Genomic DNA, 57,671 nt, shown 5'->3' with positions numbered 1-57,671 from the left:
ATTACAAAAGGGGCGATTGTTACATGCTAAATATAGAACAAATTAAAGAAATCATTCCTCACCGCTATCCATTTTTACTTGTTGATAAAATATTAGAAGTAGATGAAGGAAAAAGAGCGGTTGGGATTAAAAATGTATCCGCAAATGAAGAATTCTTTAACGGACACTTCCCTGACTATGCAGTTATGCCTGGTGTACTTATTGTAGAAGCATTAGCACAAGTCGGAGCAGTTGCAGTATTAAAGAAAGAAGAAAACCGCGGAAGACTTGCTTTCTTTGCAGGTATCGACAATTGCCGTTTCAAAAAACAAGTACGCCCAGGTGATCAGCTTCGTCTAGAAGTAGAAATGACACGCGTACGCGGCCCGATTGGAAAAGGAAAAGCAATCGCAACAGTAGATGGTGAAGTTGCATGTGAGGCAGAAATTACATTTGCGATTGGTGATAAAAAAGAATAGATAGTACTAAAAAATCTCCTTGTGAAAAGACAAGGGGATTTTTTCGTTTCTGCTATATAACGATGAAATGATAATATACAAACTAATCAGAAAATATCTTGTAAATAGATGGTAATTACCATATACTTACTTTATTGTTTATCTAGAAAACTGGATAAGTGATAAAGGTAATAAAGAAATAAGGGCATTGTCATATTGTTAAGGTACTTAAATAAGACAAAGTAGAATGTTATTGATTATGATGAGATGTGGGGAAATCAGCGATACAAAATGGTAATTAGACGTATGAAATCGAGCATAGAGAGAAAAGAGAAATGTCGCATTTCACAAAAGGAGATTATGAATATGTTCGGGAGAAAGAAAAGAAAACCATTGCGAAAATTAATTACGCATAAAGAGCCTAAATCACGTATTGCAGAGCAATATCGTAACATTCGTACAAATATTGAATTTACATCTGTAGATAGTCGTGTTCGTTCTATTATTGTTACTTCGGCAGATCCAGGTGATGGAAAGACAACGACAATCGCAAACTTAGCAGTTGTTTTCGGACAACAAGGAAAGAAAGTTTTATTAATTGGAGCTGACTTGCGTAAGCCGACGATACAAAACTTATTTGCTGTTCATAGTTCAAATGGATTAACAAACTTATTATCGGGACAAGCAAAACTCGTGCAATGTATTCAAAAAACAGATATAGAGAACGTATACTTAATGGCAGCAGGCCCAATTCCGCCAAACCCAGCTGAATTATTAGGGAGCCGGATAATGGATGAGGCATTACTAGAAGCATATAACATGTTTGATATTATATTAATAGACACACCACCTGTCCTTGCGGTTACAGATGCACAAATACTAGCGAATAAATGTGATGGAATCGTACTCGTTGTACGAAGTGAAAAGACGGAAAAAGATAAAATCGTAAAAGCGAAACAAATACTAGATAAGGCATCTGGAAAAATACTTGGAGTCGTTTTAAACGATAAAAGAGAAGAAAAAGAGCAGTATGGTTATTACTAAAATATGAAAAAGCCAACAAAAATTTTGTTGGCTTTTTGTTTTTTCTAAAAATTCTTTATCAAGTTATACATTGTAAAAAACATGATATGATAAAATTTTTGGGAAATCATTGGAATGTGTTGTCATATTTAAGATTATTTTGTAAGATTAAACTGGTTTGTTAGAAGCTTGTATTAAATAATTTATTTAAATAAAAAAATATAAGATGAATATGCTATAATTTTTCTTATGTGCAAATTTTAGAAAGTTGGAGGAACTTATGGAAGAAACAATTAGTTTGAAAGAGTTATTTCATATTTTAAAAAAACGTTTAGCAATGATCCTCGTAATCGCCTTTGGTGCAGCAATGGTAAGTGCTATCATTAGCTTCTTTATCATGACCCCTATTTACGAGTCTTCCACTCAGATTCTTGTGAATCAAAAAAAGCAAGAAGGAACAGCTATTCAATTTAATGAGGTACAAACGAATATTCAATTAACAAATACATATAAGGTAATCATTAAAAGTCCTGTTATTTTGGAGCAGGTGAAAGAAAAGTTGCATTTGGAAGAAACGGTGCAGAAATTAAATAAAAAAATTGAAGTAGCTAACGAAAAAGATTCACAAGTTGTAGTAGTAACTGTACAGGATAAAAATCCAAAGGTCGCTCGTGATATCGCAAATACGACAGCTGAAGTGTTTCAAAGTGAAGTAGCAAAAATTATGAGTGTTGATAATGTAACAGTATTATCGAAGGCGGAAGTTGCTGAAAAGCAAGTTCCAGTTAAACCACGTCCGATGTTAAATGTGGTAATTGCTTTTGTTGTTGGTTTAATGGCTGCAGTTGGTCTTGCATTCCTACTAGAATACTTGGATAACACAGTGAAAAAAGAAGAAGATGTAGAAAACTTACTTGGTTTACCAGTGTTAGGTATTGTTGCACGTATGGATGAAGAAACAACAAATATAAAATCACATGCTCCATCATCAAAAAAAGTGAGGGGAAAAACAATTGGCTCTTAATAGTTTACTTAAAAAGAAAAAAAATTACCGTCAACGTCGTCAATTAATTGCTCATCAACAACCGAAATCACCAATTTCGGAACAATATCGTAATATTCGAACGAATGTTGAATTTGCAGCTGTTGATACAAACTTGCATTCGCTAATGGTAACATCTGCGAATCCAAGTGAAGGGAAAACGACAACGACAGCAAATATGGCAGTTGTTTTCGCCCAACAAGGAAAAAAAGTGTTGTTAATTGATGCAGACATGCGTAAGCCAGCAATGCATCAAATGTTTCAAGTAGATAATATTTTTGGGTTAACGAATGTATTAACGCATAGTGAGCGTTTAGAGAAATGTGTACAAGCGACTGCAGTTGAGAATTTGAGCTTTCTAGCTTGTGGCCCAATTCCGCCAAACCCAGCGGAATTGTTAGGTTCGAAATCAATGCAAGAGCTTCTTGCTCAAGCGTATAGTATATATGATCTAGTTATTTTTGATTTACCTCCAATTTTAGCTGTAACAGATGCACAAATTATGGCGAATCAATGTGATGCATCTATTCTTGTTGTTCGTAGTGAATCCACGGAGAAAGAATCCGCAGTAAAAGCAAAAGGATTATTAGAGTCTGCAAAAGGTAAGCTGTTAGGTGTTGTTCTGAATGATCGTGAACGTGAAAACGGCTTATATTATTATTACGGTGCAAACTAATTAAAAAGTGAGATATGGTAGAAACATATCTCCTTTTTTCCCTTGAATATGAGATGAATCTCATATTCAAGGGAAAAAAGACTTATATGAGAGAGGGAGGCTGAAAAGCATGATTGATTTACATTGTCATATTTTACCTGGAATCGATGACGGTGCACAAACAGTAACAGATAGTTTAGCAATGGCAAAGCAGGCTGTATCAGAAGGAATACATACAATTGTCGCAACTCCACATCATCAAAATGGAAAATATGTAAATGAACACGATTCTATCATTTACCAAGTGGGACAATTAAATGATGAATTAAAACAAAATGAAATTCCGCTAAAAATTTTACCAGGACAAGAAGTCAGATTATATGGTGATCTATTAGAAGACTATGAAGCTGGTAAAATTGTCACTTTAAATGAAACGAATAAATACATACTAATTGAATTTCCATCAAATCATGTACCACGTTATGCAGAGCAACTGTTATATGAACTACGTGTAAAAGGAATGATTCCGATTATCGTTCATCCAGAACGTAATGCTGAACTAATTGAGCGACCAGATAAGTTATATGATCTTGTAAGTAAAGGTGCATTAACGCAAGTGACAGCAGGTAGTTTACTTGGGAAGTTTGGTAAAAAAATCAAAAAATTTTCATTGCAACTTGTTGAACATAATTTGACGCATATGATCGCATCAGATGCACATAACATAACGTCAAGAGCATTTCATCTAGCGGAAAGCTATGAATTAATTGGAAAAGAATTTGGAATGGACGTTATGAGTGATTTAAAAGGAAATCCGTATTTATTAATCAGCGGTAAAGCAATTTATAAAGAGGATCCAGAACAAATTCGTCGTAAAAAATTGTTTGGTATTTTTTAAATAAAGAACTGGTGATGTCTCCTAACCGTTATCAACGGAGGCACTCGGTCGTGCTGTGGGTAGAAATTACATTTCAACCTACCTTAGACGCTTGTCGTCGGGAGTATGGCGTGAGGATGGGTTAGATGCCCATAATTTTATTTATGCTAGAAACTCTACCTATGGAGTTATAACTATGAATTCATAGGTAGGGTTTTTGTAATTGTTACATATTAATATACGGATTTAGGGGGACTAGAATTGAAAAAAGTAAGAAAAGCAATTATTCCAGCCGCTGGCCTTGGGACGAGATTTTTACCAGCAACGAAAGCGATGCCGAAAGAAATGTTGCCAATCGTCGACAAACCGACAATTCAATACATAGTTGAAGAAGCAATAGAATCAGGAATTGAAGATATTATTATCGTAACGGGAAAAGGAAAACGTGCAATTGAAGATCATTTTGATCACTCTTTTGAGTTAGAACAAAGTTTACTTGAAAAAGGAAAGCATGAAGTGCTTGAAAAAGTACAGGCTTCTTCAAAAATTAATATTCATTACATCAGACAAAAAGAACCAAAAGGCTTAGGACATGCGGTATGGTGTGCACGTAAATTTATTGGAAACGAGCCATTTGCGGTATTACTTGGTGACGATATTGTTCAAGCAGAAACACCGTGTTTACGCCAATTAATGGATCAATATGAAGGAACACAATCTTCTGTAATAGGTGTACAAATGGTGCCAGAAAGTGAGACGCATCGTTACGGTATTATTGATCCAGTTGAAAAAAACGATCGTCGTTATCAAGTACGTCAATTTGTTGAAAAGCCAGCTCAAGGAACAGCACCATCGAATTTGGCAATTATGGGTCGTTACGTATTAACACCAGAAATCTTTATGTTTCTTGAGGATCAACAGACAGGTGCTGGTGGGGAAATTCAATTGACAGATGCGATTCAAAGGTTAAATGAGATTCAACGTGTGTTTGCATATGACTTTGAAGGAATTCGTTATGATGTTGGGGAGAAGTTTGGGTTTATTAAAACGACAATTGAGATGGCGTTACAATATGAAGATTTAAGAGAAGAATTGATAAATTATATGAATCAACTCATTACAAAAGAAAATGTACATATATAGAGGGAGGGGAATAGATAGTGGCCTTAATTAAAGTGTCTAGTGGAACTGTAGAGGAAAAAGAATTGCTCGTTGCTAAAGAGGTAAATCAAAATGGATTATATTTACTTATGAAGCGCTTGATAGATGTATGTGGTTCTTTGTTTGGTCTTATTTTACTCTCCCCTATTTTCATTATAGTAGCAGTGCTTATCAAGTTAGAAGATCCAAAAGGTCCAATCTTTTTTAAACAAATGCGTGTAGGGAAGGGCGAAAAAGAATTTGGAATGTACAAATTCCGTTCAATGGTAGTAGATGCAGAAGACCGATTAAATGATTTGTTGAAGCATAATGACGTGTCAGGTGCAATGTTTAAAATGAAAGATGACCCTCGAGTTACAAATATCGGTAAATTTATTCGTAAGACAAGTATTGATGAATTACCACAATTATTTAATGTATTAAAGGGAGAAATGAGTTTAGTCGGACCACGACCACCATTGCCTAGGGAAGTGAAAGAATACTCGAAATATGATAAACAGCGCCTTTTAGTAACACAAGGATGTACAGGTTTATGGCAAGTAAGTGGAAGAAGTAATCTTACATTTGATGAAATGGTAGAGTTAGATTTACAGTATATAAAGAAAAGAAGCATATGGTTTGATATAAAAATTATTTTCAAGACATTTTTCCTTTTTCTTGGTTCTAAAGATGCATATTGAGTTTGAAGAAATTTCCTAAAAGGGGTCGGAATTAATGAAGGACAAAGAAAAAATTTTATATATAATGCATGTGGATTGGGGTTGGATAAAACAAAGACCTCACTTTTTAGCGGAGGGTCTAAATAAGTTTTACGACTTACTGGTGATGTACCGTTTTAATCCTATTAGAAAACACATGATTAAGAATGATAGTGACGTGAAGAAACTACCGTTATTAACTATACCTAGAAGATTTGGTAGATTTTTTGAGAAAATGGATGATTTCATACAAATTATCTGGATTACAATGGTTAGTTTAGTATTTAAACCACAAAAAATATGGTTAACATTCCCAAGCCAATATAAATATATACCTAAAAAACTTCTTAAGAAGGTAGAGCTAATATATGATTGCATGGATGACTGTAAAGAATTTTATGATGATCCAAAAAGGAAAAAGGATATAGAGTTTTTAGAGAAAGAATTAATAAAAAATGCAAGAACTATTTTATGCTCTAGTAGACATTTAGGTGATGTTTTAGAAAACAGGTATGGAAAATTAGATAATTTATGTTTAGTAAGAAATGGATTGAAGGAAGAGTTTATCTCTAGTAGAAGTATGGCTGAGAATGTTAAATCAATATTCCAAAAAAATGAAGGCATTAAAGATGTTGTTTACATAGGGACTATAGCTAATTGGATAAATTTTCAAACGATTGATAAATGTTTGGATGAAAACAAAAATGTACGCTTTCATTTCATCGGACCTGTAGACTACCAACCTCAACTTGTGAATAGTGATAAAGTAATATTTCATGGACCAATTGAGCATAGTAGATTGATTGAAAATAAAGAACTATATGATGTCTTAATTATGCCATTTATTAGAAATGAGTTAATAGAAAGCGTAGACCCGGTCAAATTATATGAATATATTGCTTTTGAAAAACCAATCATCTCCGTGTATTACCCTGAAATAGAAAGATTCAATGATTATGTGTATTTTTATAAAAATCAACAAGAATTCTTTGAGTTAATTAAGAAGATAAACTTTAATGATTTAGAAACTAAATTTGAAAAAGAACTAGGTCATGCATTTTTAGAAAATAATACTTGGAGTAAGAGAGTAGAAAGTATTGTTGAAAAGATATAATTTTGAGAAGACCGCATGGATTTGAGAGGAGTTCTCTACTATGAGAGAAGTATGTATAGTTATACCAAATTGGAATGGATGGAAAGATACTATCGAGTGTTTAAATTCACTTGTTAAGATAGAAGATAAAGAAAAAATGATGGTAATAGTAGTTGATAATGCTTCCACTAATGAATCAGTTGATAAATTGAAGATTTGGGCAAAGGATAATTTGGAGTTAGGAGAGTTTCTTTTTTTTAAAGAAGAAAATACTTCTCCATCTACTAAGGAAGCATCTGTGGTGTTAATTGAAAAAGAGGAAAACAATGGTTTTGCAGGGGCAGTTAACGCAGGATTAAAATATGGCTTGGAACATCAAAGTTGTGAATATTATTGGATTTTAAATAATGATACGATTGTGGATAAATATGCGTTAAGTGAATTGTTAAAGTTCGCAAAAGGTAAAGAAGATTTGGGTGTATTGGGTAACACGATAGTGGAATATTTCGATCCAAGCATAATTCAGTGTGCAGGCGGTTGTTACTATAATAAATATTTAACAATTAATCATGCATATTTACATGGAGAGAAAGTATCTAGTATTCAAGAACATACACAAAAGAAAAAATTTGACTATATCCATGGTGCATCAATGTTTATCCCGAAGAAGGTACTTAAACAAGTTGGATATTTAAATGAAGAGTATTTTTTATACTATGAAGAATTAGATTTAGTGGAGAGAGTAAAAAAATTAAACCTTAGCCTGTATTGGTGCAAGGAAAGTATTATACAACACAAAGGTGGGGGAAGTGCAGGTACTAAATCGGCAGCTAATCCTAAAAAATCAGCGTTATCAGAATACTATAGCAATCTAAGCGCATTAAAATATACTCGTAGGTATTATCCATTGCAGTTGCCTTTAGTTGCGATAAATAGATTTTTCTTAAAGGTCGCATTATTTGTTATAAAGAAAGAGTGGGGGTTGTTTAGAGTCTTGTGGTCTTCATATTTTAATTTCTTTACGAGAAAAGGAAATAGAGGGTATCAATGATGGGACAGATACTTGTTTTATTATGTATTTCCTTACTGATTATATTTTCTTTAATTTTAGAGAAAAATAAATTAACTCCATTTTTTATAACTCTTTTAAGTACAATTCAAATATTGTTAGGGTATTATTATCTGGACTTGCTTTCTTTAAATAATAGTAGTTGGATGATTTATTTAGGGAATATAATAATATTCATGTTAGGGTATTTTTCCTTTAGATTTATTTTAGGAACTAATATGAAACTAAATATAGAAGAAATAGGAAATGATTTAACTAAAACAGGTTTTAATGTGAAGGATCATACCACTCATATAATCTTTGTAACAATTATTATAATGTTTACTATGTATCATTTTATAGTTGGTGGAATTCCTATTCTTTCAAATTCTATAGAAGTGGATAGATTTGCTTTTTCTTCATCAGGTTTATTTGGAATACCAGGTAGGATTTTTCTATTTGGTTTACCATTCATTCTTATTTATGTTTCATATTATGATAAACAAATCAATAATTCATATTCTAAAAAATTAAAAGTTATTGTATGGATCGCTTTTATTTTGTTTAAACTTCTATCAGGCTTTAAAGGAGCAATTTTAGATATAATTATTTTATTTGTATTTATTAAAGCGTTCTTAAACCAGCCATTAAAAGTGAAAAATATCTTTACGTTTAGATCAGTACTTCTACTGTTTTCAGGAGTAATATTTGCTGCGTTTATAAGTAGTTTTTACTCAAGTTTATCTTTAAACGGCCTAGAAGATATTTTTAAATATTTATTAGCAAGACTGACTCAGATAGCTGCAGAGGCAAGTTATTATGTTATAAATAATTTGCATTTTTTCGAGTCGCCATATAGTTATCAATATAATGATTTTGCATATTTTATTAATAAATATTTCCATATTCAAATGATAGGAGATAGGGAGGTATTCCCAATAGATAAAATAGTATCTTCAATGCTAAATAACACCCCGCTATCTGAATATAACTTTATTGTTCCTGTTACTGTAGGGGCTTTTGCTGGGCTGGTATTAGATTTTGGGATAATAGGCGGTTATTTTGGGATGTTTTTAATAGGTAGTATATATTATTACCTATTTATTAATTGTTTGAAGGCAAAATCTCCGTTTAAGGGTGCTAGTTTAGGGATAATTCTTTATCAATTTCATGTTTATATTTTAAATGGAGGATTAGTGTACACGCTTATAAATACCTCGGTGATTATACTATTCTTATTTATGCTTAAAATTCTTTCACAAATTATTGCACATATTATTATAGGAGCAGCAAGAAAAAGCTAGTTTAATAAAAGAGAGAGTTACATTTAGAGGCTAAACTTACAGGTTGTTTAGTCTCTTAATATTGTATTTTGGGAATGAATTAAATATAATACTTACTATTTTTAGTGACAGAGAGGAAGAATGGATAATGAAGGGAATTATTTTGGCCGGAGGCAGTGGAACACGTTTATATCCATTAACACAAACGGTATCTAAGCAATTATTACCTGTATATGATAAACCAATGATCTACTATCCATTATCAGTATTAATGCTTGCTGGTATTCAAGAGATTTTAATTATCTCTACACCACAGGATACACCTCGTTTTAAAGAGTTATTGGGAGATGGTTCTCAATTTGGGATAAAGCTTGAATATGCTGTGCAGCCATCACCAGATGGCCTGGCTCAGGCATTTATTATTGGAGAAGAGTTCATTGGCAATGACTCGGTAGCTCTTGTTCTTGGTGATAATTTATTCTACGGACACGGTTTAACAAAATTATTACAAAATGCAGTAGAACGCCAACAGGGAGCAACTGTCTTTGGATATTATGTAAATGACCCAGAACGTTTTGGGGTTGTAGAGTTTGATGAAGGTGGGAAGGCTATTTCTATTGAAGAAAAGCCTCAAGAGCCAAAGTCACATTATGCTGTAACAGGTTTATATTTCTATGATAATCGTGTTATAGAGATTGCGAAGAATATAAAACCATCACCCCGTGGAGAATTGGAAATTACTGATATAAATAAGGTCTATTTACAATTACAAGAGTTGCATGTTGAAATTCTTGGTCGTGGCTTTTCTTGGTTAGACTCTGGTACGCACGAGTCATTATTAGAAGCATCTCAATTTATTGAAACAATTGAAAAACGCCAAAGTTTAAAAGTAGCTTGTTTAGAGGAAATAGCCTTTAGAAAAGGGTATATTACACGTGAGAAACTATTTGAATTAGCAGAGCCGATGAAAAAAAATCAATACGGTCAATATTTAATTAGATTGGCAGAACAAAGTAAACAAAAACAACCAATTTATCAATAAAGGAGTACTTATAATGAAGATTGTTGAAACTAAAATTCCTGATGTAGTTATTTTAGAGCCTAGGGTATTTGGCGACCATCGCGGATATTTTATAGAAAGTTATAATAAAGAGGTCTTTGATAAGCTTGGTTTAGATTACGAATTTATTCAGGATAATCAATCTTTATCTGTACCAGCCGGAACATTACGTGGATTACATTTTCAGTTAAATCCTAAAGCACAGACAAAGATAGTACGCTGTATTACAGGTGCAATTTATGATGTAGCTGTTGATATTCGGAAAGGTTCACCTACATATGGCCAATGGGTTGGTGTTATTTTAAGCGAACATAATAAACGCCAATTAGTCGTACCAAAAGGATTTGCACATGGATTTTGTACATTAGTGCCAAATTCGACAGTGGCTTACAAAGTAGATGAATACTATTCTCCTAATCATGATGCTGGTATTCTATGGAATGATCCAGCCTTAGGAATCGATTGGCCAGTGAGTGAACCAATCCTTTCGGAAAAGGATACTAAACATCCATTATTAGAAGAAGCAAATATTAATTTTGTGTACGAGAAATAAGGAGGAATAACATGAAAATATTAGTAACAGGTGGCGCAGGGTTTATTGGAAGTAACTTTGTTCGATATATGGTGAAGAAGTATCCGGAATATAATATTGTAAACTTAGATTCGTTAACATATGCAGGTAATTTAGAAAATCTAAAAGATATTGAGGAATTATCTAATTATAAATTTGTCAAAGGCGATATAGCAGATCGTCAGTTTATTAACCAATTATTTAAAGAAGAAAAGTTTGATTATGTGTTAAATTTTGCAGCAGAGTCACATGTTGATAGAAGTATTACAAATCCTGATATCTTTATTCAAACGAATATCCAAGGTACACAAGTATTACTAGATGCTGCTAAAAATGCGGAAGTAAAAAAATACTTGCAAGTCTCAACAGATGAGGTATATGGAACTTTAGGCGAAACTGGTTACTTTACGGAAGAAACACCTTTGGCATCAAATAGCCCGTATAGTTCAAGTAAAGCTGGTGCAGATCTATTAGTTCGTGCTTATCATGAAACGTTTGGTTTACCAGTAAATATTACACGTTGTTCAAATAATTACGGACCATTCCATTTCCCAGAGAAGTTAATTCCTTTAATGATTATTAATGCACTAAATGATAAACAATTACCTGTATATGGTGATGGTTTAAATGTACGTGATTGGTTACATGTTGAGGATCATTGTCAGGCAATTGATTTAGTACTTCATAAAGGTAAAAATGGTGAAGTGTACAATGTTGGTGGAAATAATGAACGTACAAATATTGAAATTATAAAAACAATCTTAAAAGCATTGGGTAAACCAGAGTCTCTAATTAAGTATGTTACAGATCGTCCAGGTCATGATCGTCGTTACGCAATTGATGCGACAAAACTCCGTGAAGAATTAGGTTGGTCACCAAAGTATAATTTTGACACAGGTATTGAGCAAACTATTAAATGGTATTTAGAAAATCAAGATTGGTGGAAAAATATTATTTCTGGAGAATACCAAGAATACTTCAAGAATCAATATGCTAATAGATTAGAGGTATAAAACATGAAGGTATTAGTAACAGGAGCTAAAGGTCAGTTAGGACAAGATGTTGTAAAGCTGTTGGAAGGGCAGACGTGTGAAGTCTTTGGATTTGGCAGAGAAGAGTTAAATATCACGGATGAAAAACAAGTAAACGAAAAAGTATTATCAATTCAGCCAGATGTTATTATTCATACGGCGGCATATACGCAGGTGGATCAAGCTGAAAGTGATGAAGAAGCTGCTTTTAAAGTTAATGCTGAAGGGACAAAGTATTTAGCGCAAGCTGCTGAAGTAGTAGGAGCAAAATTTTGTTACGTGAGTACGGATTATGTTTTTGATGGAACAAAAAATGTACCTTATAAAGCAGATGATCAAACTAACCCTCAGACAGTATACGGTAAATCAAAATTAGTTGGAGAGCAGTATACACAAGAATATTGTTCAAAATATTATATTGTTAGGACTTCTTGGGTCTTTGGGGTATATGGGAATAACTTTGTAAAGACAATGTTACGTTTAGCAGAAAGTAAGAATGAAATAGGAGTTGTTAATGATCAGGTCGGTTCACCGACTTATACAGCTGATTTAGCTAATTTTATTATTAATCTGGTGAAAAGTAACAAGTATGGAATTTATCATGCATCTAATTCTGGAGTGTGCTCATGGTATGATTTTGCACAAGAAATTTTTAAATTAGCTCAGTTAGATATAAAAATGAAACCTCTGAAAAGTGAAGAATTTATTAGAGCTGCTGTGCGTCCTAAATACTCAGTATTATATAAGGAAGATACTCAAGAACAAGAGATTTATAAATTTGCAGATTGGGAAGATGCCTTAAAAAGATATTTTGTAGCTGTTGAAAATCTCAAATGCTAGTGAGTTTTCTTAAAAGTCAAGGTAGTATTTGGGAACCAAATTGTGAATGATTTGGTGAATAAAATGTGAGAAATAGTAGAAGACGTTCCAAGAGAAAGAGGCAGATATTTTGAAAGTAATGCATGTGGGAGAATATGTTAAAGGTGGAGTGGCAACTTATCTAGATGAAGTAATAAAGTATCAAAACGAATGTGAAGAGATTTCAGAGGTATATTTAGTTTTAAGTGAGACAAATTCTGAAAAGGGATTTAGCATAAATAATAATAATTTAATTTTTTATCCTTATGAGAGAAAAGTGAAGAATTTTATTGGAGCTATGAGTTCAATTTGGAAAAGTATAAAAAAAAATGAGCCAGATATTGTGCATGTACATAGTACATTTGCAGGCTTTTTTGTAAGGGTGCCATTGTTTTTTACAAAAAAGAAGTATAAGATTATATATTGTTCACATGGTTGGTCTTTTTGTATGCAAGTATCCAATATGAAAAAAGCACTGTATGCTGGTATAGAAAAATTATTGTCTGTGAAGACAGATAAAATTATTAATATTTCCTTTAATGAATATCAAGAATCGATTAGCAGAGGATTTTCAAAAGGCAAGTCTAGACTAATATATAATGGGGTTTCGGCAGAGTTTCGCAAAAGTTCTATAGACTATAGGTTGGATTCTTCTAAGATAAATCTTCTATTTGTCGGGCGATTTGATCATCAAAAAGGGTTAGATATACTACTAGACTTTTTTTCCCATTACCAAAATGAGAAGATAAAATTGTATACTATTGGTGATAGTATACTAAAAAATAATGATTTGGTAATTCCTGATAATGTGGAATCTATAGGATGGATAAATCATGATGAAATTGACTCTTATTACAGTTTATTTGATGCGGTAATAATACCGTCACGTTGGGAAGGCTTTGGATTAGTAGCGATTGAAGCAATGAAAAATGCTAAAGCCATTATTGTTAGTAATCGAGGGGCGCTCCCTGAATTTGTAGGGAATGATAATGGTTATGTATTTTCTTTAGAAAATCTAGAGAGCTTAAAGGATATTTTAGATCATTTAGATAAAAAAGAACTGACTGTAAAAGGATTTAGAGGATTAGAAGAATTTAATCAAAAATATACAAGCAACAGAATGAATCAGGAAATTATTGATTTATATAAGGAAATGATGTAAATAGCGACTGATATAATCTTGAAAACATAGTAGAGTGAAAGAAAATATATCAATTCCGTTTATGAGATAATACAAAAGTATAACATTGATATTTTAAATAATTTTGAAAGTGAAAGAAGGAAATGGCTTGAAAAAAGTTATATTTTGGATTATAGGTATCGTAAGTGTAATTGTTATAGGTGTTGGTATATATGCTTATAACATGTATTCTTCAGTATCGAATACCTTAGATGCTGTACACAAACCACTAAGTCGTGAAAAATCTGATAAAAGATCAGAGAAGGTAGACGTATCTGATAAAAAACCAATTTCAATCTTAATGCTGGGGGTAGATCAAAGGGGAGCTGATCAAGGAAGATCAGATTCCTTGATGTTGTTTACTTTAAATCCAAAAACAAATTCTATGAAAATCACAAGTATACCACGTGATTCTTATACAGAGATTGTTGGTAAAGGGAAAAAGGACAAAATTAACCATGCATATGCATTTGGTGGAATTGATATGTCAGTCAAAACTGTAGAAAATTTCCTGGATGTCCCAATTGATTATTATATTGAGGTAAACATGGAAGGGTTTAAAGATATTGTTGATGCTGTTGGTGGAATTGACATTAATAATGATATGGATTTTACAATTGATAATGTTCATTATCCTAAAGGTGATTTACATTTAGATGGGGAAAAGGCATTATTATTTACTAGAATGAGATATCAAGATACACGTGGTGATTTTGGTCGACAAATGCGCCAGCGCCAAGTAATTCAAGCAGTAATAAAAAAGGGAGCAAGTTTCTCTTCTTTAGCAAGCTATGGTGATGTGTTAAAAGCTATTGAAAAAAATGTGAAAACTAGTTTGACTCAAGAGCAAATGTTTGATATTCAAAAAAATTATAAAGAATGTATAAATAATACTGAAGAAGTTCAAATTCCAGGGGATGGGCATAAGGCCGCGGATGGTATTTGGTATTATTATGTTACAGAACAAGCGAAAAATGATTTAACAAATAAGCTAAGGGAACACCTTGAATTAAAGAAATAAATCTTAATAAACCCAGCTACCTTATAGATGGGTTTATTTTTTTATGTATTTAAATTAGTGGTGTATAATGTGGAGTTTATTATAAGAGGTGGATTAATGAATAAAAAAATGATACTTGTTATAGTTACTTTTGTATTATTTATTACTTCTATGGTGAGTGGTAAATTATACTGGAATAAACAGGCCAAGAACATAACAGGACAAACGATGGAAACGGGAACAAAGCAAGTTAAAGGGACTGAAGGTTCGAGAAAAACTGAAGAAAAAGTTAAGAATGAAAATGTTTCTTTAAATGAAAAATACGCGAGGAAACTACCAGACTCAGTTAAAGGGAAATTAAAGGAAGCAGCTAAAGAGGATCGAGCTGTTAATCTTGTGATTGTGGGAGATCAGGCTTCGTCCCGTGAAAGTGGTACTTGGACAGAGAGTTTTATTACTAGTTTGGATGCTGCATATGGAAAGGGCATCTGGAATGTAACTGTAAAAGACTTTAAAGACGAAAGTACTGAAGAATTACTTAATAAAAAGCGATATAAGGATATTATCAAAGAAAATCCAGATGTGTTATTATTTGAACCACCATTTATAACGGATAATAATAAAATAGGAAATGGAAATTCAGTGAAAAATACAAAGGATTTTGTCCAATTGATTTCAGATAATAAGAAGGATGTAGTTGTTTTACTTCAACCGCCAAATCCGGTATATAATGCAAAAAACTATCCGAAAGCTATTGAATCATTAAAACAATTCGCAGAACAAAGTGGCTATACATATTTAGATCATTGGGATGCATGGCCTAATGCAACAACAAAAGAGATTTTGTCATACTTACAAGAGGACTTTGGTTTTCCGAGTAAACAAGGTCATGAGATTTGGGCGCAGTATATTACAAAATATTTTGTCGCAGATAAATAACACGCATTAATAATGTCTAGGTGATGTTATCGAAATAAGATTGTATATAGTGTTGTTTTGTGTGAAATGTTGTACTAAAAGGAGTTACAAATGTTAAAAAATAGATTAGCAAAGAATGCATTTTCTTTATTGTTGCTCAAGGGTTTTGAATATATGTTACCTTTAATCACTATTCCGTATTTAGTACGTGTTCTTGGAAATGGGAATTTTGGAGAAATGATGTACGCTATTGCTATAGCCTATTTCTTTGTGACAATTACGAATTATGGATTTGATTTGACAGCAACAAGGGAAATTTCAATCCACAAAGAAAATTTAAAAAAGGTCAATAAAATATTTTCTTCTGTTATAACGGTAAAGTTCTTTTTAATGTGTATTAGTTTTTGTTTGTTGTCGCTACTTCTATTTATATTCCCTCACTTTCAAGGGAATAGGGTAGTATATTATGCAGCATTTTTAAATGTAATTGGAAATGCTTTGTTTCCAGTTTGGCTATTTCAAGGTATCGAGAAGATGGGATATATTACGGTTGTTAATATGATAGCTAAACTAACAACCACGCTTTGTATTTTTATCTTTGTAAGTGATTCTAGTAATTATATTATAGCGACAGTACTACAGTCTATTCCTTTAGTAATTTGTGCATTTATCAGCTTTTTTATCATTTCAACTAAACTATCAATTTCTTATAGTATACCTAGGCTGGAGGCTATTGTTTCTTGTTTTAAGGATGGATGGGATGTATTTACTAGCTCCTTTATGAGCTATATTTTAAATTCTAGTGGTACAATTGTTTTAGGGTTATTCTCTAGCAAGGAAGTTGTAGGAATATATTCAGCTATAGAAAAATTATCTAAAGCAATTATCAATTTATTTGCACCTATTACGCAAGCGTTATTTCCACACATAAGTAGTTGCTTCGAGGTGAGTCATAAAAAGGGAAAACAATCGGTTATAAAATTCGGGAAATGGATTATCGCTTTAGCAGCAATTGTTGCTCTCTTTATGGCAGTGGCAGCAAAATGGATTTTAATTATTTTTTATGGAACAGATTACCATGAATATACTTTGGTTGTGCAGCTTTTTGCAATCTGGTTACTCACAAGTATAGCTAATAATGTTATAGGTATTCAATATTTAGTTGCTTCGGGAAGATCATCAGCGTATAGTAGAAGTTTTTTACTTTCAACTATTGCTACATTGATTTTATTTTTTGGACTAATACCTAGCATGGAAATCTATGGTGTTCTAGTAAGTATTAACGTAGGTGAGCTAATCCTTACAGTAACAATGATATTATATATTATGAGATGTAAAGAATAGAGAGTGGATAACATTGTATAATAACAGTTGTGCATTCTATAATATAATGTATTAATATTTCCAAAAGTAATTGATGATCAAAGTATAAAAAAGCCCCCCACATTCGGCCCTTTTTGGTCAGGTGTGGGGGGCTTTATAATTAGGTCAGTCAGATAGGGGCTAGGGAAATTTGCAATTCGATATGTCTTAATTCTCGACATTGTATTGTTAGTGAATACATTAGTTGGTATGTATAAAATTCCTTTCAATTTGTTAAAAGGCGAAAGAGAAGCTAGGATGGGATCCTAAGTATGTAAATGTTAAGACAATCATTGAACATGCTTGGAATTGGCATCAAAAGCAACCGAATGGATATGCTAAATAAATATAATAAGTGAAAGAGAGGGTATCGTCGACAAAATATGTTCGACAATACCCTCTCTTTTTTTATAGGATTTTTGCTATACTAAACTGTACTATAATACGTGGTGGAAGGAGGAGAATGATGAAAATACTTGTGGTTGATGATGAATCGAGTATTCGTAATTTGATTCGGATGCAGTTGGAGATGGAAGGTTATGAAGTATTGGCAGCGGCTGATGGGAGAGAAGCTTTAGAGAGATGGAATGAAGGGCCGGATGTATTGATTTTGGATGTTATGCTTCCGGATACGGATGGGTATGAGTTGCTTCGTTTGTTCCGTGAGAGGGATAGGGATATTCCCGTGCTTATGTTAACGGCAAAGAGTCAGATGAATGATAAGTTGCTTGGCTTGCAGCTTGGTGCTGATGATTATGTGACGAAGCCGTTTAATTATGCGGAGCTTATTCTTCGGGTTAAGAATATGGCGCGGCGTGTAAAGAAGACGGAGGCGGCTATAAGTCATGAAGTAATTGAGGCTGGAGAGATAGTGATTTGTCCTAAGGAAAGAAAGGTACATGTGAGTGGACAAGAGATTCAGTTAACGTACCGAGAGTTTAATTTATGTCAGTTATTTGTTTCAAATCCACAGCGTGTGTTTATGAGGGATGAGTTACTTGAGAAAGTATGGGGATTTGAGTATATCGGAAATACGAGAGCAGTTGATATTATGGTGCAGAGACTTCGCAAGAAGCTTGGGACGAGCGGAGAATATATTAAGACAATTTATGGCGTTGGCTATAAACTGGATTGTTAAGTGGTGATGGTATGTCTTTAAAGCGAAATATGGTGTTCGGAATAGTTGGACTGTTAATTCCGATTTTTGTTCTTTTATATGCAGTTGTTTATATTACGTTAGAAAAGAATATGTATCATAACGCAGCAGATTCTTTAGAAAAGTTAAGTGTAGAAGCACAAATTTATACGATGAATTATTTAGAGAAGGAAGCAGAAGTGGATACGCTTGGTCCTAATTCACTTTTAATTGCGTCGTATTTAGCGAAGCGTATGGATGTCCGTGTGCAGATGATCGGAAAGAATGGCGATGTTGTTGCAGATACACAGAAAGGAGCATTGCTTCACCGTAATATCGACATTGAGAGTTCTTTGAAGGGAAAGAAGTCTTACGTTTTTGAGGAGTCGGATCCAGCTCCCATTCTTTTGTTTTCAAGCCCAGTATATTATGGAAACGATGTCATTGGAAGTATTCGTTTTATAAATGAGTTAACGGGTGAGAAGGAAGTTTTAACAAATGTGAGCTGGACGTTCTTAATGACGTCTCTTTGTTTAGTAGCTACCGGTATTTTCTTTGCGATTCGTTTGGCGAAGTCTCTTCATAAACCAATTGATCAGTTGAGACAAATGGCACAGAGGCTCGCGAATGGTGATTATAAGAGTAAGATTGAGTTAAATGAGTACGTGGAAATCGCTCAGCTTTCCGCATCTTTTAACGCGATGGCTGATGGAATTGAACTGCATATTAAGCAATTGCAGGAGGAGAAAGAGAAGCAGAAAGATTTCCTAGACCGCATTACGCATGAGTTAAAAACACCGCTAACGGCAATTATCGGTTATGTTGATTTAATTCCGAAGTTACAATCAAAAGAAGATGTACAGGAAAGTCTTCGTTATGTGGCTGTGGAAAGTGAGCGTTTATTATCACTTGTAGAGGAACTGCTTAAGTCCTCGAAATATGGGACGAGTACGTTTGAAGTGTCTCCTACAGTTGTGAATATAAAGGAATTGGCAGAAGAAGCAGTTTCAATTGTGAAACCTCGCCTAAATCAATTTGAAATTGAAGTGATAAATGAGTTAACGGATGTACATGTTGTTGCGGATTTTGATAAGACGAAGCAAATTTTCTTAAATGTGCTTGATAATGCAATTAAGTATAGTGATGCTTCGCACATTCGTATGAATGTAATTGTAAATGAGCATGAGGCGAAGGTCTTTGTTCATGATGATGGGATCGGTATAGATGAAGTGGTACTTGCAGAGTGGAATGAGTCTCCGAAAGGAAAGGCACTTCCTTCTAGTTACGGGAATGGTTATGGTTTGTATATTTGTCAGGAGATTATGAGTAAGCAGGGTGGAAGCATGCGGATTGAGAGTAGTGAAGAAGTAGGTACTACAATATTCATTACATTTTTGCTTCCGAGAAGGATGGAAGACATAAAAAACTTGAAAGCGGTTAAATGATACATTTATGAAACAATTATGCGGTATTTTCGAAACAACGTTTTTTTATCTTGGAGGTAGGCAGAAATGAAAAGGCTATCATTTCAAATTCTTATGTTTGTCATTTGTATGATTGTTTCTCTTGTTTTGTTTTATGTTATGGAGAAGCAAATCTATAATCGAATCAACATTGTAAATGATAAACAAGCCGTTTTACAAAGGGTGAATGAATCTCTTCCAATTGAAGTGAAAGTAAGACATGAAAAGTGGGGAGAAATCGTTGTAACGGATGAAGTTCGTTTGCATACGATTGTTTCATTCTTTGACCGAATTCGAATAGAGCCAGGGGACGTTAAGAGCCAAGAACAAGTATTTACTGGAGAAGTAACGTACTTGAATGGACATAAGCGTACTTTTGCAGTAGGTGACTTGTTCCAGTATGGGGAAAATGTATACGGAAAGAATGGCATGGATCCGATGATTTCAGCACTTCAAACGTATTTATTAAGCCTGTATTACACGCCAGAGCGTATTAGTGATTTCTTTGCTTCAGCAAAGGATGTCGTAGTACGTCAAGGCGATGTGGTACGTACTATCAATCTTACGCACATACTTGATTCTATTCGGTCCGCAAAGCAAATTACAGATTACGGAGAAATTCAGAAGTTATTACAATCGCAGAATGAACCGATTGCTTATATTACAGCTTATAAAACAGGTAAGCGTGTAAAGAATGATCGTGAAGATATTCTTACGATTTCTGTGTATCCATCGTACTTTGTTGTGCAATATCTCGGTGATAATAACGGAAATGTCATGTATATGAAAGGCTCTCTAGCAGAGTTATTCGTAAAGGAGAATGCGTCATGAGAAAGATAGCCTTTTTCTTCTTTTTGCTAGTAATTGGAGGAGCGATGTCTAGTTGCTCTCGAGATACAACCTCTATTAAATATAGTAAAAATGGTCTCCCTATTTTGGATGATCGTCATATTGTTGCGTATGTAGCGGCTCGTGAGGAAGTTGGTGAAGCGTTACTTTCATCATTTTGTAAGCCGCGCGGATGTACGTATGAATTTATTCGTCTTTCAACAGAAGAACTTCTTCGTAGAGTGGAAGAAGAAGCTGGAAATCCGAAGGCGGATATTATTATTGGCGGTACAGTAGATGCGCATCAAATGATGAAGCAAAAAAATCTTTCTATTCCTGTGATAAGCCAACATGCAAATCGTATTTCAAAAACTGTTAAAGATAAAGATGGTTATTGGTATGGTTATGAAGTGGAGAAGCTGGCAATTGCGATTAATAAAGAGCGGTGGAACGAGGAAATAGCGCCGCTCGGTCTCTCGTATCCGTTAAGATGGAAAGATTTATTGAATCCAGTATATAAAGGAAAGATTGTCATGCCCGATCCAAATGTTTCAGGTACAGCATATACGTTTTTCCAATCACTGATTGATACGTTAGGTGAAGAGGAAGCGAAGGGATATGTGAAGAATCTGGCAGAACAAGTTGGAGAAGTAACAGTGAATGGTTACATCCCAGCAGAACTTGTTGCGAGCGGTGAATATATGATAGGCATCAACTTTATGGGAGATCAGAGAATGCTTCAAAAACAAGGCTTTCCGATTTTAAGTAACGAACCTGAGCAAACAGGGTTATCTGTTAATGCGATTTCGAAACTAAAACGTGCACCGAGTGGTATTATTGCGGATTTATTTATTGATTATTGTTTATCAGAAGAAGCGGGTCATATTTTAGAAAAGGTGTCGTTTGGCGTACCAACGATGTTTGCGAAGAATGAGAAAGAAATAGAAGGACAGCCGGTTAGAAGGACGAACCAAAATATATCAAATAGCGGAATAATCGAGATATGGAATAGACAGCGTCTCTCTCTGAAGTGAGAAAAGGAGACGGAAATATATGTTTAAATGGCTCAAGCCAGCACCTGCAATTGAAAGATTGCCAGCGGATATGATCGACCGTGTATATCGATTACTACGTATTCGTGTGTTAATCGGGATTTCAGTTGGATATGCTGCTTATTATTTAGTTCGTAGTAACTTTACGTTATCAAGTACGTATTTAGTACAAGAATATGGTTTTAGTACAGCTGAAATTGGTCTACTAGGCTCAGTAATGGCAATTGTTTATGGATTTAGTAAGTTCTTTATGGGTAATTTATCAGATAAAGCTTTCGCCCAGCGCTTTATCGCAGTCGGTTTATTCTTATCAGGGCTTGTAAATATTTGTTTCGGCTTTGCATCATCATTTGGGATGATTGTTACATTACTCGTTGTTAACGGTATTGTACAAGGTATGGGAGCACCACCTTGTAGTATTGTTATGACGAAATGGTTCTCGAAGAAAGAACGTGGTACGAAAACAGGCCTTTGGAATATTTCACATAACGTTGGTGGAATGCTTGTGCCACCACTTGTCGGAATTGGTGTAGGTATTTTCGGTGAAAATCATTGGCAAGGCGGCGTGTTTATTTTCCCTGCGATTATCGCAATGGTAATTGCAGTTCTTGTTTGGATCAATGCGAAGGATACACCAGAATCTGAAGGTCTTCCTCCAATTGATGAGTATCGTAATGACTATGAAAATCTTGAAAAAGCAGATAATGCTAACAAGATGTCACCAAAAGAAATTTTAATGAAGTATGTAGTGAAAAATAAATTTGTATGGTTCTTATGTATTGCGAATGCTTTTGTTTATTTAATTCGTTTCGGTGTTATTAACTGGGTTCCACTTTATTTAACGACAGTTAAAGGATTTTCAAAAGCAGAAGCGCATGCGGCATATGCAATCTTTGAAGGTATGGCAATTCCAAGTTCATTAATCGTTGGCTTTTTAAGTGATAAATTATTTAAAGGAAAACGTATGCCATTATGTATTATTAGTATGGTTGGAGTTGTTATTGGTACGTTTATATATTGGCAAGCAACTAGCGTACTTGTTGTAAGTATTGCAGTTTCTATTATCGGTTGTTTAATTTATGTACCACAGTTCTTAATCGGTTTAAGTGCGATGGAATTAGTACCGAAATTTGCAGTTGGTACGACAGTTGGTATGTGTGGTCTATTCGGTTATGTAGGCGGAAGTCTTGTAGCTAACGCAGCAATTGGTGTTATTGTTGATAGTTCTGGTTGGGATGGTTGTTTCATCTTACTATTAACAGGTGCGGTTTTATCAACAATCTTCTTATTTATTGTTCAACGTGGACATGAGAGAAAAGATCCTAAAGTAGCGTAATATTTTGTTTGAAAAGCTATCCAATTGTGTGTGATTGGATAGCTTTTATATTAGAAAAAACAAACAGTATGAAAAATTGCAGTTTAATATATAAATGATTTTTGTTAATTAATATAATTTTTTTAGATTCCATAAACCAAATAGATACATGGTTATACCGAAAAATCCGCCGCCACAGATGAAAATTACAACCTTAAATAAAGAAATAGAGATTTCCTCTGAACCTACATAGGGAAGGATATAATTCATAAAAACAAACATTTGAAAGCCCCAAAGCACACCTGCTTTTAAGCCAGCTTTTCTTAATTTTTTCTTGTGTTGTAAATATTCTTCTTTTGTTGCACATTCAGTATCACTTAAACCTTTTTTCTTGAATTTAAAGGCTAAATAATTAGCATAAATCATATTAGATAGAAAAATGAATATAGTTCCTATAGATATTGTGTGGTTCATAGTATCAACAAGTAACATAATAAGCATTACCAACATATTTAACCACCATAAACCAATTCCAGCTACAGATAACTCTTTATTGATTTCTTGTTTTTGATATTCATCTCTCTCACTTAGTGTTCCAACAAAACTATTATAAACTCTTTCTTTCCATTCAATTTTCATCATTTAATCTCCCTCCCAAAATAGACTATTTAAATCTGTTTTTAGTGCTTTTGCTAATTCGATACACAAGGCTAAAGAGGGATTATATTTATTGTTTTCAATTAAATTTATTGTCTGTCTCGCCACGTTAACTTTTTTAGCTAACTCTAGTTGCGATAGGCCTTCAGATTTTCGATATTGTTTAACGTTATTCAAATATAAACCTCCCATTGATGGTTGTAGACCTCGTGTACCGAAATGTCATTTATATGTGACATTTTATAATTGAATAGATGAAATGTCAAATATATATGACAAAATAGCGATGGTGCAATTAGGAAAATGATTTTAATGATTCATTTTGGCAAGAAGTTTGTTAATAAAGAATGGCTTCCATTCAATTAAAATTGCTCTTTTTCCTTTCCTTAAATCTATCTTAAAAGATATAATGTCATATTTCTAATCATTGGAATTTTTGTTACAATATAAATGGATGTGTAAAACTTTGTAAAAAGATTGTAATAATATACAATTTATTTTCAGAAAGTTTTATACAATTATGGTATTTATTACACTATTAATTTATAAAGGGAGAGAGACTATGTTACCAAATACGGTTCGTACTCCAAACAAGAAGAAGAAATGGATTATTATAGGGGTTATTGCACTAATTGTTATTGTAGCGGCAATTAATATTTTTGTTATGCAAGGTAAGAAGAAGGGTGCATCAACAAATGCTGATGCTGTAAGTTTTGAGAAAGTGACAGAGCGTAAGCTGAATAATACGAAGTTAATTTCTGGTCAGGTGAAGCCTGGTAATATTGAAAGTTTCTATGCAGATCCGGCCAAAGGAAAAGTGAAAGATATTGAGGTAAAAGAAGGGCAAGAGGTAGAGAAAGGTACGAAGTTATTCTCTTATGATAATGAAGAGATTAACCTTCAAATGAAGCAAGCTGAGCTTGATCAGAAGATGGCGGATATGCGTTACGATCAAGGGAAAAAGAAGATTGATTCGTTGAAGAAAGAAATTAAGAAGGCGAAAGATAGCGGAGCTGGGAAAGAAGTAACAGATCCGATGGACGAGCAAGTAAATGAGTTAGAGATAGGGCAAAAAACAATTGACCTTGAGAAAGAAAAAGGAAAGTTGCAGAAAGAAGAGTTAAGTAAAAAGCAGAAAGAGCTTACGATTTATAGTAATTTCGCTGGTGTTGTTCAAAAGTTAGATAAAGATGCGGCACAAAGTTCATCTCAAGCGTTAGGTGGTCAAGGAAAAGCGTTTTTACAAGTAGCTTCTAAAGATCCATTCCAAGTTCAAGGTACGTTAACTGAGCTTCAGAAGTCACAAATTCAAAAAGATCAAACATTCACTGTAACTGCAAAAGCAAATAATAAGAAGAAGTGGACAGGTAAGATTACAGAGGTAAGTGAGTTCCCAACAAGTGCAGAGATGGCGCAAGCTGGCGGCATGGGTGAAGCAACTCAAAATATGTCTCAATATACATATAAAGCTAGCCTTGATAGTCAAGATGGTTTATCTCCAGGTTATCACGTTTCTCTGCAAGTAAACTTAGAGAATAAGACGATGATTGCTGTTCCAAGTAAAAGCATTGTAGAAAAAGGCGATGATGCATTTGTTTATGTTGAGGATAAAGGGAAGCTTCGTAAACAAAATGTGAAAAAAGGTTCTACTGATGGAGACTGGACAGAGGTTGTAGAAGGCGTAACAGTGGGGCAAAAGGTGGTTAAAAATCCTTCCGACGATGTGTATGACGGAATGGAAGTGAAAGAGAAATGATTACGTTAAATAATATTGCTAAAACGTATTATCAAGGAAAATTGGCGGTGCCGATTTTACATGGTATTAGTTTAACGATTCAGAGCGGTGAGTTCGTTTCGATTATGGGACCGTCTGGTTCTGGTAAGTCGACGCTTATGAATATTATCGGTTGTTTAGATCGTCCAACAGAAGGCGAATATATGCTGAATGACGTGAATATCTTAACAGCAGACGAGTCAAAGCTTGCTTTAATTCGCAATGAATATATTGGCTTTGTATTCCAGCATTTTAATTTACTACCTCGTCTTTCAGCGGTGGAAAATGTTGAGCTTCCGCTCGTATATGGTGGCGTGAAGAAAGCGGAGCGTCGCAAGCGTGCTTTGGAGGCGTTAGGTAAAGTTGGATTGGCAGATCGCGTGCATCATTTACCAAATGAGTTATCAGGTGGACAGAAGCAGCGTGTAGCGATTGCAAGAGCGATTGCGAATAATCCAACGTTCATTATGGCCGATGAACCGACTGGTGCACTTGATACGAAGTCTGGTGAGCAAGTTATGAATATTTTCACGAAGCTTAATGCAGAAGGTACGACGATTGTTATGGTTACGCATGAAGAGGAAGTAGCAGCGTATTCTTCTCGCCGCATTGTACTGCGAGACGGGAAAGTTACAGAAGATAGAAGGTGTGCGGTATGAGTTTACTAGATAGTATAAAAATTGCCCTGTCTTCTATTTTAGCTCATAAACTGCGTTCAGCTCTTACGATGCTCGGTATTATTATCGGGGTAGGTTCGATTATTACTGTCGTTGCAATTGGGCAAGGCGGGGAAGCGATGCTGAAGTCGAAAATCGCTGGTTCTGGTAATAATCTTATGCCAATTCAATTTAAACCGGATATTAATGATGAGTTCAGTATGGGGGGGCATCAAGTACCGAAATTAACAGAAGAAGATATTATGGAAGTAAAGCAAGTTAAAGATGTTTCTCATGTTATTACGACGAATAATACGATGGAAACAATGGATATTAATGATAAAAAATCAATGATTAATGTTATTGGACTTGATAGTGAATATTTTGAAGTAAATAAAGTGGAAGTGGTTAAAGGTCGTTCATTAAATGAATCTGATATTTCACAAGGAAATAACGTTGTTATGATTAGTACGAAATCAGAAGAGACGTTATTTAAAGATGAAAATCCAGTAGGGAAAATTATTGAAATGAAAGGACAACCGATGCAAATTATTGGTGTCTATAAATCAGATAATGAATTTATGGGGTTCGAGGCTGAGGAAATGTTAATTCCTCTTACTTTATGGCCTGTTTTATACGGAACGGATGAAATTCAAAGTATCGCCATTCAATCTAAAAACGTAGATAATTTAGAAACGGCAGGGAAAAAAGCTGTTGATGTATTAAATAGTCGTAAACCAAGCGATATTCCAGGTAAATATGAATTGGTGAATTTAAAAGAATTCCAAGAAGGTGTTTCTAAAGTTACTAACATTATGACGATGATTATTGGTGGTATCGCGGGTATTTCATTAGTTGTTGGTGGTATTGGTGTTATGAATATTATGCTTGTATCTGTAACGGAGCGTACACGCGAAATTGGGATACGTAAAGCACTAGGAGCAACACGTAGTAAAATTTTATTACAGTTTTTAATTGAAGCCGTTATGTTAACACTTCTAGGTGGTTTAATCGGAATTGGTCTTGGGTATGGCGGAGCATATATCGTTTCTACATTTGCAAAATGGCCGCCACTCGTTTCATGGGAAGTTGTCGTTGGAGGCGTACTGTTCTCGATGACACTCGGTATTATTTTCGGATTAATTCCAGCAAATAAAGCTGCGAAATTAGATCCAATTGAAGCATTGCGTTATGAGTAATTAATAGTGTAGTAGAACTACACATTACCGTTCTAGTGGGCGGTTCGTAGCCTCTATATGAGGAAGTGAACCGCCCGTTAGAACGGGTTATATAAATAGAAGGAGGCGTTATAATGGAAGCAAATATTAATACGCAAGATGTAGGCGTGAAGAAGCCATCATTATTAGGAATGATTACTTCTCCAGGTGAGCAGTTTGAGAGAATGAAGACGAAAAGTCCGGTTTGGGGAGCATTTGTCTTATTTGTTATATTAGGAACGATTATAGCAACAGCAGTGTCTTACTTAACATTAATTAGTACTCCAGAATTGGCAAAAGAATTAAATGGTGAAACAGGGGCAATGGTAAAAGGATTTACCCTTGGTGGAGGCGCACTTGTTGGTCTATTAGGAACACCTATAGGTCTCTTTATTGCGGCAGGTTTTTATAAAATTATTATGATGTTTATGAGCAATGATACACCATACATGAAAATATTATCGATTTACTTATATGCTAATCTTGTTTATTATATCGGCGGATTGTTAAATGCAGGATTAGGCTTTATTTTTGATGGAAATGGCACTGATGTTTATACAAGTTTAGCTCCTTTATTTGAACAAGGGACAGTAGCACATGGAATTGCCTCTTCAATTGAAATTTTTAATATTTGGAGCCTCATTCTAACAGGACTAGGCTTACACATTGTAGCTGGTTTAAGTAAGAAACAAGCTACGATTTTAATTGTAATCTTCTTTATCCTAACAATTGCATTCGGCGTTGTAAGAGGTTTAGTAAGCGGCTTTGGTGCATAACATATTATTTTAAAAAGGTGACTCTTTAAAGGAGTCACCTTTTTTATTTTTACCCCTATTTCAAATACCACCAACAAAATTTCAAATACTATCTATTGTAATTTCAAATTCCGTCGGTAGTATTTGAAATTACTCACAGTGAAATCTTTTCTTTATTTTTATATTCCGCGGTACTGTGTGAAGCCAGCGACTTTTAAAGAAGCAGTTGTTTTGTATGAAGGGATGATTGTAAATCAAATAAAGAAATTAGGTATTCGTAAAGATTATGAAGAGTATTATCAATGTGGTTTAATTGGTCTTTGGCATGCTTATGAAAGATTTGATGCAAAGAAGGGGTATTTCCCTGCATATGCACTTGTAACGGTGCGTGGTTATATATTAGAAAGATTGAAGAAAGAATCTACTTTGCAAGAAAGATGTGTATGTGTAGGTGAGTATGAGGAAATCTTTCATTTTGAAGATGTTGAAATAAGAGTGAAGGATTTTATGAGTGTGTTAGACGAGAAGGAGAAGTATATTATTTTTGAACGTTTTTTTGTAGGGAAGACGATGGGAGAAATCGCTTTAGAGACGGAAATGACATATTATCAAGTAAGATGGATGTATCGGCAAGCACTCGAGAAAATGCGCGATAGTGTAAAAGGATAAAAATAGCAAATAGAATGGAAGGTGAGGAAATACTACCTTCCATTCTATTTGTTATTAAGGTGATGAATCTTGCATGTTCATTTGGGATAATACATATCCAGCTTTCCATAATTGCTGACTTAGCTTATGGGAACTAATTTGTATCGTTACGGTAGCTCCGTTTGAAAAATGAATTTTAGCTCGTTTAGCTTTTTTGAAAAACTCTATTGTATGAACATGTTTGAAGAAAAGCCAAATACAATTTGGAGAAGCAGGAGATTCTGTTGGGAAAGCACAAATATATTCTCTATGATTGATCGGAATTGGAACGTTTTGTTTAAATTTAAATTTTGTTTTTACAGCATTACGTCTCCCTTGATAAGTAGAATGAATATTTGTTAGACAAGATTTCTGTATAAGTTGGAGAGCAGTTTGACAGGAGTAAAGATGGTTCCCGCTACTGTCGATAATTTTTGTACGGTAATAAGGGTGTTTACATGGTTCAAGCATCATTGTAGAACTAGAAATAAAAATGTTGTTTTCATTATCCATAATTCTATATCCTCCCTTATAATTTTCATTCCGAATATAATTATATATAAATTAAGTAAATTTACTGTTAATATTCTATTTCATATTGTAAATTTTGGCTATTCGTTTACAATCAATAGGTGATAGTCTTTCTAATTTGCATCGCTTGTACATATATATGAAAATAGAAAAGAGTAGGCGGTGATATAGTATGAAGAAAAAGTATATTATTATGGCTTTAGTTGTCGTTCTCCTAGTATATTTAGCAAACAGTAATCCGAGTAAGGGAGAATATACAGAATGGGCAGCGAAGCAGTTTATGAAGCGTAATGATGTGAGTAAGAAGCTAGATGAAGTTCAAAAAGAGAATGAAGAGGGTCTTCTTGGCGACTTGGCATCGGCCGGTAAAAAGTTAGCCAAAAAGTATGTTGAGCCACAAGTTGGGTTATTAATTGATCATTATACGAAGCGAAATGATTATATATTCTTCTCAACATATACGACTGAGTTTGATATAGGGGAAGAACATTATAAGTATGTATGCGTCGGTTTTTCAAAGATTTTTATTCCGATTGAAATGCCGAAGAAAAAAGACGAATCTGCAAAATGATGCAGATTCGTCTTTTTCATTTTATAGAGTAATGGGAACTTCAGATACATTTTTTTCTACAAGGCGAGCTCCCTTTTTTCTTGTATTTTCATCAATGGATGAAAATACAGATGAGGCAAGGATTGTATCCATTACTTGATTTACGACTTGTGCATCGATTGGTGTGATGGGCGTATCGATAGAAAAAACGACTGTTTTTCCATCTTCCTTCGCGAAAATCAACTCTAGTACTTGCATGTGTTATTCCCTCCTTTGTATTTATCCCGCTATTTACGGGATTCGGGTCTGCCGGTTAAATTGTGGGCTAATAATCAGCGGGGATGAATAAAATCCCCACTGATCCGAGTTTTACTTTATAGTTTAGAAAGATCTGATGTGCTTACAAGTTGTACAGCGTGAAGTGGTGATGCTTGTAAGGAAGCTAGAGCATGAGCTACATTGTGTACTTGATCTAAGCTCGCATTTGTTTTAACACGTTTAAATTGTTTGCTCTTGAAAACTGTTTTGCCGTTCTTATCTAATCCGTTGTTTAAGACAAGACGTAAAGTTAAATCCATTACGATTGTTTCAATCGCCATGTGTATCACCTCCTTTCACTTTATAAATAGGATGCAAATGTCATGTTTTGGCGTGAAATTTTTTCTTTTTTTTGGTACCCTTAAAAGATTAAGAGAGGAGAATTCTGGATAATGAATCGTAAATGGTTATTTTGGATTCCTGTATTACTATGGATGGGGCTGATTTTCTATTCTTCGGCACAACCATATAAAAAGCAGGATATGCGTTCAGATATTGAACAATATGTAAATGTTGAATTTGTGAAAGAGCATTTTTCATGGGTATCTATCGATTATGGTGGAGGAACCCCTGTTAGTATTGCGAATAAAGGTGTAGGCGGATTTATTGAGTTTTTCCTTCGTAAAGGTGCTCATTTTATGGTGTTCTTTATGCTAGGTTCATTAATTTATTACGCTTTTCATCGATCAGGTTATTCGAGGAAAAGATGTTTTATATATGCCCTTCTTTTCGTTGCGGGTTATGCAACATTTGATGAAATCCACCAATGGTATACGGGAGACCGTACACCAATGTGGCAAGATTCATTGCTTGATACGTGCGGCGGGTTAACGGGGATTATAATAAGTAATTGGTTTTGGAATAGAAAAAAGCGCTAATCTCATTTCGAGATTAGCGCTTTTTTTTGCGGGTAGTAAAACTCTACGTGATTGGCCTAATTAAAGTTTCACTTTATCCCGCATTAACGGGCAGTAAGATCCCCACCTCAAAATTCAGTGAAAGTAAAAAAAGTTAGGTGGGGGGCGGGCTGCCTGTAAAAGCCCGATTGGTGAGGGCTGATAATCAGTTGGAGATGAACAAAACCCCCACTGATTCAAGTTTCACTTTATACACCGAGTAATTCTTTTAGTTCGTCTGTTGATAGTTCAGTCATCCAACTATCGCTTGTGATGACTGCATTGTTTAGAGATTGTTTTCTTTCTAGCATTTCATCAATTTTTTCTTCTAATGTTCCTGTTGTAATGAGTTTGTGAACATGAACAAATCGTTTTTGACCAATGCGATATGCGCGGTCTGTTGCTTGATTTTCCACAGCTGGATTCCACCAACGATCGTAGTGAATGACATGGTTGGCAGCGGTTAAGTTTAATCCTGTTCCGCCAGCTTTTAAGGATAAGATGAAAATGTCATACGTTCCGTTTTGGAACTCCTCAATCATCTTGTCGCGATCTTTTTTCGGTACACTACCGTTTAAGAAGAGGACACGCTGGCCGAATTTTTCTTCTAGCACACGTTTTAGCATGTTCCCCATGCCGATGTATTGAGTGAAGATGAGGCAACTTTCATTTTGATCTTTTATATTTTCGATGAGCTCCATTAACGTTTTTGTTTTCATAGAGCGTTCAACGACATTTTGTGGCTCTTCTTCTTTTAAATAAAGAGCTGGATGATTACAAATTTGTTTTAGCTTGTTCAGCATAAGTAATATAAAGCCGCGTCTTTCAATTCCGCTTAATCCTTCGACATTTTGTAGTGTATCTTGAACAAGTTGTTCATATAAGGAAGCTTGTTCACCAGTAAGAGGACAGTAAGCTTTTTGTTCTTGTTTATCTGGTAAATTTAATGCGACTGTTTGATCTTTCTTCGTTCGGCGCAGTAAAAATGGTGAGATAAACCGTTGAACTTGCTGGATTTTTCCTTCATCACGATCCTTTTCAATTGGTGTGACGAAGCGGCGTTGGAATTGCCCTAAGCTTCCGAGATATCCATGATTAATAAAGTCGAAAATGGACCAAAGTTCAGCGAGGCGATTTTCCATCGGTGTACCAGTTAAAGCGATTTTGTGATTTGCTTGCAAGTTTCGTACTGCTTTCGACTGTTTCGTATGTGGGTTCTTAATATTTTGTGCTTCATCCAAAATAACAGCATCCCAGCATAATGAAGTTAGTTCTTCCTCATCGAGTTGAGCCAATGCATAAGATGTTAATACAACATCTGCTGATTGAAGGAAATCTTCAAAAGAATTGCCCTTATCTCTATTACTTCCGTAATGTAATTGAACACGTAAATTCGGTGCGAAACGCTCAAATTCTTTTTGCCAATTTCCAAGAACAGATGTCGGCGCTACGATTAATGCAGGGCCTGTTTTGAGATTGTTTTCTTTTATATATAGTAAGTAAGAGATTGTTTGAATACTTTTCCCGAGTCCCATATCGTCAGCTAGCAATGCTCCAAATCCAAGTTTTCGTAAATATAATAACCATTCAATGCCGTGTTGTTGATACGGGCGAAGTGTTGCGTTTAGTGAAGTAGGAACATCTACTTTTGGAATATCTCCAATATGAAGCAGCTTTTGGAATAGTTCCTCATAATATCCATCTAGTTCGATTTCAATATCAGTAAACGGACTATCTTCTTCTACAATTTCTGTTTCAGCCGTATTTGATAAATGTTGCTGCAGGACATCTTTCATCTCTAGTCCGTATTTATCGGCACGGTTCATGAGTTTCCTTACTTCTTCGATAAAGGCTGGATCTAGTCGCATCCATTGACCATTTATATTAAATAGACGTTTATTTTGTTCAACGAGTTCAAAAAATTCGCTTTCTGATAAATCAATGCCGTTGGTCGAAATGCGCCAATCAAAATTAACGAGCGTATTCATACCGAAGAACGATTGTGTTTGTGCTGTATTTTGCTTCAGCTGGACACGTAATTTCGGTTTTGTTGCTTTTAAATTTTGCCACCATGATGGTAGTAAAATTGTAATACCGGCTGCAAGTAATTCATTGCTTGCTTCTGTTAAGAAGTTCCACGCTTCTGTTTCAAAGAGCTCATTTCGGAACGTATCTCCTTCTTTTAACCACGGTATGAGTTTACTAAAACCTTCTTGTGTTTCTGTAATCCGTTCTTCGTAATCGTGCCATCTTTTCGGTAAGGAATCGATGTTTTCATATACATATATGCGATGCGCCCCGCGCTTTGGTGTCACAATTGTTTCAAGCTTCCACATTTCAAATTCTTCTTGTGGTTCTTGTAGTCTTAGTCCGATTGTAAACGGAAGATCATCTTCAATATAACCAATTTTCCGAAGCCAATCTTCTTCATGTAGTGCTGTTTCCAGTTGTCTTTTCGTAAAGTCATAATGTTCATATAGTCTTTTAGCATCTTCCCAGCCGTCATTTGAGCGGTTGTCTTGTAATATGCTTTCATTTACTGCTGCTGAGAAAAGCGATGCTAATGTGTCATCTTCAATTGGTGTATTTTGAACTTTCCAAGATGGTTGTTTAGGCCAATGATTCATATCTGGTACGAAACTACCACTCGTAAAGGCATCCCATAGTTCATTTGCATCTTTCGTAAGTGCTGTAATCGTGCCGTTTATTTGAATATGTGCAAAGGAATTCATCGGTTTGTTTGCAATGTATTCAAAGGCTTGTGCATTTGTTAGCAGCACACCTTGTTTTCCTTCGAAGGTTGCTTCTTTTAGAAACGTACCGTAGAAAGAAGTGGAGTGCCATGTGAATGCATTTCGTTTCCAACTTGTTACGGATAATGGAGTACCGCTGTCATCTTCTCCCCAAAGGAACCAACCTTGACTAACATGCTGGAGCCTAATTGTTACTTCAGTTTGATTGATCATCGATTAATTTTCCTTTCCGTAATTCCTCTTGTAGTGCACGCAGACGTGAATGGAGATTGGCGATGTGAATAATGAAAGCATCCCATTCATCGGTGCGTTTTAATCGTTTATATAATGTACGTAATTTCTTTAAGTAACGAACTGCACGTTTATATGATTTACGATTTCGTTCTTCAATCGCCTCTACAGCAGCAAGATGGTAAAGAGGAAGTGCCACTTCTGGCGCTTCTTTTTCAATATCTTTCAGTGGCTCTTTCAACAGTTCAATTGCCTCAAATCCATATAAGAGATGAAGCTCTGCCCATGTGCGATACTGTTTTTTCGCGAGTACGTACTGTTCGTAGTTTGTGAAACTATACGGTAATAGTTCTTGTAAAATCATTTCAAAACCAGCTTGTTCATTTGTATGTGTTGCGTATGTTTCATACATGATTACAAATAGCCGAACGATATCTTTTATGAAAATCGTATTTTCGTGATCTTGGATCGTTTTCTTTACTTGTTTATACGTAAAGGAAAGCCAGTTTTTTGCACGATCCCATTGCATGGCACTTAATAGTTCTTCTAACCAATAGAAGTATAGACTCACAACAGAAGCAGGTTGTTTCTTTAGTAAGTCCATCGCTAGTACATCTTCATCATTTAAAAAGAGAAGATGAGAAGACGCTAATGCTTTGGATAGTGGATTGATTTTCGTATCGATTCGTTTTTCTTCCTCTTGTATGTTCTCTTTATTGTTTAAAAGTTCACTCCATATGTGACGATAAATGAAAAATCGCTCTTGCGTATAAGCATCGGTAGAGAAGAATACTTCATGAACGAGACGAGCTGTTTCTTGCAAAATTATTTCAGACTCTGAAGGAATCGCTTCTGATTGTAAGTCCCGAACGATGGATTCCACTTTATCTACAAATAGGCGAACGACATTAACAGGTTGGTGATAAGAATACGTTTTGTTTGCTTCGAATGCCTGAATTTCTTCTAATAATTTTTGAAAGCAGTAAATTGCTGCATGTAACCTGAATAATTCATGTATGGCGATGACGCGCGGAGCTTTCCGCTCAAGCTTCGTATAGAAATCTGTAAAGATACTCATAAGAAAATACATTTGTTTATAAGTAAGGCGAGCTTGTTCTTTTTTAAATGATTCATATTCTTTTTCAAAATATGATTCCCAACTTTTATAATCCGTTTCTTCAAAAGCTGATGATTGCAATACTTGTCTTGCAGTTCGAATAGGAGGAAGGGAAGGTTTCGTATTATTTTTAAATAAAGTTAATACATCTCCTACTTGCCCGAAACTAGACGCTGCAGATAGTAATACAGCGAGCATATGCTCACATTGTGTTGGTGCGAAGCAATCACAATAACTTTCAGCGACATTACGAATCGGAATATGAACGCTATATACGTTGCCTTCCGCATCTACAGTTCCTGACAGTGTATAACCATCAAAGTCAACGTTGTAGACAACACCACTACGATATAGGTGCCGAGCTGTAGCGACATGTTCCTGATCAGCTGTTTGCTGTGGATCTAGTCCTTGAACGAACTCATTCGCAATCATCATAATTTCATCTTTCGTAATTGAGTGTTGCAGCATAATATTCCTCCGTACACATATTTCTTTCCTTTACCATTATAAACAAAAAATGCTCAAAACAGAAAAAATGAAATTTGGATTACATAACTTGAAAATCATGGTAATATATAAAATGTTAATTTCATATATGAATATATACGTATAGGAGGAGAAATGATTTGTCAGATTTACAGACGAAGTTAGGTAGTGGAATGAATAAGTTACAAGAAGGAATAGAACAAGGGAAAATGAAATTGCAAGTTGCACAAGAAATTGCTCAATTGAAAAAGGGAATGCAAGTGCAAATGCAGAAAAAAGCAGAGGTTCTATTAGAGGTTGGGCAGCAAGTGTATGTTCAATTAAGAGGAAGTGGAGTAAATGAAGCGAGCTTAAAAGAAATGATTACTCCAGTTCAAGAATTTGATGTAGCTATTTATCAAGCAAGAAAGCGCATTGTTGAATTGCAAAAACAACAAGGTGAAAAAGCTACATGTGAATGTGGTGGACCTTTATCAATAAATGATAAGTTTTGTGGTTCGTGTGGAAAACCTAACCCGATGTTAGCAGTAGAAAATGAAGGTGAAACGGTAAATTGTATTTCATGTAATGAGCATATCGATAAAAACTCTACTTACTGTCCAGTTTGTGGAATTAAGCAAAGTGGGGAGTGAATTAAATGTATTGTCGCACATGTGGAAAACAACATGGTGAAGAAGTAAATTATTGCCCAAATGAAGGTAGTATGGAGATTGCAGGAGCTATAGATGCAGTAACATTAGAAAAAGATACTGCAAAATACTGCAAAGGTTGTGGCAGTGAAAATGCTCAAAAAAATTTATATTGTCAAAAGTGTGGGTATTCTTTATCTGTTGTGAAGAAAAAAGAACAATCTGTAAAATTGCCTACAATGGATGGTACTCCTAAAGTTGAATTTAAAGCAGATAAAGCCGTTTTACAAAAAGGTTTTATTGGTGGGGCTGTTGCAAGTATTCTCATGTTAATTGCTGGTTGGATTGGTAGTTTATTATTTGCTTCTATGTTAAGTGAGATGTTTAGCAAATTTGCAAAAGAATTAGAAATGTTGCCAAGTTTTTATTCGAGTGCAACTTCTACGATGTTAAGTTACCATTTACTTGGTTTTACAGCTAACGATGATAGTGGATTGATATTTTCTTTATCTTGGCATACTCCATTTACATTATTATTAATCATTCCATTTATTATTTTCGCTGGTACAGGAATTTGGTTAGGGAAACAGCATGTTGCGAAAACGATTAAAGATCAAATCTTTATGGCAGCAACAGTTGGTATTATTTATGGCGTCTTTTTATTCATTATAAGTTTTATAGCATCACAATCTTTTGCAATTCCATTCTCAGAAGCAGGTAAGATTACGGTTGGCTATTCAGCGATTAAGAGTTTATTGAGTGGTTTTGTATGTGGGACATTATTTACCTTATTAGGATTTATTGCTCATACAAGCAAAAACAATATGGCAGTAGCATTTCAAGAGTTAATGCCATATGGAGCGTCTGTGTATTACGGTGTTTCAGCTATGATAAAAGGACTTTTAGTAACAGCGGTAGCGGTTTGTATTATGGCGTTAGTAAGTAAGGAAGACGGTATTGAACCATTAAAAGAAATAACAACTTTAAAATCTGAAAGTACATTATTAGCATTAGAGTTAACACCTCAATTATGGAGTATGGCTCATTTTGCGCCGTTAGAAGTATCAAGTCCAGCACTTAGTAAAGAATTTACTAGAATTGGTAAGAAATCAAATACATATGAGAGCACACTATCGTTTTCATTTATATCAGGCGTCTCTGTAAATGGCGTAGAGCTTAGAGAGATATTGATTTTAAAAGGAGCAAATGAGGAAAGCCTTGCAGAATTCGATAAAGTGAATAATGTATTCCATTATGGTTTATTACTGCTTATTATTCCATTGTTCTTTATGTTTAGAGCGGGAAGAAAGTTAGCTAAATTACCGACCGCCAATATATATATTACATTAGCGGTATGCAGTGGTTCTTACACAATTATGATGATTGTAATGAATATAATTTCTAAGTTCCAAATTAATGTTTCAGGAACGGTAACAGGTTTATTTGGAACAAGTGGAACGGTATTATCTATGCAAAATTCATTTATATATTTAACTTTGTTTAGCTTGATTGTGACATATGTAGCAGCATTTGCTGGAATGAAATTAGCTAAAAAATAGGAGGAGAGCACGTTGAAGTTTTGTGGAACATGTAAAAAGAATGTTGCAGACCATTTGAACTTTTGTCCGGAGTGTGGGAGTAAAGTAGAAGTAATCGTTGATAACACTGCTGCTTCATATACAGAATTACAAAGCGAGACAAAATCAGTGAAAAGTAAGAAAAATTTATTTTTGATCATTGGTTTTGCTGTTATTGCTGCATTATTATTTGGGGCATATAAATTTGGAGCATATAAGTTTTCAAAAGAAAAGCAAGTAAATGTAATGATTGAAGCATTCCAAAAGAAAGATATTAATGCAATTGATGAGTTTGTAAAAGCGAATGATTCAAGCTTAAAGATTAAGACAGAGGATATTAAAGCGTACATGCGTTATTTAAAAGAGAATCCTTCTTACAACAAACAATTACTGTCTTATTTACAGAAAGAGACAGTAGATCAAAAGTTAACTAAAGATAAATCTTCATTTAAGGACGGGGAAATAGTAGAAGAGGGAAAAGAGTGGTTCTTATATCCAAAGTATAAGTTTAGCATGAAATCTTATTATATGAGCATTAGTACAACTGCAAAAAATGCAGAGATATATGTGAATGACAAAAAAGAAACAGAGCTTTCTAGTGATAAAACTTCGAAAGAGTTGGGGCCATACTTCCCAGGTACATATGTTGTAAAGGCAACGGCGAAGACAGAACTGACTGAATTAGAAACAGAGAAAGAAGTAGATCTAGCGGATGAACAGAGCGAGAAGGTGAAAGTGGATTTATCGCTTGAAGGCAAGTATGTAAGCATTTCTTCTGATGAAAGTGATGCAACTGTATTTGTGAATGGGAAAAAACGTGGAAAATTAAATTATGGAAGTTATAAGCTTGGCCCTGTATCCACAGATGAAACAGTAGAAGTACATTTAGAGAAAACTACTGATTTTGGTGTGATGAAATCTGAAAGTGCTAAAATTGGAGACCAAAGCACGTATTATTTAAAATTCCCGAAAGAAACATCAAGTTCAGCAGTGGGTGAATTTGTAAGAAATCATATTTATGATAACGTACGTGCAATTTCATTAAATGATTTTAGTTTAATTGAAAAGAATTATGATAAGAGTGGGAAATCGTATAAGGAAGACCGTGATTATATACAGTATTTACACAAAAAAGGAATTACAGAAGACTTATTAACAATGGAAGTTCGTAATGTAGAGCGTCAAAGTGATACGAAATATAAAGTAACGACATATGAAGAGTATCATATTCGTTACGGTGATGGATCTGTGAAGTTCAAAAGTTTTAATAACGAACATATTGTAACTGTGAATGGGAATGGAAAGATGTTGTATCATTCTCTTGGTGCAAATAATACGTTGAAATCAGAAGATGTATCTGGTCCAACTCGTTAATATGAGAGAAGCTGTTCAATATTTGAACAGCTTCTTTTTTTTGTAGCTAAATCGATATTTCGTTTTGAACCGTTGATATATCGTAAGTTATGATAGATATAATTGAAAAATCGTTGATATATTTTTTTACAATTATGAGTGTGTTTCCTTTAATATTTCTTGTACATATGGATCATGTAATATCTGCTGTATAATTGGTAACATGTTTTGTTCAAATGGAATGTCGATAGGAAATGGCTTTTGAGAGCCTGGTTTTATTCCATATTGCACAATTTTGTAATGTGTATTGTTTTCAGACTTGAGCACAATTAACTTATAGCGGTTATCATCGCCAGCGAGTGAGAAATCAATAGACGTAGCGTTATATGTTACTTCATCTTTATATATGTACGGTTTTGGCGTACCAATCCAGTCTACTTTTGCTTGTACATTCATGGGCATAGCCTCCTTATATGTATTATAAATAAATAAAAGCCAGCTCTCAATAAAGAGAACCGGCTTGTAATTTAGCAGTCATTGGTTATTTTAAAATTTTCACTTTAACAGTTTTGCGTCCCCATTTTTGAGCAGCGCTATCTGATCCAAGTAAGATATCAATACGGTTACCTTTAATTGCACCACCAGTATCTCCAGCGATAGCTTCTCCGTAACCTTCTACCCATACTTTAGATCCTAATGGGATTACTTTCGGGTCAACAGCGATCATTTTCATGTTTGGATTCGCAGTTAAATCATGACCCATTGCAGTTAATACACGGCCGCCATATGTGCCACCGTTTTCGCTCGGGTGAGCTGTATATGCTGTAGCTACAACTGTTAACTCACGACCACCAGAAGGTGTGTTAGTTTCAGCAGCTTTTACAGCAGGCTTAGCAGCTGGTTTTGCTTGTGCTATAGGTGCTTGAGCCTTAGCTGGTGCTTCAGCTTTAGCAGGAGCAGTTGTTTCTTGTTTCTCAATTACAGGTGCTGTACCTGTTAAGAAAGGAACATGAACATAAGCTGTTTTCCCGTTATATTCAAATTGTAACCAATCATTTTGTACTTGGTTCGTTGTTTCGATTACATCGTCTTTCTTCAACTTTCCAAGAACCTCTGAGTTTGTGTTCGCTTCAGCACGTACGTTTAATACGTTAGCTGTTACGTAGTAGATGCTTTTTGTGAACTCTGCACTTACGAATGCGTCTTTACCGTTTAAAGTAACTTTTGACCATCCGTTCTCTGTATTTTGTACATCTATTTTATTACCGTTTAGTAATTTACCGACAACTTTTGATTCCGTAGTAGGGTTTTCGCGTACGTTTAGTACGTCTGTTGTTACAACAGTTTCTGCATTAGCAGATGATGTGAAAATCCCAAGACCAAAAACTGCTGCTGTTGCTATACCAATTAATTTTTTCATGATAGCCTCCATTGCGTTTGTTTTCGTGTCCTCATTATAGCAACAGATTTTTTCGGATTTGGGGAAAACACACAATTACAAACCATTCGTAATAAGTCGTTAATATCCTGTAATATAACAAAAAATATAGGAAAGCGTTTTTCATTCTATATGACTCATAGGTTTCTAGTTATATTCAAAATATTTAATACAACATGTTTTTTTCGACGTAAATAAAAATATTACAGGAATGTTACATGATGTTTACTAAACGGTTACATTCCTTGAGTATTTTACCGTTTTATGGGTAATATAGTTATATAAACATAAACATTATGTTTGTGAAGCTATAAACACGTGCTATATACTAGCAAAAAAACCGCATAATTGTTACAAAACGAAAGGGTTGCAAGGAAGAAATTTGCCCTTTTTTACATATGTAACACATCCTTTTTTAGGAAAATACATTCCTATCCGCGTTTTTCTCACACAATTTGACAGCAGTATTTCTAACTTGTAGCTCTTGCAGAGTGAAAAGGTTATACGAAAGGTAAGGCTGTCCATAAGAATTCGAATTGGTGAAAGTAAGAAAATCACCGCAAAATTATAGTTTTCTATCCGATTTTACATATCGGAATTTATGTTATTTACAAAAGCGAAACCTACGAAGGGGGATTTGATGAGGAAACTGACAAAAACATTCATCGTTTCATTAACATTATGTATTGCATTTACAATTTGGGGGATTATTCCCGAATCTATTATTGGAAAAGGTAGTTTAGGAAATGTAACAACCGCAATTCAAACTGCATTAGTTAGTAAGTTCGGCTGGTTTTATATTATTTCCGTTTCTATTATTTTAGGTGTGTCTATCTTTTTAATTGTTTCGAAATACGGTTCTATTCGTCTAGGTAAAGATGATGACGAACCTGATTATAGTTATATGACATGGTTTGCTATGCTATTTAGTGCTGGTATGGGTATCGGCTTAGTTTTCTGGGGCGTTGCTGAACCATTAAACCATTTATACGCACCTCCGTTTGGAGAAGGTGCAACTGAGGAAAGTGCGCGTCTTGCACTGCGTTTTTCATTTTTCCATTGGGGATTACATCCTTGGGGACTATATGCGTTTGTAGCGTTATGTATTGCTTACTTTACCTTTAGAAAAGGAAAAGCAAGTACGATTAGTGCGACAGTAGGTCCGTTATTTAAGGGCGGGGAACACGGGCGTATTGCTCATTCATTTGATGTGTTAGCTGTTTTTGCAACTGTGTTTGGTGTTGCAACGTCATTAGGTCTCGGTGCAAAACAAATTGCGGGTGGTGTTAGTTATTTAACATCTATCCCGAACTCATTAACGACACAGTTAGTTATTATTGCAATCGTAACAGTATTATTTATGTTATCTGCGCAAACAGGTCTGGATAAGGGAATTAAATATTTAAGTAATACGAACATTATTTTTGCGTTTGCACTTATGATTATTGTATTATTTGCGGGTCCAACAAACTTTATTATGAATTACTTCACTTCAACAATCGGTTCTTATATTCAGGAATTACCAAGCATGAGCTTCCGTTTAAGTCCATTAGACGAAGGTGGGAACCAATGGATTCAATCGTGGACAATTTTCTATTGGGCATGGTGGATTGCATGGTCACCGTTCGTAGGTACGTTTATTGCTCGTGTTTCACGAGGACGTACAATTCGTGAGTTTGTAATCGGTGTGTTACTTGTGCCGACCGTAATTGGTGCACTTTGGTTCTCTGTTTTCGGCGGAACAGGTATTCATATGGAGCTGTTTGGTGATGCACATATCTTCGAAAAAGTGAAAGAGATGGGAACAGAAGTAGGATTATTCGCTATGTTCGATCAGATGGGCAGCTTTGGATCAGCTTTATCAGTTTTAGGCATTTTACTTATTGCAACATTCTTTATTACATCTGCAGACTCTGCAACATTCGTTTTAGGGATGTTAACGACACATGGTAGTTTAAACCCACCAAATCGTATTAAAATGATTTGGGGTATCGTTCTAGCCGCGATAGCTTCTACGCTATTATATATTGGCGGATTAGAAGCCTTACAAACGGCAGCTATCATTGCAGCATTCCCGTTCGTCTTTGTTATTTTCTTTATGATGGCAGCATTATTTAAAGAGTTACAAAAAGAAGGACGTATGAAGCGTCATTAATAATAGAAGGAAAAGAGCTGATTTCATATCAGCTCTTTTTTATCCCTCTATTTGCTGAGCAGTAAGAACCCCACCTCAAAATTCAGCAAAAGCAAATAAATCGAGCTGCTTGTAAAAGCCCGATTGGTGATGGCTAATGAAAGTTTCACTTTATATAGAAGGAATTTGAAATGCGGGTAGGGGGAAATAAAATACTTTACCATATAAGTAGTATGCCTTTTATACGAAGAAAAAACGATAGGTTTCGACAATATTCGATCCCTTACGAATTCTATTCATATTTTTGACAAAAAATTGTCGGAAATGTGTTGTCACGTTTATATATATGTGCTATATTATTTCCTGTAAGCGATTTCAAATAGTTTTAAAGCGCATTCAAGGGGGACATCTAGAATAATGAAACGTTACGAAAGAAAGTGGAAGCATATTTGTTTGAAACGTGTGGCACATCGTAGTGTCCAAGAAAGCACGGAACCTAAGACTGAAACGCGCAAAGAACAGCAAGAGAAGCAATTGGTTCTACAAAAATAGCAATCACTTTTTCGTATATAAATGAAGGTCGATCGTTCGTTGGGGGATGGACGTGAAATTACTTTCAGCTAAGGGGTATTGTCTGATATATAATTTATACGGCAATAAATAAGCACAGAGCATACGGCGCTCTGTGCTTATTTTTATTATTTATCTTTTTTGAATCGAACTGTTTTATCCCAGCCAATGACTTGTTTCTTGCTCTTTGCACGTAAGTATAAGATTAAGCTACGAATAAATAAGTACGTAAAGAGCTGTGCGTACGTAAAGTACATAATAACGCTAATAAAAATATTAGTCGGTGTAAAGGTTCGTTCGACACTCTGGGCACTAAATAATTGAGAAACATATGTAATATATGCGACATACCACATAAATAGTAGCGGAATGCTATATTGAATTTGGAATATCCCGAGTAGCCCAATTACAAACCAAACGTTCGAAATGATTAGGAATAGCCAAAATACAACATACACTAGAACTTGTTGTAAGGAATGAACAAGCAGCTTTCCTTTAAAGAAACTTAATGATGAGAACATTTTTTCTAAAATATATAAATTTCCCTGGAGCCAACGTGTACGTTGTTTAATAAGAATTTTTAAATGCTCTGGTTCTTGTTCCCAAGTAACTGATTCTGGGACGATTGGTAAGAGATAACCTTTTTGTGTAATTCGTAATGTTAATTCAGCATCTTCTGCAATTGCGTAAGGGTCATAGCCACCAAGCTCTTCTAGTGCGGAGCGACGAAGAAGCATGTTTGTTCCTGTCAGCGAGCCTGTTTGGAATAGTAACCAGCGTCCAGATTGCATAAGGAGCTGGAAGATTTGGAATTCTAGCGAAATCATTCGCGTCAACCAGTTTCTGTTTTCGTTTACTGTACGAACGTGTCCAACAGCTCCAACAGCATCTTCAGTTGTTTCAGCGTGCTCTACAAGCATTCGCAGTGCGTGTGGTTCAGGTTGGTTATCTGCATCGTAAACACAGAAGTACTCACCATCTGAAATACTAAGCCCATAGTTTAGTACACGTGATTTACCCTTCGGTTCACCGGGAGGAACACGAATATGGCAAATATGAGCATAAGCTTTGTCGAAATCATCTCCGATTTCAGGTGTTTCATCTTGAGAGTTATCATTTAATAAATAAATAGTTAGCTTTCCTGGATATTCAATCTTTGCCATCGCCTCTAAAGTATCTTTAATAACGACGCCTTCATTATGGGCAGGTATGAAAATATCGACGCTCGGATAATGTTCTAGCGTACGATCTTTTCGTTTACTATTTCGGTGAATTAAGCCCGCGATTGTTAAGAAAGAGTAGTAAACGAGTAAGCCAGAGAATAGAAAGGCCGTAAAAATAAGTACATATTTAATTGAAAATGTGATACTAATCCAAAAAACGAGTACGCAAAACAGAAGGAATAAAAGAAGTATAACGAGAGTCATCATAACAGTGTCTGTCCTTTGTTTCCAATTTGCTCGCGTGAAATTTTTATATCTTTGATTGCTTCAGCAGCAAGCCATTGCTCCATTTTTGGTTTTAGGCGGTTCATTACAATATCAGCACCAGCTTCATTTGTGTTTTGTAATAAAATAACTAGCGTATTATTATCATATTCAGCAGTAAGGTCAAAATCATTCCTTACCGTTTCAACTAATAAAGAAGCTACACGGTCCATAACACTTTCCTTTGTATATTTACTAAAGGAAGTGAAATCAAAGTAAACAATAATGCCTGTTTCATTACGACGATTCATTGCAGTCGTTAATAACGCTTGGCGTCTCTCAAATTCTTGTCTTGTTAGTAATTTGGATTCTCCAATATATTGTTCCAATGTTCTCACACGCTCAGTTAAAGTTTTATTTTCATGAACCACTTTTTTCAATAGGTGAGTTGTTATATATACAATGAAGAAGTTAGCTGCCATCAGGAAGTGGGTAATCATATATTGCCATTGATCTGATGTACTCCATAAGTGAAGCCATGCTTGATAGAACAAATAAAATACGGAAATAATGGTCCCTAGTATAAAGAAAACAAATGCTGTTTTGTCAGCTAAAAATAAGAATAGTACATTTACGATTACGTATATTATTGTAAAAATGAGAGCATGCTCATATTTCGTCACATATACAGTAGTAAAATAAAATACAATTTGTAAAATCCACATAGAGAGGATTTTATAGAACTTATCTTTCACAAAACTTTCCTCCTTAAAGCTATTTCATCAATAGATACTTGTAGTATGCGCAATTATTAAGAAATTGACTATGTCGTTACATTCTTTTGAAGGGCAACAACAAGTAGTATCTCTATTTTCATAAGAAAAATAAAAAGACTTAAACATTATTGTATCATAATGTGCTTATATTTAGGATAAATTGATTAATAGATACATAAAAGACGTTTGGATTGCATGAAAAAAGTCTCCTCTTGTAGAAAGAGAAGACTCTATATAAGTTTATAGGAACATCATACCTGCAACTGCTGCGTTTAAGAAGTTCGCTAATGTACCAGCGATAACTGCTTTAACCCCTAATTGTGCAATTTGTTTACGGCGAGTAGGAGCTAGCGTTCCTGTTACACCTAATTGAATTGCGATAGAAGAGAAGTTTGCGAATCCACAGATTGCGAATGTTAAAATTAGATTTGTTTTGTCAGAGAACTCTGCCATGTGCGGTCCTAAGTTTGCGTATGCAACGAATTCGTTGATTGCAAGTTTTTGACCGATAAAGCTTGCTGCTTGTATCGCTTCACCAGGAGAAACCCCGATTAAGATTGCGAATGGTGATAATAAGTAACCAAAGATTAAATCAAGGCTAAGTTTAATATCGAACAGAGAACCAACCCATCCTAATAATCCATTTAATAAAGCGATTAATGCGATGAAAGCCATTAACATTGCTGCTACGTTAATAACAAGTTGCATACCTTCAGATGCGCCGCGTGCAGCTGCATCAATAACATTTGCGTCTTCACGTTCTGTAGAAAGTTCAACGTTATTATCTACTTTTTCTGTCTCTGGCATGATTAGTTTCGCAATTAATAAGCTCGATGGAGCCGCCATAATTGCAGCTGCTAATAAGTGCTCTAACGGAATACCCATTGCTGCATAACCGACAAGAACGGATCCAGCAACAGCTGTCATACCGCTTACCATAATAGTGAAGAATTCACTATTTGTTAAGCGTGCTAAGTAAGGTTTAATTAAAATTGGAGCTTCAGTTTGTCCTAAAAATACAGTCGTTACTGAGTTTAGGCTTTCTGCTTTAGAAGTTCCAAGAAGTTTACTTAATGCACCACCAACGATGCTAACAAATTTCTGCATAATACCGAAATAATATAAGATTGCTACTAATGAACTAATAAATACGATTGGAAGTAGTGCTTGAATAAAGAATACAAATCCCCAAGGTCCCTTTGCGTTGACTAAATCCCCAGTAACGAACTTAATTCCCTCGTAAGAAAAATTAATTAATCCTTGAACACCGTCAGCAGCGTGTTTTAAACCTGCTTTACCAGCGTCCCATCGTAATACGATAAATGAAAATGACATTTGTAATGCTAGCGCAATTAAAATTGTGCGCCAATTAATAGCTTTGCGGTTGGAAGATAGTAAGAAAGCAATTGCTAATACTCCAATCACGCCGCCAATTCCCCATAAAAGATTCATGCAGTGTATGCTCCTTCCTCATAGTAAAAACAGTGTATAAACCAGTTGTCTATACGTTTGCGAATATAACATCTTTAGTAACTTATCATAATGGACATCGGAGGTCAAACGTCTAATGAAAAGTTTAAATAAAAAGAAAATTCTTCAAAAAAACACATATAAAATAAATAGACATGAAATAGGTTATGTTTTTTATGAAAATATATACATTATGATAACGTTATGCATTGTTTTTGTAGAATAAAGTGTATGAAATGGAAGAATGGATACATTATTTTTGTAGAGAGAAGGTAGGAGAAAGGGAGTAATATGTTGAACTCATAGCAAAAAAAGCCTTCTAGTAAACTAGAAGGCTTTGAAACTATTAATTAAGGTGCTTTCGTGTATCCTAAGAAGTGGCTCTTCCAATAAGAGTTACTTAATGAAGCGATCGCGACACCTTTATCTCCAGCTTGGATAAATGATCCGCCCCCAAGGTAAATACCCATGTGAGAAGGACCAGATTTATAAGTGTTTTGGAAATAAATTAAGTCACCAGGTTGTGGACTTGAAGTTTTTGGTAGGCTACTCCAATATCCTGCAACACTTTGGCGGCTAATGTTATGACCAAATTTCTTAAATACGTGGTAGATGTAGCCACTGCAGTCTACACCGTTAGCAGAAGTTCCGCCCCAAACGTACGGTACACCTTGCATTGATTTTGCATATGCAAGTACGGAAGAACTGTCGCCGCTATTGTTGCCTGTATTATTATTGTTGCTATTGTTTTGATTGTTATTTTGGTTATTGTTAGGCTTATTATCTACTGCGCCTCCAACTGGTGTTTTAGACAGGTAACGTGTTCCGATATAACCAGTTTGACCGTTGTAGTTAATTTTGCTCCATCCAGAGTTTTCAGAGATTACTTGAACCTTCTGTCCTTGTGGAAGTGCGCCTATGATTCTATAATTTGTACCTTCGCCGCTACGTACATTTAGTGCAGAAGCATTAATGTAGTAGTCGCCAATTGCACCTTGGTTAGGTTTTTCGGGTTGTTTTGGTTGCTCAGGAGTAGTAGTGCCACCTTTAACGAATTTTACAAATTCGCTACTAACAAAGCCTGTTTTTCCTTGGTAATTTACTTTAAACCAACCGTTTTCAGATCCAACTACGTTTAATGTTGTACCATTTAAAACGCCACCAATTACACTATGGTAAGCGGCAGGGCCTGTACGAACACGTAGAGATGTAGCGTTAACCACGTAAGAACCACCAGTTTGAATAGTTCCATTATTATTGTTTTGCTCTTGTTTGTTGCCTTCTGTAACGTTTTCGTTAGAACCGCCTTTTGTTACGTAGTCTTTGCTTACATAAGCAGTTTGTCCTGCGTAATTGATTTTGAACCAATCTTGAACTTCGCCAACAACTTGTACTACTTGTCCTTTTTTGACAGAACCTACAGTTGTATGAGAAGTGCTAGGACCTGTACGAACGCGAAGGGAAGATACATTTACTGTATAGTTTCCGCTTGCTGGTTTTACTTCTTGGTTGTTATTATTCGTATTGTTGTTTGAAGAACCTGCATTAGAAGAAACGCCAGATACGAATTCGCCACTTACATAACCTACTTGTCCATTATGGTTAATTTTCACCCAACCATTTTCTTGTCCAATTACGTTTAATGTTTGTCCTTCATATACACGCCCAGAAACAGAACTAGATGTGTTAGGAGCTGTACGTACACGTAATACATCAGCGGTAACTTTATTGTTTCCACCTGTACTTACATTGTTGTTTGCTGCGCCACTTTTTGATACAAATTCGCCACTAACAAAGCCTGTTTGTCCATTAATGTTAATTTTGAACCAACCGTTTTCTTCGCCAATCACGTTTAGTGATTGACCGTTATAAACGCGTGAGATGATGTCGTGAGAAGTGCTTGATCCCGCACGAACATGTAATACGCTCGCGTTTACCTTATAAGATGAGCTGTTTGATGCAGAAGCTTGGACAGCTGTAGCAGCTTTTTGTGTATTTTGTTCAGGTGCAGCTTGAACACTATCAAGTGTAGGTGCTGCTCCTCCTGCTACAGACACTGCCGCAAGACCGGCAAGATACTTTTTCATAATTTGTCGATTCCTTTCTGTCTGTAATGTAGTGAAGAAATATTTACCAACTGTTAAAAATTCTAAAGAGCATGTCGATTACTGTCAAGACTTATATAGGAATCTGAATATGACAAAAAGATTACAAGAAAAAAATCAAGGCATAAAATTACACCTTGATTTCCATTTAAATGCATATATTGAATATGAAAGGACAGAAATTATTCGTGTTTAAGAAGATGCCATATTGGATTGTAATAAGATTTGATTAAAAGATTTTTGCAGTTTTTTGGTGATAGGCCCAACTTGCCCATCTTGAATCGCGGTCCCATCAAGGTGGGTCATCGGTAAAATTTCAATCGTTGTGCCTGTAAAAAAGCATTCATCTGCTTGATAAACGTCACGAACGCTGAAAAGTTCTTCCTGCACAGGAATGTGAAGAGTATTCGCTAAAGAAAGGACATATTGACGAATAATGCCATTTAAAATAAGGTGATTGGCTGGATGTGTGTAAAGCGTTCCGTTTTTAATTAAAAAGAAGTTGGAATGGCTTCCTTCTGTTACAATACCGTTCCTTACGAGAAGTGCCTCTTTACAGCCTTTCCGTTCAGCTTTCGTAGCAGCTAGTACGTTTGGTAATAAATTTAATGATTTAATGTCACAGCGTAGCCATCGAGTATCGGGTTCTGATATAGCGCGTATACCATATTCAATCCATAAAGCTGGTCGTTCTTTTTTTGTAATATAGGCATAAATTGTCGGAGGGTTGTCATATGAAAATACATGTGTGCGAGCTTGTACACCACGAGATACTTGCAAATAAATGGTGCCATCTTCGTGGAAATGGTTTCGTTCAATTAATTTGTAAAGTAAAGTGATGAGCTCAGCTTTTGAGAAAGGGAGCGATAATTCTACTTCTTCCATGGATCGATATAATCTCGTTATGTGCGGATCTAATAAATGAAAGTTCCCTTTATATAGGCGAATAACCTCATAGACACCATCTCCGAACTGCGAACCTCTCTCTTCAAGTTCTATGTACGTTTGTTGTTTTGTTGTATCAATAACTTCATCATTCCAAAGTACAAATTTTTCGTATGCCAATTTCCGTCCCATCCTTTCGTAAGTACGTAAGTAACGTGAAACTTTCATTCATGCGAGATAAAAATCACTATAGTAATTTTTATGTGAGCAATTCTCTACATATGACCGTATATGTATTTGTAAATCATAGAGAAATAAGGATGATTTACTCCGCATTAACGGCAGTAAAGCCCCTACTTACAAATTCGGGTAGAGCAAAGAAGTGAAGTGGCGAATTACTGCCCGTAAATGCCCGATTGGTGAGGGCTGATTAAACTTTCACTTTACAGCATTTTGTATATACAAATTCGAAAATAAGAAATGAGAATCCTGCTTTTAAATAAAAAAAAGCAACATTCTTATGGAATGCTGCACAAGGAGGGTAGCTATCTTTCATAGGGACATTGTCTCGTTGAATGCTTTGTGTATGGAAACAAAACAAGTTGAAAGACAATTATAAGAAAGTAGAAACAAAAGATTTACACATTTCTTTAAGGGATCTTACGAAAGATGAGAGATAAGAAATATGTAGAACCTCGTTTACATATTTTATTATAGAGATTCTTCATTAACACTATGTGAATATTTGGTAAAGGTTATGTAATTTTAAAGTTAATGAATATAAGTAGTTGTATGGAAGAAAATAAAAAAGAGGCTGAGATTACTCAGCGCTCTTCTTTTCTTCTTTAATAACTGTTTTTACTTCACCAGTTTTGATCTTATTACTTTCAGAGAAGCGAAGTAAGTCACCTTCAATGATTTTATCAGACATGTTCAATTCATTTTGGGCACGATCAATTAGTGGTTGAGATTCTTCTTTCGGTAATTGTACAACTTCGCCAGTAGCACGGTCATAGAATGTACTGTTTGTGTACATGTATTTATCTGTAACGAAGCTACCGTCACGAAGAACAACAAATCCTTTATTATCAGGTGAGAATACATCATGACCGAATCGAACGTCATTTGTAGAATCTACACCAAGTAAGTTTAGAATAGTTGGTTTAATGTCAATTTCACCAGTTGGTTTCGAAATTGTTTTACCTTCTTTTTGACCTGGAACGTGAATAAACATCGGTGTTTTTTGTAAGTTCATATGGTCAAATGCAGTGATTTCTTCTTTTCCTAAGAACTGTGCCATTGCACGGTTATGGTTTTCAGAAATACCGTAGTGGTCACCGTAGAATACGATTACTGAGTTGTCGTAAATACCTTCTGCTTTTAGACGCTCAATAAAGTGTTTCATTGCTTCGTCTAAGTAACGAGCAGTTACCATGTAACGGTCAAATACTCCATCACCAGAATTATATTCGTCGATTAATTTTGTACTGTCATCATAAGTGAATGGGTAATGATTCGTTAAAGTAAGGAAGCGAGTATAGAATGGTTGCTTCACTTGTTTTAACATATCAATAGATTGATCGAAGTATTCGATATCTTTTAATCCCCAATTTAATTTTGTTTCTGGCGTAATCTTGTAATCAAGCTCGTTGTAGTAACGATCATAACCAAGTGCTGGATACATAATGTTACGGTTCCAGAATGTTGCGTTGTTTGCGTGGAATACCGACGTGTGATACCCTTGCTGACGTAAAATTTCTGGAGTTGCTGTATATTCATTGTTACCGTGTGTAAAGAATACAGCACCGCGGTCTAGTGGATATAACGAAGTATCTACTAGGAATTCAGCATCAGATGTTTTACCTTGACCAGTTTGATGGAAGAAGTTATCAAAGTAATAACTTTCTTTCGTAAATTGGTTTAAGAATGGTGTAACTTCTTGTCCATTAACTGTTGCACCAATTAAGAATGTTTGTAATGACTCAAGAGAGACAACAATTACGTTTTTCCCTTTTGCAGTACCGAACATATTTGGATCTGGTTTACTTTGTGTTGTTTTTACGTAGTTTTCTGTTTCTTGTAATTTACTACCGTCAGCGAACGCTTTTTGTGAACTTGATTTTGCTTGTAAGCCAAGATCGTATACTTGGTGTACATATAATCCTAAGTTTTTAACAAGCATAACGCGGTCGAATGAACGTGTTAATAGTTCTGGGCGTTCAGCTTCTGCAAGTCCTAAGTTTGCGAAGAAGATAGCAACTGTTGATACGAAGTATAGGGAACGCATCGGGCGTGCTACACGCTCTGTAGGTGCAAAGTTTTTCATTTTCTTCAACAGAACGAAGAATATGATAATGTCTGCAAATGCAAGGATAATTTTGTAGTTAAATAATTCTTTCACACTAGAACCTAAACTTCCGAAGTTAGATGTTTGTCCTAGCACCGGTAATGTAACGAAGTCATTGTAGAATCCGTAGAACATTACGTTACCAACAAGAACGATTGTTAAGACAAAATTAATTCCAAGTGCTATATAGTTACGTTTTTTCCCTTTTGCAAATAATGCAAGACCAACAAGCAGTAATGATGCTGCTAATGGGCTAAGGAATAAAATGAATTCTTGCATGAAAGATTCAAGTTTTAAATCAAAGCTTGTGCGTGTAATAAGGTAAGTTTTCAGCCATAAGGCTAAAGCTACGAATACAGTGAAACGCACATTTTGAAATTGTGATTTCAAGGTTTCTTTCATTCATTTCCACCCTTTCTCTATCAGGCTTGGTCGATTTTGGAGCGAAAAATGTTAAAATAAAAAATACATAGTTTTCTTGGCCATAATTAAAGGTTCTATATTCACCCATATACGACTATAACTATGCATACCCTTTTGGTTTCTTTTGTTGCTCATAAGCATAACGTCATTTCTGTATTATACAACAAAATTCATTTCTGAGAAACACTATAACATTTTACATTTTTTGTATAAGATTTGTCACTACCAGAGAAAACTTTAACATTCGTTTATATGTCCGTCAACTAGAAAATATAACAAAGGTAGAGCAGAATGTTAAGTGGAAGTGAAAATTTTCTTTGTTGAGAAATAAGAAATGAAGATGGGTAAGGGTTATCTAGAAATCTATTATATGAAGGAAATAGTGTGAAAATTAACGAACACTTGTTCTTTTTTGGTTTGTTTGTTACAATAAAAGTTCATTGATAGGTTTTGTGTAATTTCCATGAACTTTTACTGATAACATATTGTAGCTTATTTCTTTTTAAAAATAGGGAGGCTTTTTACATGAAACAAAAATTTTCAGTTGAAGCGTTTTGGAAGAAAGTAAAACATGTTGCAAAGCAAGCAGGGCAATCGGTCATTTATGCAAGTTTATTACTGTTTTACGTTTTGCAAAGACCCGATGTTCCAAAACGAGTGAAAATTATTGTAATTGGAGCACTCGCTTATTTTATTGCACCGATTGATGCGATTCCAGATTTCATTGCTGGAATTGGCTATACGGATGATTTGGGGGCGTTAACGGCCGCACTAATACAGGTGTCGTTATACGTCAATGAAGATGTGAAAGATAAGGCACGAGTGAAGTTGGCAGAATGGTTTGGTTCGGATATAGACACAACATTTATCGATCAGAAATTAGGTCAATAGGTGAAACCTGTCATAAGGTGACAGGACGAACGTAAGCGAGGAAGTGCATTATGCCATCAGGAAGAACGCATACGAAAATAAACTTAATATCCCTTCCGGTTGTTTTGTTTTTGCTCTTTTCGTATGGATTAACAAATTTTGATTTTTTATTAACTTTTGCGATTGGTTTTTTAGTAGGTACTTCATTTTTAACACCAGATTTAGATACGTACAGTAATGCTTATAACAAATGGGGTTTCTTACGTATATTTTGGTATCCTTATAAGAAAGTAATGCCGCATCGATCTTTCTTTACACATACGATTATACTTGGTGATGTAATTCGTATTGCGTACATGTTAATCGTCTTTTCTCCATTTTTATTACTATTAAATGTAATCGCACTGGATGGTAATTTAATAGAAATTGCGAAGAAGCATGAGGTTGAAATTGTAACGTTCTTAATGGGAATTGTTGTGGCAAGTACGCTCCACATTATAGCGGATAAAGTGAATACGCGCCGAAAGAAAATGATGAGAAAAAAGAAGAAACGCAGAAGATAAAGTGAACGAATTAGGAAAAGGGCCCCTTGCAAATTGCAAGGGGCCCTTTTTAAACAAACATTTGTTTAAAATTAAGCTTTCAGCACTTTAATTCCTTTTACAATGTTCCAGATGAAGTAGTATAAGCTGATGATTCCGCAAATAGCTAAGACAATCATTGATCCAATTCCAAGTGTTACATCTGGTTGATCAGATCCAAGGCCCATAATTCCTAGAATAGTTACGCCAATGAATGTAGCGATACTTGGAATGATGTGTGTCCATAGAGCACGTTTTGCATGTGGTTTTGTTTCAGCGTCTCCCACAATCCAAACGATAATAGGGAATAAGATAGGGGCAAATAGTACACTAAAGTATGATAACGCAGCTAATATTTTATTTCCGTTCATATATATCACCTCATGAATAATTTCTGTTGTTATACTATTATTATGCAATAATTTTGGCAAACTTCCTATCGATGAACATTACAAGAACGTGACGATTTTGTAAGATTTTCTGTTAAATAATAAAATTTTCAAAAAAATCTTTTTTAATAGAAATTGTTATGGTACAGTATAAATGGAAGTTGTTGAAAACGTTTTCTTAAACGTTTTTTTATTTTAGGCTTAAAGGTATGATGACCTGATAGTCTATTGATGAGGTTATTCTATTTAAAAGGGGATTCTTTAGGGGGAGAGAACAATGAACACATGGACACAAGTTTATGATCCATTCGGAAACATTTGGATTTCGGCAGCGGTCGCACTTATTCCGATTATCTTTTTTTTCTTAGCTTTAGCAGTTTTCCGCATGAAGGGGTATGTGGCAGGATTTATTACAGTTGTACTTACAGTTTTAGTAGCGTTATTCGCTTATAAAATGCCGTTCGCGATGGCAATGGCAGCAACCGGGTACGGTTTTTTGTACGGGTTATGGCCAATTGCTTGGATTATCATTATGTCCGTATTTTTATATAAAATTTCTGTGAAAACAGGTCAATTTGATGTGATTCGTGCATCGGTATTATCGATTACGAACGATCATCGTCTACTCGTTATTTTAATTGGATTTTCATTTGGAGCATTTTTAGAAGGAGCGGCAGGATTTGGGGCACCAGTAGCGATTACAGCAGCGCTTCTTGCGGGTCTTGGGTTAAATCCTTTATACGCAGCAGGTCTTTGTTTGATTGCAAATACTGCACCAGTGGCGTTCGGAGCGATGGGAATTCCGATTACAGTTGCTGGACAAGTAACAGGTATTGATCCACATAAAATTGGACAAATGGCTGGGCATCAATTACCGTTCCTATCATTATTTGTTCCATTCTTTATCGTATTTTTAATGGATGGATTTAAAGGGATAAGACAAACGTGGCCTGCGTTACTTGTAGCGGGTAGTTCATTTGCGATTACGCAGTTCATTACAGCGACATTTTTAGGACCGGAACTTCCGGATATTACATCGGCACTTGTAAGTTTAATTAGTTTAGCGCTGTTCTTAAAAGTTTGGCAGCCGAAAGAAACTTATCAATCTGGGCAAGCAAATAGTGAAGTAGCAGCAACAACGACAGTAGCATCGATGCCAAAATTAACGTTTGGAAAAGTAGTGAAGGCATGGTCCCCATTTATCGTATTAACGGTTATGGTAGTCATTTGGAGCCAAAGTTTCTTTAAGGCATTATTCGCTCCAGGAGGGGCTTTAGAAAGTCTTGTATTTAAGTTTGAAATTCCAGGTCTGCATAATTTAGTAATGAAAGCAGAGCCAATTGTAAATAAACCAACGCCTTACGAGGCAATTCTGAAGTTTGATGTATTATCGGCAACTGGAACAGCGATTTTAATTGCTTGTATCATTTCCATGTTTATTTTGAAAATGAATGTAAAAGATGCAGCAGTGACATTTAAAGAAACGTTAAGCGAATTAAAAATGCCAATTCTATCTATCGGATTTGTACTAGGGTTTGCATTTATCGCAAACTATTCTGGTCTATCTTCTACGTTAGCGTTAGCATTAGCCGGAACTGGCGGACTATTCCCGTTCTTCTCACCATTCTTAGGCTGGATTGGCGTATTCCTAACAGGGTCTGATACGTCTGCGAATGCACTGTTCTCAAATTTACAAGCCATTACAGCGCAGCAAGTTGGCGTATCTGAAGTGCTTCTTGTTGCAGCAAATACAACAGGCGGTGTAACAGGGAAAATGATTTCCCCGCAGTCGATTGCGATCGCTTGTGCGGCGGTTGGTCTTGCTGGAAAAGAATCGGATTTGTTCCGTTTTACAGTGAAGCATAGCTTATTCTTCGTAATTATTGTTGGTATTATGACGTATGTGCAGGCGTATTATTTAACGTGGATGATTCCGTAAAGTGCAAAAGAAATAAACTTTTCATTTTTCAGATTATCGTGTATGATGGGAAAGTATTGAAAATTAAATCAGTGATAAACTAGGGGTGCCTAACGTATGCGTAGGCTGAGAGAGAAGCGCGTGAACTTCTTAACCCTTTGGACCTGATCTGGCTCGTACCAGCGTAGGGAAGTTAACGGCTTTACATAATGATGTCTTTATGAGCCAGGTCCTTATTTTTTTATGGACCTGGCTCTTTTTATTTTGGCATGCGCTGGCCATATCTTGTCCTTGTCACGAACAGGGGGGCAACAAAATTTATGAAACAATCTGTTTCAGCTGAGCAAATTGAATTGAAGTCGAGTTTACCAGGGAGTAAGAAAGTATATGTGGATGGACCACGAGAAGGTATGAAAGTGCCGATGCGTGAGATTGAACAAAGCGAAACGAATGGCGTTCCAAATCCACCAATCCGTGTGTATGATACGAGCGGTCCTTATACAGATCCTGCGTATAAGGTCGAGTTGGAAAAAGGAATTCCAACGCCGCGCCACTCTTGGATTATGGGGCGTGGTGATGTAGAAGCATACGAAGGGCGTGAAGTGAAACCAGAGGATGACGGTGTGAAAGTAGCTTCGAAGCATACACCTGTTTTCCCGCAAATGGATCGCCAGCCGCTTAGAGCAAAGCAAGGTGCAAACGTTACGCAAATGCACTATGCACGTAATGGCATTATTACGTCTGAGATGGAATACGTTGCGATTCGTGAAGGGGTAGAGCCGGAGTTTGTTCGTAAGGAAATCGCAGAAGGTCGCGCTATTTTACCAGCGAATATTAATCATCCAGAAGCTGAACCGATGATCATCGGGCGTAATTTCCATGTGAAGGTAAACGCCAATATCGGAAACTCAGCTGTATCTTCTTCGATTGCAGAAGAAGTAGAGAAGATGACATGGGCAACGCGCTGGGGTGCAGATACGATTATGGATTTATCTACAGGTAAAAATATTCATACGACGCGGGAGTGGATTATTCGTAACGCGCCTGTACCAGTTGGAACT

54 protein-coding genes, 1 pseudogene and 1 riboswitch (1 of these 56 only partly in view) are annotated in these 57,671 nt (G+C 35.3%); of the genes and pseudogenes, 39 read left to right on the top strand and 16 right to left on the bottom strand.

Annotation, left to right across the window (positions count from 1 at the left end; genetic code table 11):
• The first annotated feature begins 23 nt into the window (after positions 1–23).
• From fabZ to ACTFR8_RS21595, 24 genes and pseudogenes are all read left to right on the top strand, one after another.
• Positions 24–458: a 3-hydroxyacyl-ACP dehydratase FabZ gene (gene fabZ / locus ACTFR8_RS21710; protein WP_000931959.1), complete on the top strand. Its 435-nt coding sequence runs from the start codon at positions 24–26 to the stop codon at positions 456–458.
• A 345-nt stretch (positions 459–803) separates the two neighbouring features.
• Positions 804–1,481: a CpsD/CapB family tyrosine-protein kinase gene (locus ACTFR8_RS21705; RefSeq protein WP_141558759.1), complete on the top strand. Its 678-nt coding sequence runs from the start codon at positions 804–806 to the stop codon at positions 1,479–1,481.
• Between the two features lie 259 nt (positions 1,482–1,740).
• On the top strand, positions 1,741–2,484 hold the full coding sequence (locus tag ACTFR8_RS21700; protein WP_100619729.1) for a YveK family protein: 744 nt from the start codon (positions 1,741–1,743) through the stop codon (positions 2,482–2,484).
• Positions 2,474–3,178 (top strand): CpsD/CapB family tyrosine-protein kinase, encoded by a 705-nt coding sequence (locus tag ACTFR8_RS21695; protein ID WP_098583167.1) that lies wholly within the window; start codon positions 2,474–2,476, stop codon positions 3,176–3,178. Before ACTFR8_RS21700 ends, ACTFR8_RS21695 begins: the two co-directional genes overlap by 11 nt.
• A gap of 109 nt (positions 3,179–3,287) precedes the next feature.
• Positions 3,288–4,055, top strand: coding sequence for a tyrosine-protein phosphatase (locus tag ACTFR8_RS21690; protein WP_100619775.1), 768 nt, complete (start codon positions 3,288–3,290; stop codon positions 4,053–4,055).
• A gap of 240 nt (positions 4,056–4,295) precedes the next feature.
• Positions 4,296–5,177 carry a UTP--glucose-1-phosphate uridylyltransferase BpsC gene (gene bpsC, locus ACTFR8_RS21685; RefSeq protein WP_098583164.1) on the top strand — a complete coding sequence of 294 codons (882 nt, stop codon included), beginning with the start codon at positions 4,296–4,298 and terminating at the stop codon, positions 5,175–5,177.
• Positions 5,178–5,194: 17 nt separating this feature from the next.
• Positions 5,195–5,875 carry a sugar transferase gene (locus ACTFR8_RS21680; RefSeq protein WP_100619730.1) on the top strand — a complete coding sequence of 227 codons (681 nt, stop codon included), beginning with the start codon at positions 5,195–5,197 and terminating at the stop codon, positions 5,873–5,875.
• A 34-nt stretch (positions 5,876–5,909) separates the two neighbouring features.
• On the top strand, positions 5,910–7,007 hold the full coding sequence (locus ACTFR8_RS21675) for a hypothetical protein (RefSeq protein WP_100619731.1): 1,098 nt from the start codon (positions 5,910–5,912) through the stop codon (positions 7,005–7,007).
• 40 nt (positions 7,008–7,047) lie between these two features.
• Positions 7,048–8,037, top strand: a complete 990-nt coding sequence (locus ACTFR8_RS21670) for a glycosyltransferase family 2 protein (protein WP_100619732.1) — start codon at positions 7,048–7,050, stop codon at positions 8,035–8,037.
• Positions 8,037–9,338: an O-antigen polymerase gene (locus tag ACTFR8_RS21665; protein WP_100619733.1), complete on the top strand. Its 1,302-nt coding sequence runs from the start codon at positions 8,037–8,039 to the stop codon at positions 9,336–9,338. The genes ACTFR8_RS21670 and ACTFR8_RS21665 overlap by 1 nt, the downstream gene beginning before the upstream one ends.
• 127 nt (positions 9,339–9,465) lie before the next feature.
• Positions 9,466–10,359, top strand: coding sequence for a glucose-1-phosphate thymidylyltransferase RfbA (gene rfbA, locus ACTFR8_RS21660; protein ID WP_100619734.1), 894 nt, complete (start codon positions 9,466–9,468; stop codon positions 10,357–10,359).
• Positions 10,360–10,372: 13 nt separating this feature from the next.
• A complete protein-coding gene (rfbC, locus tag ACTFR8_RS21655; RefSeq protein ID WP_100619735.1) occupies positions 10,373–10,930 on the top strand; it encodes a dTDP-4-dehydrorhamnose 3,5-epimerase in 558 nt (185 codons plus the stop codon).
• 11 nt (positions 10,931–10,941) lie between these two features.
• A complete protein-coding gene (gene rfbB / locus ACTFR8_RS21650) occupies positions 10,942–11,961 on the top strand; it encodes a dTDP-glucose 4,6-dehydratase (RefSeq protein ID WP_100619736.1) in 1,020 nt (339 codons plus the stop codon).
• 3 nt (positions 11,962–11,964) lie between these two features.
• Positions 11,965–12,819, top strand: a complete 855-nt coding sequence (rfbD, locus tag ACTFR8_RS21645) for a dTDP-4-dehydrorhamnose reductase (protein ID WP_100619737.1) — start codon at positions 11,965–11,967, stop codon at positions 12,817–12,819.
• Positions 12,820–12,937: 118 nt separating this feature from the next.
• The gene (locus tag ACTFR8_RS21640; RefSeq protein ID WP_100619776.1) at positions 12,938–13,999 is read left to right on the top strand and encodes a glycosyltransferase; all 1,062 of its coding nucleotides are present in this window, start codon (positions 12,938–12,940) and stop codon (positions 13,997–13,999) included.
• A 127-nt stretch (positions 14,000–14,126) separates the two neighbouring features.
• On the top strand, positions 14,127–15,038 hold the full coding sequence (tagU, locus tag ACTFR8_RS21635) for a polyisoprenyl-teichoic acid--peptidoglycan teichoic acid transferase TagU (protein WP_144608176.1): 912 nt from the start codon (positions 14,127–14,129) through the stop codon (positions 15,036–15,038).
• A gap of 96 nt (positions 15,039–15,134) precedes the next feature.
• On the top strand, positions 15,135–15,956 hold the full coding sequence (locus ACTFR8_RS21630; protein WP_100619739.1) for an SGNH/GDSL hydrolase family protein: 822 nt from the start codon (positions 15,135–15,137) through the stop codon (positions 15,954–15,956).
• A gap of 90 nt (positions 15,957–16,046) precedes the next feature.
• Entirely contained in the window at positions 16,047–17,279 is a 1,233-nt protein-coding gene (locus ACTFR8_RS21625) for a flippase (protein ID WP_100619740.1), read from the top strand.
• Between the two features lie 256 nt (positions 17,280–17,535).
• Positions 17,536–17,643 (top strand): annotated as a pseudogene (locus ACTFR8_RS21620) (UDP-glucose 4-epimerase GalE); the annotation flags it as partial.
• Positions 17,644–17,763: 120 nt separating this feature from the next.
• Positions 17,764–18,435: a response regulator transcription factor gene (locus ACTFR8_RS21615; protein ID WP_061660877.1), complete on the top strand. Its 672-nt coding sequence runs from the start codon at positions 17,764–17,766 to the stop codon at positions 18,433–18,435.
• Between the two features lie 11 nt (positions 18,436–18,446).
• A complete protein-coding gene (locus ACTFR8_RS21610) occupies positions 18,447–19,877 on the top strand; it encodes a sensor histidine kinase (RefSeq protein ID WP_144608177.1) in 1,431 nt (476 codons plus the stop codon).
• A gap of 66 nt (positions 19,878–19,943) precedes the next feature.
• A complete protein-coding gene (locus ACTFR8_RS21605; RefSeq protein ID WP_000826622.1) occupies positions 19,944–20,726 on the top strand; it encodes a DUF3919 family protein in 783 nt (260 codons plus the stop codon).
• Positions 20,723–21,757 (top strand): ABC transporter substrate-binding protein, encoded by a 1,035-nt coding sequence (locus ACTFR8_RS21600; protein ID WP_001225645.1) that lies wholly within the window; start codon positions 20,723–20,725, stop codon positions 21,755–21,757. The genes ACTFR8_RS21605 and ACTFR8_RS21600 overlap by 4 nt, the downstream gene beginning before the upstream one ends.
• Positions 21,758–21,776: 19 nt before the next feature.
• Positions 21,777–23,111 (top strand): MFS transporter, encoded by a 1,335-nt coding sequence (locus ACTFR8_RS21595; RefSeq protein ID WP_000477602.1) that lies wholly within the window; start codon positions 21,777–21,779, stop codon positions 23,109–23,111.
• A gap of 108 nt (positions 23,112–23,219) precedes the next feature.
• Here ACTFR8_RS21595 and ACTFR8_RS21590 read toward each other — a convergent pair whose 3' ends face one another.
• Positions 23,220–23,732 (bottom strand): DUF3278 domain-containing protein, encoded by a 513-nt coding sequence (locus ACTFR8_RS21590; RefSeq protein ID WP_000975590.1) that lies wholly within the window; start codon positions 23,730–23,732, stop codon positions 23,220–23,222.
• Positions 23,733–23,924 (bottom strand): helix-turn-helix transcriptional regulator, encoded by a 192-nt coding sequence (locus tag ACTFR8_RS21585; protein WP_001067016.1) that lies wholly within the window; start codon positions 23,922–23,924, stop codon positions 23,733–23,735. It lies immediately after the preceding gene.
• A gap of 385 nt (positions 23,925–24,309) precedes the next feature.
• On the opposite strand from ACTFR8_RS21585, the gene ACTFR8_RS21580 reads away from it, so the two are divergent.
• The 5 genes from ACTFR8_RS21580 to ACTFR8_RS21560 all read left to right on the top strand — a co-directional run bounded on the left by ACTFR8_RS21580 (position 24,310) and on the right by ACTFR8_RS21560 (position 28,818).
• Positions 24,310–25,503 (top strand): efflux RND transporter periplasmic adaptor subunit, encoded by a 1,194-nt coding sequence (locus ACTFR8_RS21580; protein WP_046393090.1) that lies wholly within the window; start codon positions 24,310–24,312, stop codon positions 25,501–25,503.
• A complete protein-coding gene (locus tag ACTFR8_RS21575) occupies positions 25,500–26,180 on the top strand; it encodes an ABC transporter ATP-binding protein (RefSeq protein ID WP_000631626.1) in 681 nt (226 codons plus the stop codon). The genes ACTFR8_RS21580 and ACTFR8_RS21575 overlap by 4 nt, the downstream gene beginning before the upstream one ends.
• Positions 26,177–27,376: an ABC transporter permease gene (locus ACTFR8_RS21570; RefSeq protein ID WP_144608178.1), complete on the top strand. Its 1,200-nt coding sequence runs from the start codon at positions 26,177–26,179 to the stop codon at positions 27,374–27,376. Before ACTFR8_RS21575 ends, ACTFR8_RS21570 begins: the two co-directional genes overlap by 4 nt.
• A gap of 113 nt (positions 27,377–27,489) precedes the next feature.
• On the top strand, positions 27,490–28,170 hold the full coding sequence (locus tag ACTFR8_RS21565) for a Yip1 family protein (protein ID WP_144608179.1): 681 nt from the start codon (positions 27,490–27,492) through the stop codon (positions 28,168–28,170).
• A gap of 177 nt (positions 28,171–28,347) precedes the next feature.
• A complete protein-coding gene (locus tag ACTFR8_RS21560; RefSeq protein WP_144608180.1) occupies positions 28,348–28,818 on the top strand; it encodes a sigma-70 family RNA polymerase sigma factor in 471 nt (156 codons plus the stop codon).
• A gap of 54 nt (positions 28,819–28,872) precedes the next feature.
• Here ACTFR8_RS21560 and ACTFR8_RS21555 read toward each other — a convergent pair whose 3' ends face one another.
• On the bottom strand, positions 28,873–29,349 hold the full coding sequence (locus ACTFR8_RS21555; RefSeq protein WP_000368313.1) for a competence protein ComK: 477 nt from the start codon (positions 29,347–29,349) through the stop codon (positions 28,873–28,875).
• A 190-nt stretch (positions 29,350–29,539) separates the two neighbouring features.
• On the opposite strand from ACTFR8_RS21555, the gene ACTFR8_RS21550 reads away from it, so the two are divergent.
• The gene (locus ACTFR8_RS21550) at positions 29,540–29,938 is read left to right on the top strand and encodes a DUF4359 domain-containing protein (protein WP_000731405.1); all 399 of its coding nucleotides are present in this window, start codon (positions 29,540–29,542) and stop codon (positions 29,936–29,938) included.
• Positions 29,939–29,959: 21 nt separating this feature from the next.
• Here ACTFR8_RS21550 and ACTFR8_RS21545 read toward each other — a convergent pair whose 3' ends face one another.
• Both ACTFR8_RS21545 and ACTFR8_RS21540 read right to left on the bottom strand, forming a co-directional pair.
• Positions 29,960–30,175 carry a DUF2922 domain-containing protein gene (locus ACTFR8_RS21545; protein WP_001197593.1) on the bottom strand — a complete coding sequence of 72 codons (216 nt, stop codon included), beginning with the start codon at positions 30,173–30,175 and terminating at the stop codon, positions 29,960–29,962.
• Between the two features lie 116 nt (positions 30,176–30,291).
• A complete protein-coding gene (locus ACTFR8_RS21540) occupies positions 30,292–30,516 on the bottom strand; it encodes a DUF1659 domain-containing protein (RefSeq protein ID WP_000963861.1) in 225 nt (74 codons plus the stop codon).
• A 111-nt stretch (positions 30,517–30,627) separates the two neighbouring features.
• On the opposite strand from ACTFR8_RS21540, the gene ACTFR8_RS21535 reads away from it, so the two are divergent.
• Complete coding sequence (locus ACTFR8_RS21535; protein ID WP_001080709.1) at positions 30,628–31,113, top strand: VanZ family protein; 486 nt, start codon at positions 30,628–30,630, stop codon at positions 31,111–31,113.
• Between the two features lie 227 nt (positions 31,114–31,340).
• On the opposite strand, the gene ACTFR8_RS21530 is transcribed toward ACTFR8_RS21535, so the two are convergent.
• Together ACTFR8_RS21530 and ACTFR8_RS21525 are read right to left on the bottom strand one after the other, a co-directional pair.
• On the bottom strand, positions 31,341–34,097 hold the full coding sequence (locus tag ACTFR8_RS21530; RefSeq protein WP_100619741.1) for a DEAD/DEAH box helicase: 2,757 nt from the start codon (positions 34,095–34,097) through the stop codon (positions 31,341–31,343).
• Positions 34,081–35,700, bottom strand: a complete 1,620-nt coding sequence (locus ACTFR8_RS21525; RefSeq protein WP_098582428.1) for an SWIM zinc finger family protein — start codon at positions 35,698–35,700, stop codon at positions 34,081–34,083. Before ACTFR8_RS21525 ends, ACTFR8_RS21530 begins: the two co-directional genes overlap by 17 nt.
• Positions 35,701–35,858: 158 nt before the next feature.
• On the opposite strand from ACTFR8_RS21525, the gene ACTFR8_RS21520 reads away from it, so the two are divergent.
• Genes ACTFR8_RS21520 through ACTFR8_RS21510 form a run of 3 tightly spaced genes read left to right on the top strand, consistent with a single transcriptional unit; the run spans position 35,859 to position 39,298 of the window.
• The gene (locus ACTFR8_RS21520; protein WP_088066941.1) at positions 35,859–36,350 is read left to right on the top strand and encodes a zinc ribbon domain-containing protein; all 492 of its coding nucleotides are present in this window, start codon (positions 35,859–35,861) and stop codon (positions 36,348–36,350) included.
• A 5-nt stretch (positions 36,351–36,355) separates the two neighbouring features.
• Positions 36,356–37,906 (top strand): zinc ribbon domain-containing protein, encoded by a 1,551-nt coding sequence (locus ACTFR8_RS21515; RefSeq protein WP_252209736.1) that lies wholly within the window; start codon positions 36,356–36,358, stop codon positions 37,904–37,906.
• Between the two features lie 12 nt (positions 37,907–37,918).
• The gene (locus tag ACTFR8_RS21510) at positions 37,919–39,298 is read left to right on the top strand and encodes a zinc ribbon domain-containing protein (RefSeq protein ID WP_252209735.1); all 1,380 of its coding nucleotides are present in this window, start codon (positions 37,919–37,921) and stop codon (positions 39,296–39,298) included.
• 132 nt (positions 39,299–39,430) lie between these two features.
• Here ACTFR8_RS21510 and ACTFR8_RS21505 read toward each other — a convergent pair whose 3' ends face one another.
• Complete coding sequence (locus ACTFR8_RS21505; protein WP_044584990.1) at positions 39,431–39,733, bottom strand: DUF3910 family protein; 303 nt, start codon at positions 39,731–39,733, stop codon at positions 39,431–39,433.
• 85 nt (positions 39,734–39,818) lie between these two features.
• Positions 39,819–40,697, bottom strand: coding sequence for a cell wall-binding protein EntA (locus ACTFR8_RS21500; RefSeq protein ID WP_044584989.1), 879 nt, complete (start codon positions 40,695–40,697; stop codon positions 39,819–39,821).
• Positions 40,698–41,355: 658 nt separating this feature from the next.
• On the opposite strand from ACTFR8_RS21500, the gene opuD reads away from it, so the two are divergent.
• The gene (gene opuD, locus ACTFR8_RS21495; RefSeq protein ID WP_001230117.1) at positions 41,356–42,870 is read left to right on the top strand and encodes a glycine betaine transporter OpuD; all 1,515 of its coding nucleotides are present in this window, start codon (positions 41,356–41,358) and stop codon (positions 42,868–42,870) included.
• Between the two features lie 677 nt (positions 42,871–43,547).
• Here opuD and ACTFR8_RS21490 read toward each other — a convergent pair.
• The 6 genes from ACTFR8_RS21490 to ACTFR8_RS21465 all read right to left on the bottom strand — a co-directional run bounded on the left by ACTFR8_RS21490 (position 43,548) and on the right by ACTFR8_RS21465 (position 52,831).
• Positions 43,548–44,849: a glycosyltransferase family 2 protein gene (locus tag ACTFR8_RS21490; RefSeq protein ID WP_086408243.1), complete on the bottom strand. Its 1,302-nt coding sequence runs from the start codon at positions 44,847–44,849 to the stop codon at positions 43,548–43,550.
• On the bottom strand, positions 44,846–45,601 hold the full coding sequence (locus ACTFR8_RS21485) for a diguanylate cyclase (protein WP_000653236.1): 756 nt from the start codon (positions 45,599–45,601) through the stop codon (positions 44,846–44,848). The genes ACTFR8_RS21490 and ACTFR8_RS21485 overlap by 4 nt, the downstream gene beginning before the upstream one ends.
• Before the next feature lie 261 nt (positions 45,602–45,862).
• A complete protein-coding gene (locus ACTFR8_RS21480) occupies positions 45,863–47,074 on the bottom strand; it encodes a NupC/NupG family nucleoside CNT transporter (protein WP_144608183.1) in 1,212 nt (403 codons plus the stop codon).
• Positions 47,075–47,442: 368 nt separating this feature from the next.
• Positions 47,443–49,179, bottom strand: a complete 1,737-nt coding sequence (locus ACTFR8_RS21475) for a C40 family peptidase (RefSeq protein ID WP_000760245.1) — start codon at positions 49,177–49,179, stop codon at positions 47,443–47,445.
• Positions 49,180–49,389: 210 nt separating this feature from the next.
• Positions 49,390–50,274 (bottom strand): D-amino-acid transaminase, encoded by an 885-nt coding sequence (locus ACTFR8_RS21470; RefSeq protein WP_074595267.1) that lies wholly within the window; start codon positions 50,272–50,274, stop codon positions 49,390–49,392.
• 628 nt (positions 50,275–50,902) lie between these two features.
• Complete coding sequence (locus tag ACTFR8_RS21465; protein WP_000665350.1) at positions 50,903–52,831, bottom strand: LTA synthase family protein; 1,929 nt, start codon at positions 52,829–52,831, stop codon at positions 50,903–50,905.
• Positions 52,832–53,377: 546 nt separating this feature from the next.
• On the opposite strand from ACTFR8_RS21465, the gene ACTFR8_RS21460 reads away from it, so the two are divergent.
• Both ACTFR8_RS21460 and ACTFR8_RS21455 read left to right on the top strand, forming a co-directional pair.
• Positions 53,378–53,743 (top strand): YkvA family protein, encoded by a 366-nt coding sequence (locus ACTFR8_RS21460; protein ID WP_000810369.1) that lies wholly within the window; start codon positions 53,378–53,380, stop codon positions 53,741–53,743.
• A 50-nt stretch (positions 53,744–53,793) separates the two neighbouring features.
• Positions 53,794–54,285, top strand: a complete 492-nt coding sequence (locus ACTFR8_RS21455) for a metal-binding protein (protein ID WP_001139060.1) — start codon at positions 53,794–53,796, stop codon at positions 54,283–54,285.
• A 71-nt stretch (positions 54,286–54,356) separates the two neighbouring features.
• Here ACTFR8_RS21455 and ACTFR8_RS21450 read toward each other — a convergent pair whose 3' ends face one another.
• Positions 54,357–54,674, bottom strand: coding sequence for a DUF4870 domain-containing protein (locus ACTFR8_RS21450; RefSeq protein ID WP_001014099.1), 318 nt, complete (start codon positions 54,672–54,674; stop codon positions 54,357–54,359).
• Between the two features lie 295 nt (positions 54,675–54,969).
• On the opposite strand from ACTFR8_RS21450, the gene lldP reads away from it, so the two are divergent.
• Both lldP and thiC read left to right on the top strand, forming a co-directional pair.
• Positions 54,970–56,631 carry an L-lactate permease gene (lldP, locus tag ACTFR8_RS21445; protein WP_001099331.1) on the top strand — a complete coding sequence of 554 codons (1,662 nt, stop codon included), beginning with the start codon at positions 54,970–54,972 and terminating at the stop codon, positions 56,629–56,631.
• Between the two features lie 71 nt (positions 56,632–56,702).
• Positions 56,703–56,818: riboswitch (TPP riboswitch) on the top strand.
• A gap of 112 nt (positions 56,819–56,930) precedes the next feature.
• Positions 56,931–57,671, top strand: the 5' portion of a protein-coding gene (thiC, locus tag ACTFR8_RS21440; RefSeq protein WP_000814479.1) for a phosphomethylpyrimidine synthase ThiC. Its footprint extends 1,020 nt past the window's final position; the window shows 741 of its 1,761 coding nt (coding positions 1–741); it begins with the start codon at positions 56,931–56,933; its stop codon lies beyond the right edge, outside the window.

It is taken from the genome of Bacillus cereus group sp. MYBK15-3 (assembly GCF_051916765.1).
GTDB classification, from domain to species: Bacteria; Bacillota; Bacilli; order Bacillales; family Bacillaceae_G; genus Bacillus_A; species Bacillus_A cereus.
The sequence above is the reverse complement of the archived record's forward strand: the minus strand, read 5'-3'. Positions and strand labels throughout refer to the sequence as shown.

What these genes read in the sequence shown, in the direction of transcription:
- fabZ (WP_000931959.1), top strand. Translation starts at nt 24, where the DNA reads ATGCTAAATATAGAACAAATTAAAGAAATCATTCCTCACCGCTATCCA.
- ACTFR8_RS21705 (WP_141558759.1), top strand. Translation starts at nt 804, where the DNA reads ATGTTCGGGAGAAAGAAAAGAAAACCATTGCGAAAATTAATTACGCAT.
- ACTFR8_RS21700 (WP_100619729.1), top strand. Translation starts at nt 1,741, where the DNA reads ATGGAAGAAACAATTAGTTTGAAAGAGTTATTTCATATTTTAAAAAAA.
- ACTFR8_RS21690 (WP_100619775.1), top strand. Translation starts at nt 3,288, where the DNA reads ATGATTGATTTACATTGTCATATTTTACCTGGAATCGATGACGGTGCA.
- ACTFR8_RS21675 (WP_100619731.1), top strand. Translation starts at nt 5,910, where the DNA reads ATGAAGGACAAAGAAAAAATTTTATATATAATGCATGTGGATTGGGGT.
- ACTFR8_RS21670 (WP_100619732.1), top strand. Translation starts at nt 7,048, where the DNA reads ATGAGAGAAGTATGTATAGTTATACCAAATTGGAATGGATGGAAAGAT.
- ACTFR8_RS21665 (WP_100619733.1), top strand. Translation starts at nt 8,037, where the DNA reads ATGGGACAGATACTTGTTTTATTATGTATTTCCTTACTGATTATATTT.
- rfbA (WP_100619734.1), top strand. Translation starts at nt 9,466, where the DNA reads ATGAAGGGAATTATTTTGGCCGGAGGCAGTGGAACACGTTTATATCCA.
- rfbC (WP_100619735.1), top strand. Translation starts at nt 10,373, where the DNA reads ATGAAGATTGTTGAAACTAAAATTCCTGATGTAGTTATTTTAGAGCCT.
- rfbB (WP_100619736.1), top strand. Translation starts at nt 10,942, where the DNA reads ATGAAAATATTAGTAACAGGTGGCGCAGGGTTTATTGGAAGTAACTTT.
- rfbD (WP_100619737.1), top strand. Translation starts at nt 11,965, where the DNA reads ATGAAGGTATTAGTAACAGGAGCTAAAGGTCAGTTAGGACAAGATGTT.
- ACTFR8_RS21640 (WP_100619776.1), top strand. Translation starts at nt 12,938, where the DNA reads ATGCATGTGGGAGAATATGTTAAAGGTGGAGTGGCAACTTATCTAGAT.
- ACTFR8_RS21630 (WP_100619739.1), top strand. Translation starts at nt 15,135, where the DNA reads ATGAATAAAAAAATGATACTTGTTATAGTTACTTTTGTATTATTTATT.
- ACTFR8_RS21625 (WP_100619740.1), top strand. Translation starts at nt 16,047, where the DNA reads ATGTTAAAAAATAGATTAGCAAAGAATGCATTTTCTTTATTGTTGCTC.
- ACTFR8_RS21615 (WP_061660877.1), top strand. Translation starts at nt 17,764, where the DNA reads ATGAAAATACTTGTGGTTGATGATGAATCGAGTATTCGTAATTTGATT.
- ACTFR8_RS21610 (WP_144608177.1), top strand. Translation starts at nt 18,447, where the DNA reads ATGTCTTTAAAGCGAAATATGGTGTTCGGAATAGTTGGACTGTTAATT.
- ACTFR8_RS21605 (WP_000826622.1), top strand. Translation starts at nt 19,944, where the DNA reads ATGAAAAGGCTATCATTTCAAATTCTTATGTTTGTCATTTGTATGATT.
- ACTFR8_RS21600 (WP_001225645.1), top strand. Translation starts at nt 20,723, where the DNA reads ATGAGAAAGATAGCCTTTTTCTTCTTTTTGCTAGTAATTGGAGGAGCG.
- ACTFR8_RS21595 (WP_000477602.1), top strand. Translation starts at nt 21,777, where the DNA reads ATGTTTAAATGGCTCAAGCCAGCACCTGCAATTGAAAGATTGCCAGCG.
- ACTFR8_RS21590 (WP_000975590.1), bottom strand. Translation starts at nt 23,732, where the DNA reads ATGATGAAAATTGAATGGAAAGAAAGAGTTTATAATAGTTTTGTTGGA.
- ACTFR8_RS21580 (WP_046393090.1), top strand. Translation starts at nt 24,310, where the DNA reads ATGTTACCAAATACGGTTCGTACTCCAAACAAGAAGAAGAAATGGATT.
- ACTFR8_RS21575 (WP_000631626.1), top strand. Translation starts at nt 25,500, where the DNA reads ATGATTACGTTAAATAATATTGCTAAAACGTATTATCAAGGAAAATTG.
- ACTFR8_RS21570 (WP_144608178.1), top strand. Translation starts at nt 26,177, where the DNA reads ATGAGTTTACTAGATAGTATAAAAATTGCCCTGTCTTCTATTTTAGCT.
- ACTFR8_RS21565 (WP_144608179.1), top strand. Translation starts at nt 27,490, where the DNA reads ATGGAAGCAAATATTAATACGCAAGATGTAGGCGTGAAGAAGCCATCA.
- ACTFR8_RS21555 (WP_000368313.1), bottom strand. Translation starts at nt 29,349, where the DNA reads ATGGATAATGAAAACAACATTTTTATTTCTAGTTCTACAATGATGCTT.
- ACTFR8_RS21550 (WP_000731405.1), top strand. Translation starts at nt 29,540, where the DNA reads ATGAAGAAAAAGTATATTATTATGGCTTTAGTTGTCGTTCTCCTAGTA.
- ACTFR8_RS21545 (WP_001197593.1), bottom strand. Translation starts at nt 30,175, where the DNA reads ATGCAAGTACTAGAGTTGATTTTCGCGAAGGAAGATGGAAAAACAGTC.
- ACTFR8_RS21540 (WP_000963861.1), bottom strand. Translation starts at nt 30,516, where the DNA reads ATGGCGATTGAAACAATCGTAATGGATTTAACTTTACGTCTTGTCTTA.
- ACTFR8_RS21535 (WP_001080709.1), top strand. Translation starts at nt 30,628, where the DNA reads ATGAATCGTAAATGGTTATTTTGGATTCCTGTATTACTATGGATGGGG.
- ACTFR8_RS21530 (WP_100619741.1), bottom strand. Translation starts at nt 34,097, where the DNA reads ATGATCAATCAAACTGAAGTAACAATTAGGCTCCAGCATGTTAGTCAA.
- ACTFR8_RS21525 (WP_098582428.1), bottom strand. Translation starts at nt 35,700, where the DNA reads ATGCTGCAACACTCAATTACGAAAGATGAAATTATGATGATTGCGAAT.
- ACTFR8_RS21515 (WP_252209736.1), top strand. Translation starts at nt 36,356, where the DNA reads ATGTATTGTCGCACATGTGGAAAACAACATGGTGAAGAAGTAAATTAT.
- ACTFR8_RS21505 (WP_044584990.1), bottom strand. Translation starts at nt 39,733, where the DNA reads ATGAATGTACAAGCAAAAGTAGACTGGATTGGTACGCCAAAACCGTAC.
- ACTFR8_RS21500 (WP_044584989.1), bottom strand. Translation starts at nt 40,697, where the DNA reads ATGAAAAAATTAATTGGTATAGCAACAGCAGCAGTTTTTGGTCTTGGG.
- opuD (WP_001230117.1), top strand. Translation starts at nt 41,356, where the DNA reads ATGAGGAAACTGACAAAAACATTCATCGTTTCATTAACATTATGTATT.
- ACTFR8_RS21490 (WP_086408243.1), bottom strand. Translation starts at nt 44,849, where the DNA reads ATGATGACTCTCGTTATACTTCTTTTATTCCTTCTGTTTTGCGTACTC.
- ACTFR8_RS21480 (WP_144608183.1), bottom strand. Translation starts at nt 47,074, where the DNA reads ATGAATCTTTTATGGGGAATTGGCGGCGTGATTGGAGTATTAGCAATT.
- ACTFR8_RS21475 (WP_000760245.1), bottom strand. Translation starts at nt 49,179, where the DNA reads ATGAAAAAGTATCTTGCCGGTCTTGCGGCAGTGTCTGTAGCAGGAGGA.
- ACTFR8_RS21470 (WP_074595267.1), bottom strand. Translation starts at nt 50,274, where the DNA reads ATGGGACGGAAATTGGCATACGAAAAATTTGTACTTTGGAATGATGAA.
- ACTFR8_RS21465 (WP_000665350.1), bottom strand. Translation starts at nt 52,831, where the DNA reads ATGAAAGAAACCTTGAAATCACAATTTCAAAATGTGCGTTTCACTGTA.
- ACTFR8_RS21460 (WP_000810369.1), top strand. Translation starts at nt 53,378, where the DNA reads ATGAAACAAAAATTTTCAGTTGAAGCGTTTTGGAAGAAAGTAAAACAT.
- ACTFR8_RS21455 (WP_001139060.1), top strand. Translation starts at nt 53,794, where the DNA reads ATGCCATCAGGAAGAACGCATACGAAAATAAACTTAATATCCCTTCCG.
- ACTFR8_RS21450 (WP_001014099.1), bottom strand. Translation starts at nt 54,674, where the DNA reads ATGAACGGAAATAAAATATTAGCTGCGTTATCATACTTTAGTGTACTA.
- lldP (WP_001099331.1), top strand. Translation starts at nt 54,970, where the DNA reads ATGAACACATGGACACAAGTTTATGATCCATTCGGAAACATTTGGATT.